The sequence below is a fragment of the Rhodococcus rhodnii NBRC 100604 genome (assembly GCF_001894925.1).
GTDB lineage: Bacteria > Actinomycetota > Actinomycetes > Mycobacteriales > Mycobacteriaceae > Rhodococcus_F > Rhodococcus_F rhodnii.
In genome coordinates, this window is record NZ_BCXD01000014.1 from 57,672 (window position 1) to 114,930 (window position 57,259).

Sequence of the window (57,259 nt, forward strand, 5' to 3'; positions counted from 1 at the left end):
GTGCCGGACGATCTCGAACGGCGCCGCGGCGTCGTACCGGGTGTGCGAGTCCTCGCGCCAGCGCGGTGCGTACACGACGAGTTCGTCCGGCGGCAACTGCCGGGCGAACGACTCGAGGTACGACTGGATGCCGCCGGGGCGCGGGGGAAAATCGTTGGTCACCAGCAGAGTTCGTGGCACTCGTCCACCGTAGACGGTCCACGGCGGCCGCGGCCGCTGCGCCCGTCGCTCAGCCCAGCGTCGACGCCGTCCACGAGCGCCACGCGGCGAGCACGTCGGTCTCGCTCGCGCCCAGCACCGACTCGAACACCCCGGCGACGTCCGCGTCCGGGCCGGTCGCGAGGGCGCGGTAGAGCCGGGTGAGGGTGTTCTCGCCGTAGCGATCGGCGACGAACGCACTCATCGACCAGGACACCTCGTACGCCGGTGGACCGGCTCCGGCGTCGGTGAACGCCGCGTCGTCCGGGAGCGACTCGGGGACCTCGCCCGCGCGCACCCGGCGCGCGAGTTCCGGCGCGATCTGGGCGGGCGCGCGGTCGCCACGATTCGCGACGTACTCGGCGTATCCCTCGAGCATCCAGAGCGGCGAACCGTCCACCGTCTCGGTCCGCGCGGCGATGTGCGTCATCTCGTGCCGCAGCACGACGGCCCGCGAGCGCGCGTCGAGCCGCTCGCGCGAGGCCGGCGAGAACACGATGCGCTGACCGGTCGCGACGCCCGCCTCGCGGTCGACGGAGTCCGACACCGAGACGGCGGCGACGTTCGCGCCCGCGTGCCCGGAACCCACGAGCGCCGCGAACTCGTCGTGGGTCGCGGTGAGGACGACCGCTGCGCGCCGGGGCCACTCGCCGTCCCACATCCGCGACACCGCGGCGATCGCGTCCGGGAGTGCCTCGGCGACGCTCTCGGTGAGTGCTGCGTCGGACTCGTGACCGACGACGAGCGATCCGTCCCGGGTACGGACGACACCGTGGGTGCCGAAGTCCCACGGTCCGCGCCACCGGCCGTCGCCGGCGGTCTCGTCCTCCGCGGGCGCATCGCCCACGAGCGCGTCGGACACGACGGTCCAGCGGTCGCCGCGGCGCGCGAGAAGGACAGGTGCGGGCTCGGTCATCGGCCGCGGATCGATGCCGTCGATCGCGTACCGGAGTTCGACGTCGGGTGCGAGGACGGCGTCCGCACCGATCGACTCGGCGAGCCCGGCCGGGACCGTGGCGTCGGCGCCGTCCGCGAGAACGTAGTCGAAGGTCGACATGCCGATCGCCGCCACCGTCGCCGCGCGCATGCGTTCGGCGTCGAGAAACCCTGCGGGAGCGGATCTGTCGACGACGGCGCCGAGGGCACGGTCGTCGGCGGTGCGGACGGCGTCGCCCCACCGTGCGAGCAGCGCCGCGACCGCGACGGCATCCTCGCCCGTCAGGTGGTGTGCGCCGGTCTCGTCGTCGCCGCGCGCCGTGACGGTGATGGCGACGGACACCGCGACCGCGAGGACGAGGCCGACGAGCGCGAACCGTTCCCAGGGCCGGATCCGGCGCCGCGCGCGCCGCTGCGGGTCACGCGTCGAGGCGGACGGATCGGGTCGGGGCACGCCGTGAGTGTAGGGGCACGGCGGGCCTCGCGACGGACCGAGGTCCGGTCAGTAGCGGCGTGCTCCCGCGTACTGCATACCGTCCATGGACTCCACCTTGACGGGCACTCCGAACGTCGACGCATGGAGCACATTGCCGTTGCCCGCGTAGAGGCCGACGTGCGATGCGTCGTCGTAGAAGACGACGACGTCGCCGGGCTGGAGCTGATCGCGCGAGACCGGGGTGCCGCCCGACGCCTGCGCCTGGCTCGACCGCGGCAGCGACTTGCCGATCTGCTGATACGACCACACGACCAGGCCGGAGCAGTCGAAGGACCCGGGACCGGTCGCGCCCCACGAGTACGGGCTTCCGACGCGGGTCATGCCGGCCTGCAGGGCTCCCGACGAGGAGCCCGGGAGTGCGCCGGCGAGGATCTGGCCGGGATCGAACCCGTCCGGGAACGGCGTTCCGGCGAGCTGATCGCGTTCGGCGCTCGTGAGCGACTCGAACGCGCGCGTCACCTCCCCGATCTGCGCGTCGAGGTCGGACTGTTTGCGCGCGAGCTCGTCGCTCACGGCCTGTGCGGCCGCGGTGGCGGCGCGCGCGGCGCCCGCCGCCTGCTCGGCCCTCGCGGTGGCGGCGTCCGCCTCCGCCGACGCGTCGGTGAAGCCGCCGACGCGGTCCGCTGTCTGCTTGGAGATGACGTCGAGCGCGGACATCTGATCGAGCATCTGCTGCGGCGAATCGCTCACCATGAGCGCGAAGAGCCGATTGGTCCGTGCGCCTTGATAGTTCGCGAGCGCCACGCGGTCGACGGCGGGCCGCATCTCGTCCACCCGGCCGTGGGCCTCGTCCGCCGCCGCGGCCGCCGCGGCGACCAGCGACTCGGCGTCGTGCTGCGCGGCCTGCTTGGCGTCGAGGTCCATCTGCGCCGCGTGCATGGCCTCGGTCGTCTGCTCGGATTCGCGCGAGAGTTCGGAGAGCCGGTCGAGTGCGGCCGTGGGGTTCTCGAGGGCCGGGTCCGCCGACGCCGGACCGACGGGCGAGAGGACGGCCCCGGCGACGAGTACTCCGGCGGCGAGGGCGATGCGTCGACGGCCGCGCCACCGAGGAGTGGCCTGCCGGTGGGGGTTGGTGTGTGCACCCACGGGTGTTGTGCTCCGATCATCGAACGCCGCGGCGGCCGTGGCCGCGCGAAGGTCTCGGCAAGGTTACGGATTGCGCACGGGACGTGTCCAACCGGGGTGAGAACGACGACGCGGGGCGGGCCCGGTGGTACCGAACCCGCCCCGCGTCACGCGCTCACCGTCGTCACGTCTCGTGTCAGAAACGGACCGCGCCGTCCGCCGGCATCGACGAGAGCGGTGCGAGCTTGACGGGCTGACCGGAGGTCGACGCGTGCACGACGTTGCCGCCGCCCGCGTAGATGCCCGAGTGCGAACCGCCGTAGAACGACACGACGTCGCCGAGCTGCAGCGAACCGAGCGAGACGGGGGCACCCGCGCTCGCCTGGTCGTAGCTGGTCCGCGGGACGTTCAGGCCGGCCTGCTGGTAGGCCCACTGCACGAGGCCGGAGCAGTCGAACGCATCCGGGCCCGCGGCGCCGTAGACGTACGGTGCGCCGATCTTGGACTCGGCGGCGCGCAGTGCCTGCTCGCCGATGCTCTGCAGCGGGGCGACGTCCACCGGTGCGGGAAGCGCGTTCGGCGGGACGGCCTGATCGATCATGGCCTGGACCTCGGGCGGAACTGCCACGCCCGGGATGTCGAAGGTGCCCACACCCGGAACGGTCACGGGATCCGCCGAAGCGGGGGCTGCTGTCACGGTCAGTGCGCCCGCGGCGAGGGCGCCGACGGCGAGGGCCCGCCGGACCGACCGTGTGGTACTCGTGGTCGCCACGTGAAGAACTCCGTTTCTTCCTGTCGTCCGCCGACCGGGTTAGCTGACGGGTTCGGGCTGGGAAGATCAGCCCTACCCTTCGGTCCGACCGGATCCGCTGTGCGCGTGGCGCAGTGGTTCCGTGCCGTTCCGTCGGGATTCACCCCGGTGGAATCGTGGGTTCCCGGTTCGGGACTCCGCGAGGAGTTCCGATTGAGCGGTGACCAGGCGACGCCGCTCGGTGTGAGCGACCGACTCCGCAAGGTCTCGAAGAGATTACGAAACGGCAACCGTCGATGTCGACCCCGCCGCGCCGATTTTGTGGATCGTGGGCATTTCCCGGCCTTCGTGACGCCCGGACGAACGTTCGATAACGCCGGCATAACAGCACGGGCGTCATCGCCGTTACCGAAACCGTGCGCCGCGGCTCACGCGCCGTGCCACCCACCGCCGCGCCGCGACGCCGCATCGGCGTTGCCGCTGTTCGCGCCCACAACGGCCGGTCGCGTCGCGAGCGCCGGCCGGCCGGGATTCGTGGCCCGCTTCGGTTCCGCGAACGGCCTTCGCCCGGCCGCCGGACGGACCCGCGTTCCGACGGCGTTCGGCGGCCCGATCGGGGCACTGTGATCCTCGTCTCCTGGGGCTCCCGGCGGCGGGCGGGCGGGGTGTCGGAGGTCTTTCCTAGGCTGACCGACCGTGGCATCTCACGCGCGGCAACTCACGTTCGACGAACTCGAGACTCCGTTGCGCGACACCACTTTCGTCGTCGTCGACCTCGAGACCACCGGTGCCAGCGCCGAGGCCGACGCGATCACCGAGATCGGCGCTGTGAAGATCCGCGGCGGCGAGGTGCTCGGCGAACTCGCCACGCTCGTCGATCCCGGCCGTCCCGTCCCGCCCCACATCGTCGAGCTCACCGGCATCGACTCCGCGATGCTCGTGGACGCACCGCGGATCGAGCGCGTCCTGCCCGCGTTCCTCGAATTCGCGCACGGCGCCGTCCTCGTCGCCCACAACGCGCCCTTCGACACCGGGTTCCTACGCGCCGCCGCACGGCGCTGCGGCGTCGACTGGCCCGCCTTCACCGTCCTGTGCACCGTCAAGCTCGCACGCCGCGTCCTCACACGCGACGAGGCGCCGTCGGTGCGGCTGTCGAACCTCGCACGGATGTTCTCGGCCACGACGCCCACACACCGCGCCCTCGACGACGCCCGCGCCACCGTGGACGTCCTGCACGCACTCATCGCGCGCGTCGGCAATCTGGGCGTCCACAGCCTCACCGAACTCGTCGACTATCTCCCCGACGTGACACCGCAGCAACGAGCGAAGCGGGCGCTCGCGGCGTCGCTGCCGCGCTCCCCCGGCGTCTATCTGTTCCGCGGTCCGTCCGACGAGGTCCTCTACGTCGGTACCGCGGTCGATCTGCGGCGGCGCGTCCGCACCTACTTCACGGGCTCCGAGACGCGGGGGCGGATGAAGGAGATGATCGGACTCGCCGAACGGGTCGACCACGTCGAGTGTGCGACGGCGCTCGAGGCGGGCGTCCGGGAACTGCGGCTCATCGCCGCCCACACTCCGCCCTACAACCGACGCTCGAAGTACCCACTGCGCGGCTGGTGGCTCACCCTCACCGACGAGGCCTTTCCTCGCAGCACGGTGGTGCGGACGCCGGTGCCGGGCGCCCTGGGCCCGTTCCGGTCCCGCACCGCGGCCGCCGACGTCGCCGCGACCGTCGCCGAGTTCACGGGCCTGCGCACGTGCACGACGCGCATCGCCCGGCGCAGCGAACACGGACCCGCGTGCGCTCGCCGCGGCATCGGCGGCTGCCCCGCACCCGAGGGACTGAGCGCCGACGCCTACGCGGCGAACGCCGAGCGCGTGCGCCGCTTCTACGCGGGTCTCGACGCCGCGCCGCTGACAGCCATGACGACGCGCATCGACGAACTCTCCGCCGCAGGGCTGTACGAGAGTGCCGCGCGGCTGCGTGATCGCACCCGCGAGGTCGCCGAAGCCGCCACCGGGCTCGCGCGGCTCCGCAGTCTCGTCGAGCTCGACGAGTTCGTCGTCGCGCGCCCCGACGGGTCCGGCGGCTGGGAGTTCGCCGTCGTGCGGGCCGGCAGACTCGCCGCCGCGGGGCTCGCACCGCGCGGCACGCCGCCGATGCTCACCGTCGAGTCCCTCGTCCGCGGCGCACAGACGATCGTCGCCGACGACGGCCCGCTGCGCGGCGCGACCCGCGAGGAGGCCGCGCTCGTCCTGCGGTGGGTGTCGGCGCCCGACGCGCGCATCGTGGCGGCGTCGTCGCCGTACCGCTCGCTCGTCGCCGGTCCGGGCCCCTGGACGCCCTGGTGCGCACGAGCGAAGACCGCCCGCGACGCCGCCGCGCCACCCGTTCCCGCGGGCGAAGTCTCCTGAATCCCGGGCGGCTAGGCTTGGCTACCGGCCACGCCGCCGCCCACCGGCACACTGCGGCACCCACACGACCCACCGGGAGTGCACATGATCAACGCGATCGTCCTGATCCACGCCGACGCGCATCGGATCCCCGAGACGGCTCAGGCGGTCGCCGATCTGCCCGGCGTGTCGACGGTGTACTCGTGCGCGGGCGACATCGATCTCATCGCCGTCGTGAAGGTCCGCGACCACGAGCAGATCGCCGAGGTCGTCACCGGCGGGATCAACAAGGTCGACGGTGTCGTGAAGACCGCGACGCACATCGCGTTCCAGTCGTACTCCAGCGCCGACGTCGAAGCGGGCTTCTCGATCGGCGAGTAGCCGCGCCTGGCTCAGCGCCCGAGGCGGTTCGACACCTCGGTCCAGATCTCGAGCCGGCGCGCGGCGTCGCCGCTGTCGAGGGCACGGGTCGCCTCGGCGAGGCCGTCCCGCAGCGCCGCGAGCGGATCCGATCCGACGCCGCGATGCGCCGCGATCGCTCCCGCGGCGTTGAGGAGGACGGCGTCGCGGACCGCTCCCGGCTCGCCGCCGAACACCCGATGCGCGATCAGCGCGTTGGTCTCCGCATCGCCGCCGCGCAGCGCGTCGAGCGGCACCCGGTCGATCCCCAACTCGCGCGGATCGAGCGAGTACTCCCTGATCCGGCCGTCGGCGACGACGAGGACACGCGAGGTGGTGGACGTCGTCAGCTCGTCGAGGCCGTCGTCGCCGCGCACCACGAGTGCCGAATTGCCTCGTCCGGCCAGCACGCCCGCGATGACGGGGACGAGATCCTCGAACGCGCACCCGATCAGCCCTGCGCGCGGGCGCGCGGGATTGGTCAGCGGGCCCAGCACGTTGAACACGGTGGGGATCGCGATCTCCGCGCGCGTCGGGCCGGCGAACCGCAACGCGGGATGGAAGACGGGGGCGAAGCAGTACGCGATGCCCGCTTCCTCGACGCACCGGGCGACGAGATCGGGCTCGAGCGCGATGCGCACACCGAGGGCCTCGAGGACGTCCGCGCCACCGCTCTTCGACGACGCGGCCCGGTTGCCGTGCTTGACGACGGGCACCCCCGCCGCCGCGACGACGACAGCCGCCATCGTCGAGATGTTCACTGTTCCTGCACGATCGCCGCCCGTGCCGACGATGTCGACGGCATCGGTGCCGGCCGGCACCTCCACGAGCCGCGCGTGCGCATACATCGCGTCGGCGAGCCCGCTCACCTCGTCGGGAGTCTCGCCCTTCATCTTGAGGCCGACACCGAACGCGGCGATCTGCGCCGACGTCGCGTTGTCGGTCATGATCTCGTTCATCGCCCAGCGCGCCTGCTCGCTGGACAGGTCCCGCCGGTCCGTCAGGGCCCCGAGGATCTCGCGCCAGCTCCACACCGTCGCTCCGCCGGCGGGCGCTGCTGCGCGCTGGGTGGATTCGCTGTGCGGGCTCGACATCGACGTGTCCCCTCTTGCCGTGCTGCTCGGCTGCCTTGCTGCTGGACGGACGACCACGCGGACGGACCGTGGCCACGTGCAGCCTAGTCGGGCGCCGCGGACCGCTCACGTCGCGGCTGCAGTGCGTCCCAGCCCGTGACGTCGCCGTCGTGCCGTTGCGCGAGACCGGCCATCCGCGAACGCTCCTGGGAGCAGTGCAGCGCGTCGAGCACCTGGACACGCTGGAACACGATCGTGCGCGGGTCGCGCTCCGTGCCACCGTCCCCCGCGTTCAGGACGTAACCGTCTGGCGCGTGCAGAACGTAACCGTCTTGGGCGGCGAGCGCCGCCGCGTCGGCGATCCGGTCCGCCGGCAACACGAGGTGATGCCGCAGCACGGCGTCGTCGGCCGCGATCCATCCCGTTTCCTCCGCGCGCGCGAGCGTCGTCGAGCACGCCTCGACGTCGTCGAAACACCGCGCCACGACGACGAGATCGGGGCGGTCCGGATCGAGCGCGGCACGCACCTTGCGGCCGAGGATTCGCCGCCACCACGGTGTTCCGGCGTCACGAGCACCCCGCACGGGCGTAGCACCCCCATTTCGAATCGGACACGACGAGTCGGTCCGCTCGCCGGACTCCCAGGTTAGAGGGTTGCCCGGCACCGGCGACGAACTGCGGCGACGCGCCGATCGCCGACCCGGGTAGTCAGGCTGTACGACAAGGCGTCATACTTCTCCTCGTGACGAGCGCAGTAGGGACTTCAGGATCAGCAATAACCCAGCGGGTGCACTCGCTGAACAGACCGAACATGGTCAGCGTCGGCACGATCGTCTGGTTGTCGAGCGAGCTCATGTTCTTCGCCGGCCTGTTCGCGATGTACTTCGTCGCGAGAGCACAGGCCGACGGCAACTGGCCGCCGGCTCCCACCGAGCTGAGCCTTCCGCTCGCAGTGCCGATCACGCTGGTCCTCATCGCATCGTCGTTCACGTGCCAGATGGGCGTCTTCGCCGCCGAGCGCGGCGACGTCTTCGGCCTGCGCCGGTGGTACACGATCACCCTCGCGATGGGCACGTTCTTCGTCCTCGGCCAGGGCTACGAGTACTACCACCTCGTCGAGCACGGCACCACGATCTCGAGCAGCGTCTACGGCTCGGTCTTCTACATCACGACCGGCTTCCACGGCCTGCACGTCATCGGCGGTCTCGTCGCGTTCGCGTTCCTGATCCTGCGCACACGCGTCAGCAAGTTCACGCCGGCTCAGGCCACGTCCGCGATCGTCGTGTCGTATTACTGGCACTTCGTCGACATCGTGTGGGTCGGCCTCTTCGCCACGATCTATTTCATCCGTTGATCAACTGAACGCACAGGCAGCCCCCTGACGTCCAGTACGTCCCGACTTACAAAAAGGGATACAGATGAGTTCATCTCCCCCACCCACATCCGACACCGCGGCCGCCGCCGCGAAGGCGCGTCGCGGACGCAAGATGCGCAGGCGCATCTCCGGCGCGCTCGTCCTGATGGTGGGTCTGGTCAGCGCAGGCTTTCTCGCTTCGGCGCTCACGCCCAGTCCGCAGGTCGCCACGGCGAACCAGGACTCGGCAGCGCTCATCCGTGAAGGCAAGCAGCTCTACGACACGTCGTGCATCACGTGTCACGGTGCGAACCTGCAGGGCGTGCAGGATCGCGGACCGAGCCTGATCGGCGTCGGCGAGGCCGCCGTCTACTTCCAGGTCTCGTCGGGCCGTATGCCCGCGGTCCGCAACGAAGCGCAGGCAGCGCGCAAGCCCGCGAAGTTCGATGCTGCGCAGACCGACGCGATCGGCGCGTACATCCAGGCCAACGGTGGTGGCCCCACGGTCATCCGTGACGAGGACGGCGAGATCGCACAGTCGTCGCTGCGCGGTGACGACATCGCCCGTGGTTCCGAGCTGTTCCGCCAGAACTGCGCGTCGTGCCACAACTTCACCGGTCGCGGCGGCGCCCTCTCGGGCGGCAAGTACGCGCCGGTTCTCGACCCTGCCAACGAGCAGGAGATCTACGCTGCGATGGTCACCGGCCCGCAGAACATGCCGAAGTTCTCCGACCGGCAGCTCACGCCCGAGGAGAAGCAGGACATCATCGGCTACGTCAAGCATTACGCGGAGACCAAGAACCCCGGTGGTTACGGTCTCGGCGGTCTCGGCCCCGCGGCCGAGGGACCGACCATGTGGGTCGTCGGAATCGTCGCCGTCGTCGGTGCGGCTATGTGGATCGGAGCAAGGCAATGAGCGACGCCGGCCGGCACGGCAGCGGCGAAACGCCCGAATCGGCGGACGGCAACGCGTCGCCGATCGACAGGAAGTACACGAAGGACGAACTCGACGCCATGAGTCGCGACGAGCTCGTCACGCTCGGCACGAATCTCGACGGCGTCGACATCGCGTACCGGCGTGATCGCTGGGCCGTCGAGGGAACCAAGGCCGAGAAGCGCGCCGAGCGCGCCGTCGCGTTCTGGTTCGCGCTCGCGGGCGTCTCGGCCGTCGCGTTCATCGTCGGATTCCTGTTCTGGCCCTGGGAGTACGCGGGTCCCGGCGACGACGACTACTTCATGTACAGCCTCTACACCCCGATGCTCGGCCTCACGATGGGCCTCGCGATTCTCGGTGTCGGCGTCGGCGCGGTGCTCTTCACCAAGAAGTTCATCCCCGAAGAGCTCTCGATCCAGGACCGCCACGACGGCCCGTCCGCCGAGGTCGATCGCAAGACGCTCGTCGCCCAGCTCGACGACTCCTTCCAGACGTCGACGCTGCCGCGGCGCAAGCTCATCAAGCGCAGCCTGATCTTCGGTGGTGGCGCCCTCGGCGTCATGGCGATCATGCCGCTCGGCGGAATGATCAAGAACCCCTGGGCTCAGGGCGACAACTCCCCGCTGTGGGTGTCGGGCTGGACCCCCCGCTTCGAGGGCGAGACGATCTACCTTCGCCGCGACACCGGCCGCCCCGGCGACATCTCGCTCGTGCGCGCCGAGGATCTCGACGCCGGCGGCCTCGAGACGGTCTTCCCGTTCCGCGACTCCGATCGCGGTGACGAGCACGCTCTCCTGCAGGGCCTGCGCGGAATCCGCAACTCGGTCATGCTCATTCGACTGCGCCCCGAGGACACCGCACGTGTCGTCAAGCGCAAGGGCCAGGAGAGCTTCAACTACGGCGACTACTTCGCGTACTCGAAGATCTGCACGCACCTCGGCTGCCCGACCTCGCTCTACGAGCAGCAGACGCACCGCTTCCTGTGCCCGTGCCACCAGTCGCAGTTCGACGCACTGCACTACGGCAAGCCCGTCTTCGGACCGGCGGCCCGTGCCCTTCCGCAGTTGCCAATAACAGTGAACGAAGAGGGCTTCCTCGTCGCCAACGGCGACTTCGTCGAAGCGCTCGGCCCGGCATTTTGGGAGCGTCGCCCGTGAGTACGACATTGCAGAGCCGCGCTTCCGCGCAGGCCAACGAGATCGACGAGCGTTATCACCTCTCGGGTGGCGTTCGGCGTCAGATCAACAAGGTCTTCCCGACGCACTGGTCGTTCATGCTCGGCGAGATCGCGCTCTACAGCTTCATCATCCTGCTCGTCTCGGGTGTCTACCTCACCCTGTTCTTCGACCCGTCGCTCGCGCACGTCGTCTACAACGGCGCGTACGAGCCGCTCCGTGGCGTCTCGATGTCCCGTGCGTACGAGACGACGCTCGAGATCTCGTTCGAGGTCCGCGGTGGTCTGTTCGTTCGCCAGATCCACCACTGGGCCGCGCTCATGTTCGCGGCGTCGATCATCATCCACCTGCTGCGCATCTTCTTCACCGGCGCGTTCCGCAAGCCTCGTGAAGCGAACTGGGTCATCGGCTGCCTGCTGCTGATCCTGGCGATGTTCGAGGGCTTCTTCGGATACACCCTCCCGGACGACGTCCTGTCGGGCACCGGTCTTCGCGCCGCTCTCGGTGGCATCACGATGTCGGTCCCGGTCATCGGTACGTGGCTGCACTGGATTCTGTTCGACGGCGACTTCCCGGGCGAACTGATCATCCCGCGTATGTACGTCGCGCACGTGCTGTTGTTCCCGGCGATCATCCTGGCGCTCATCGCAGGTCACCTCGCGCTGGTCTGGTACCAGAAGCACACGCAGTTCCCCGGCCCCGGCCGCACCGAGAACAACGTCGTGGGCGTCCGGATCCTCCCGGTCTTCGGTCTCAAGGCCGGCGCGTTCTTCGCGATGACCTTCGGCATCCTCGCCCTGATGGGTGGTCTGCTGCAGATCAACCCGGTGTGGACGATCGGTCCGTACAACCCGTCGCACGTGTCCGCGGGTTCACAGCCCGACATCTACATGATGTGGACGGACGGCCTGGCTCGACTCTGGCCTGCGTGGGAGATCTATCTGTTCGATCGCTACACGATCCCGGCGGTGTTCTGGGTCGCCGTGATCATGGGCCTGGTCTTCACACTGCTGATCGCCTACCCGTGGATCGAGAAGAAGCTCACGGGCGACACCGCGCACCACAACCTGCTGCAGCGTCCGCGCGACGTTCCGGTGCGTACCGGCATCGGCGCGATGGCGATCACGTTCTACGCGATCCTCACGATCTCGTGCATCAACGACATCATCGCGTACCACCTGGACGTTTCGCTCAACGCGATGGTGTGGGCAGGCCGTATCGGCATGGTGCTGCTGCCTCCGATCGCCTACTTCGTCGCCTACCGGTTCTGCATCGGGCTCCAGCGCAGTGACCGTGAGGTGCTCGAGCACGGCATCGAGACGGGCATCATCAAGCGCCTGCCGTCGGGTGAGTTCATCGAGGTCCACCAGCCGCTCGGACCGGTCGACGACCACGGCCATCCGATCCCGCTCGAGTACCAGGGCGCGGCCGTCCCGAAGAAGATGAACAAGCTCGGACTCGCCGGCAAGCCGGGCCGCGGCAGCCTCCTCAAGGCCGACCCGAGCGACGAGGCCGAAGCGCTCGAGCGTGCGGAGCACGAAGGTGAGGCGCGTCAGCTCGAGATGCTGCGCGACTACCAGCGTCGTACGCACGGAACGGGCACGTCCGCCTCGGGCAGCACGTCCGACGCCGAGCACGACGGCTCCACCGGAGACGGGAACGGGAAGGACGGTCACTAGGCCGCTCCCCCACCCCACCGGGCGAGGCCCCGAACCTGCACAGGTTCGGGGCCTCGCCCGTTTCGTCGTTCACGGGGTGCACGGGACTCGTTCTCGCTACGGGATGTCGGGGTGCGGATCTACGCTGGCGAAGTGCCGCATCCGACCATGTTCGACGACGCCGACCCGCTCCTGGCGCGGGTACGTCGCATCGCCCTGACACTGCCGGAGGCGAGCGAGGCGATCGCACACGGCCGTCCGACGTTCCGGTGCGGCAAGATGTTCGGGATCTACGGGGGCTCGGTGAAGGGTGGGTCGGCAAAGGGCAGTGGCCGCTCGGGGACGAGCCCCGTACGCCACGACCACGCCGTGCTCTTCGTCCCCGAGCAGAGCGAGCGGCCGGCCCTGACGGCCGATCCCCGCTTCTTCGTCCCCGCGTACCTGGGCCCCTACGGATGGCTGGGCCTGGACGTGACCGCGGACTGCGATTGGGACGAGATCGCCGAGTTGCTGGACGCGAGCTATCGTGCGGTGGCGCCGCAGCGCTGCATCGTCCTCCTCGACGCCACCCGCTGAGCCCCCCTTCCCCTTCTGCTGTTCTGCACCCCTAATTGCGTTCTGCACCCCTATCGGGCGACCGGTAGGGGTGCAGAAACGACGTTAGGGGTGCAGAACGGCCGTACGACGACGAGCGGGGCGGCACCCGGTGTGGGTGCCGCCCCGCTCGAGGGAGAGTGTGTCAGTGCTTCTCGGGCCCGACGTGGTACTCGAAGACCATCCCCGCCGCGGCAGCAATGACGGCGATCGACGACGGCACGATCATCCACCACTCGAAGAACGCGAGCGAGAGGGCCGCGAGGGCCGCCGCACCCGCGACCAGGATCGGCCAGAAGCTGCTGGGCGGGAAGAAGCCGAGGTCGCCGGCACCGTCCGCGATCTCGGCGTCGTCGTAGTCGTCGGGGCGCGTGTCGAGACGGCGCGCCACGAACCGGAAGTAGGTTCCGACGATGAGCGTCAGACCGGCCGACAGGCAGATCGCCGTGAACCCGGCCCACTCGATGCCGGTCCGCGAGAGAGAGGTGAACACGCCGTACACGATCGCGACGAGAATGAAGAACACCGTCAGGATCTCGAAGAGCTTCGCTTCGATCTTCATATCAGCACTTTTCCTTGGTATCCGAGAAGGAGCCGGTCAGCGAGGCCCGAGTCAGTTGCCCTCTTGGGCACTGGCCTGGCGGTAGGTGCGGTCGGTTTCGAACGGCTGCGTCGACGTCGCGACGGGCGACTCGCCGATACGCTCGAGGGCCTCGGCGGTGGTCAGTTCCTCGCCACCCTCCTCGATCGGCTTGCGCAGCTCGATGTACTCCTCGAAGCGCTCGGGCGAGACCGCACGCACCTCGAAGTTCATCATCGCGTGGAACGTGCCGCACATCTCGGCGCACCGTCCGACGAACGCACCTTCACGCTCGATCTCGCTGATCTGGAACGTGTTGTCCGAGTTGTTCTCCCGCGGGTTCGGGTTCACGTCGCGCTTGAACAGGAACTCGGGCACCCAGAAGGAATGGATGACGTCCGCGGACGCCAGAACGAACTCGATGCGCTGTCCGGTCGGAAGCACCAGGATCGGGATCTCGGCGCTCGTGCCGACGGTCTCGATCTTGCTGTAGGGCAGGTAGGACAGGTCGTTCGTGGACTTGCCGTGGATCGGGCCCGGGATCTCGTGGCCCTCCTCGTCGATCTCGACGACCTCGGCGCCCTCACGCGCGTTCGCCTCGGCCTCCTCGTCGACGGCGTTGTAGCCGTTGCCGTTGCCGAAGTCGAGATCGCGGTAGCCGAACTTCCAGTTCCACTGGTAGGCGGTCACGTCGACCGTCACCGCCGGGTCGTCCTCCTTCTCGAGGACGTGGTTCTGCACGACGACCGTGAAGTAGAACAGCACCGCGATGATGACGAACGGCACCGCCGTGTACGCGAGTTCGAGCGGCACGTTGTACGCCGTCTGACGCGGGAACTCCGGAGAGTCCTTCTTCTTGCGGTGGAATGCGACCGTCCAGAACACGAGGCCCCAGACGATCACGCCCATCACGAGTGCCGCGATCACGGACCAGGTCCAGAGTTCGCGCATCCGCTCCGCCTGCGGGGTGACACCCGAAGGCCAGCCGAAACGGAGCACCGAGTTGTCGATGGAGCAACCCGACAGCACCAGGGCCGCAAAGCCCAGTGATACCGCCAGCCCCGCTCGCCGAAGGATCCGACCTTGCGCCACGTTCACGCCTTCCTGATCGCCACAAAACTGTGTAGGGCTCACCCACCGGGAAGGCCCAAGTACTACGCAGCGTAGACCAAAGCCGGCCGGAGTCCGCCCCCAGGGTCGAAACGTGTCGTGACGCCTCGACATGGACGGGCGGGCGAACGATCTGCGGCATACTTTCCTTCAGAGTCGCAGACATCTCCACCGTCGTGGAGCCGTTTCGTCGTCTCCACGACGTGGGGACGTATCGCCTATTCGAATCGAGGTACCCGTCGCTGTGTGCGGACTGCTCGGCCTACTGACCACCGACGAGACCACCACCGACACCGTCGCGCGCGTCGACGCCGCGATGCACTGCATGCGGCACCGCGGTCCCGACGAGCACGGCACGTGGCACGACGCCCACGTGGTGTTCGGGTTCAACCGGCTCTCGATCATCGACATCGCGCACTCGCATCAGCCGCTGCGATGGGGTCCTCCGGAGTCGCCCGAGCGCTACGCACTCACCTTCAACGGGGAGATCTACAACTACCTCGAGATCCGGGCACAGCTCGCCGAGGAGTTCGACGCGCAATTCCGCACCGACGGTGACAGCGAGGCGATCGTCGCGGCCTTCCACTTCTGGGGTGAGGACGCCGTGCGCCGGTTGCGCGGCATGTTCGCGTTCGCGATCTGGGACACCGAGACCGGCGAGATGTTCGTCGCACGCGACCCGTTCGGGATCAAGCCGCTGTTCCTCGCGACCGGCACGAAGGGCACGGCGTTCGCGAGCGAGAAGAAGTCGCTCCTCGACATCGCCGACGTCGTCGGCATCGGCACCGAACTCGACGATCGCGCGATCGAGCACTACACCGTCCTGCAGTACGTGCCCGAGCCGGAGACGCTGCACCGCGAGATCACGCGCCTCGAATCCGGCTCGTTCGCCCGCATCACGCCCGGCTCCGCTCCCCTGCAGACGCGGTACTTCGAGCCGACGTTCCCGGTGCGCCCGTTCACCCCCGGCACCGAGGCCGCGCGCTATCAGGAGATCGCGGAGGCACTCGAGGACTCCGTCGCCAAGCACATGCGTGCCGACGTCACCGTCGGCTCGTTCCTGTCGGGCGGCATCGACTCGACGGCGATCGCGGCGCTGGCGATGCGTCACAACCCGAAGCTCGTCACGTTCACGACGGGCTTCGAGCGCGAGGGCTATTCGGAGATCGACGTCGCGGCCGAGTCCGCGGAGGCGATCGGTGCGCGCCACATCACGCGCGTCGTCGGGCCCGAGGAATTCGCGGCCGCGGTGCCCTCGGTCATCTGGTATCTCGACGATCCGGTGGCCGACCCGTCGCTCGTCCCGTTGTGGTTCATCGCCCGCGAGGCCCGCAAGCACGTGAAGGTCGTGCTGTCGGGCGAGGGCGCGGACGAGTTGTTCGGCGGATACACGATCTACCGTGAGCCGCTGTCGCTGAAGCCGTTCGAGCGGCTGCCGAAGCCGCTGCGGCGCGCGGCAGGGGCGCTCTCGGAGCGCATCCCCGAGGGGACGCGCGGCAAGAGCCTGCTGCACCGCGGGTCGATGACGCTCGAGGAGCGCTACTACGGCAACGCGCGCAGCTTCGGTGACGCACAACTGCGCGCCGTCCTGAAGGACTTCCGGCCGGAGTGGACCCACCAGGACGTCACGGCCCCGATCTACGAGCGGTCGCGCGGCTGGGATCCCGTGGCCCGCATGCAGCATCTCGACCTGTTCACGTGGCTGCGCGGCGACATCCTCGTCAAGGCCGACAAGATGACGATGGCGAACTCGCTCGAACTGCGGGTGCCGTTCCTCGATCCCGAGGTGTACCGGGTCGCGTCGCAGGTTCCGCTCGATCAGAAGATCACGAAGGACACGACGAAGTACGCGCTGCGCCGCGCGCTGGAAGGGATCGTGCCGGGGCACGTCCTGCACCGCGCGAAGCTGGGCTTCCCGGTGCCGATCCGGCACTGGCTGCGGGGTCCGGAGCTCTACGACTGGGCGAACGAGACGATCGAGCAGTCGCAGGCCGGGCACATCGTCGACAAGACCGCAGTGCGCCGGATGCTGGCCGAGCATCGCGACGGGGTCTCCGATCACAGCCGGCGGCTGTGGACGGTGCTGTGCCTGATGATCTGGCACGGCATCTTCGTCGAGGGCAGGATCGTCCCAGAGATCGAGGAGCCGATCTACCCCGTCGAGGTGTAGCCGCTGCGCGCTCGTGAGCGAGTTTCCGGTCCGGAGGCCGGAAGATCACTCACGAGCGGCGGAGCCGCCTAGAGGATCGCGGCGATCTCGTCGGCCGCCTCGACGCCGTAGGCGTCGGTCAGGCGGGTGAGCGCCTCGTCGCGGTCGAAGCGCCACTCCTGCGTGCCGACGGTCTCGAGGACGAGCACCGCGACGAGGCAGCCGAGCTGCGCGGCCCGCTCGAACCCGAGGCCACGCGCCTGCGCGAACAGGAAGCCCGCCCGGAAGCCGTCGCCGACACCGGTCGGATCGACCTTCCCCTTCTCCGGAACGACCTCGACGTGGACCCAGTTGCCGTCGGAGTCGACGACGTCGACGCCCTTCGCACCGAGCGTCGTGACGCGGACACCGACCTGCGAGCGCACCTCGTCCTCGGTGAGCCCGGTCTTCTGACGCAGCAGTCCCCACTCGTACTCGTTCGTGAACAGGTACGTCGCGCCGTCGACGAGGCGCCGCGCCTCGTCGCCACCGAGGCGGGCGAGCTGCTGCGAGGGGTCGGCAGCGAACGGCAGGCCCCGTTCACGGCATTCGTCGGTGTGCCGGATCATCGCGTCGGGGTCGTTCGCGCCGACGAGGACGAGGTCCAGCGGCCCGACCCGCTCGGCGACCTCGCCGAGCGAGATCTCCCGCGCCTCGCTCATCGCACCGGGATAGAACGACGCGATCTGCGCCATGTCCTCGTCGGTCGTGCAGACGAACCGCGCGGTGTGCGCGGTCTCGGACACGCGGACGCCGGAGCAGTCGACGCCGTTGCTCTCGAGCCACTTGCGGTACTCCGCGAAGTCGGGTCCGACGGCACCCACGAGCACCGGCGCGCCGCCGAGAACGCCCATCGCGTAGGCGATGTTGCCGCCGACGCCACCACGCCGCACGACGAGGTCGTCGACGAGGAAGCTCAGCGAGATGTGGCTGAGCTGATCAGCGATCAACTGCTCGGCGAAGCGGCCGGGGAAGCGCATCAGATGGTCGGTGGCGATCGAGCCGGTGACGGCGACGAGTCCGGCGGCAGAAGTCACGAGCGAGCCTTTCACGGGGACGGCAGAAGGTGGGGCGGACACGACGGCATCGACGTGCGCCCGCCCGCACCGGAGTACAACACGCTACTCCCGGCGCGCCTGCCGCGATCGGACGGGCGAGCGGCGAAGCCGATCACGGACGTGCCCCGGACACGCGAAACGCCGCCGGGACCGGGAGGTCTCGGCGGCGTTCGGTGCTGCGTGTTCTCGGTGGTACGGCCGACTCAGTTGAACGAGTCGCCGCAGGCGCAGGAACCCGTCGCGTTGGGGTTGTCGATCGTGAAGCCTTGCTTCTCGATCGTGTCGACGAAGTCGATCGACGCACCTTCGACGTAGGGCGCGCTCATCCGGTCGACCGCGAGGGTCACACCCGCGAAGTCGACGGTGAGATCGCCGTCGAGGCTCCGGTCGTCGAAGAAAAGCTGATAACGCAGGCCGGCACACCCGCCCGGCTGCACTGCGATGCGCAGCGCGAGGTCGTCGCGACCTTCCTGATCGAGAAGTGCCTTGGCCTTCGACGCGGCGGCGTCGGTCATCAGCACGCCGTGGGTCGCGGTCTCGTTCTGCACAGTCATGGGCTCTCCCTCACATGTCGTACCAAACCCGTGAACGCCTCAACGGTACTCCTCGTGCGATGTATTCCCACCGCCGATCGTGTCCGGTCGGGTTTCTCGCCGACGCGCGTGGCCGAGTCTAACGGTCCGGGCCGTTCGGTCCAGCATGTCGGCCGTCACGGACGTGCGCTCCACCGCTCCGCGACGCTGCGTGCGAGACCTTCGAGCTGGTGTGCGGCGTCGTTCATCGCGACGTCGAGCGATCCCGCGAAGTCGACGATCGCGTGCGCGGCGTCGACGCCCGCGCCCGCGAGTTCGGCGTCGTCCAGTTCGACGGCACCGGCGAACGCGAGTACCGCCGCTCCCCCGTCGCGTGCCGCGGCCGCGACGGCGGTCACGAGCTTGCCGCGCAGCGACTGCCTGTCGAGCCGGCCCTCGCCGGTGACGACGACGTCGGCGCCCGTGATCTGTTCGTGTCGGCCCGTGCGACGGGCGACGATCGCGGCTCCGGCCTCCCGGGTGGCACCGAGCGCGAAGAGCGCAGCGCCGAGCCCGCCCGCGGCGCCGGCGCCGACCGACTCCGCGACCGAACGCCCGGTGACCTCCAGGATCTCGGCCGCCCACCGCGCGTTGCGCTCGTCGAGGATCGCGATCGCGGCGTCGTCGGCACCCTTCTGCGGCCCGAAGATCGCGGCGGCGCCGTCGGGGCCGAGCAGGGGGTTCTCGACGTCGGTCGCCGCGACGAGGGCGACGTCGCCGAGCGCCTCGCTCGCAGGACACAGACCGCCGAGTGCCTCGATCATGCCGCGCCCACCGTCGCTGGTACCGCTTCCGCCGAGCCCGACGACGATCCGCCGCGCGCCCGCCGCGAGTGCCGCAGCGATCAGCGTGCCGACGCCGTGGGTCGTGGCGGCCACGGCCGTGCGCGGCGTGGGGGCACCACCGAGCAGATGGAGGCCGCACGCCTGCGCCGACTCGAGGTAGGCGGTGTCGCCGTCGAGCAGCCACGTCGCTTCCACCGGTGCGCCGAGCGGGCCCGCGACGTCGCTGCGGTGGACGGTCCCGCCGGCGACGGCGAGGACGTCGACGAAGCCCGGTCCGCCGTCCGACTGCGGTGCCCGCTCGAGCACGTCTCCGGGACGGGCCGCGGACCAGCCGCGCGCGATCGCGTCGCAGGCCTCGACGGCGGTGAGGGTGTCCCCGAACGAATCGGGGGCGATCAGGACGCGCATCGCCGCAGTCTAGAAGCGCCTCGGGTGGCGCGCACCGCGGGCGACGCACGCGTCGCGGCCGGGCCGACATCGACGGAAACGGACACGTCCCCTACCCTTGAAGCCGTGAAGCTGCTGCGCCGTGGATCCTCCGACAACTCCGACAACGACGACGTGTCGGTCGACACGGCTGCGGCAACGCCCGAGCCGTCCACGGCGGCGACCGCGGGCAAGGGCCGCCCGACGCCGAGCCGCCGCGAGGCCGAGGGCAGGCGCCGCGGCCCCGTCGCTCCGCCCCCGATGACGTCGAAGGAGGCGCGCGCACGCCGCAAGGCGAATCGCGGCTCGAAGGACGAGCGCAAGGCCGCTGCCGCGTCCCGCCGCGCCGAGGCCGCGGAGCGGCGCTCGAAGATGCTCGCGGGCGACGAGGCGTACATGCTTCCCCGCGACAAGGGCCCGGTGCGCGGTTACGTCCGCGACATCATCGATGCCCGCCGCAATCTCGTCGGCATGTTCATGCCGCTCGCGCTCGTGCTCATCATGGCGATGTTCGTGAGCCCCGCGCTCCAGGCGATCGTGACGCTGGGCATGCTCATCATGATGGTGTTCATGGTGGTCGAGGGCATCTACCTGGGTTACCACGTGAACAACCGGGTGCGGGCACGCTTCCCCGACACCCCGGACGGCGGCTTCAAGCTGGGCTGGTACGCGTTCGTGCGTGCATCGCAGATCCGCAAGCTGCGCGCTCCCTCGCCGCGGGTGCGCCCGGGCGACGCCATCTGACACCTACGCCACACCGTCGCACTCCGTCAGTGATGCGGCGCCGATCTGCTCACCGCACGCCGCGCCGCATCGCGACGGCGTGCATCGTCGTCGGCCATCGGGTCGCGCTCGAGCAGGTCACGTTCGGCGCCGGGCATGCCCGTGGGATCGGGAGGCCACAGCACGAAGCGGGGGTACTGCGCGGCGCGTGGTGCCCCGACGAGACGTCCGACGCCGGTGATGAGGGCCTGTACTGCGACGAGTATCGCCAGTGCGATCAGGAATTCGATCATGTGATCAGTGTCTCGATCCGCCGCGCGCGGCGACAGTGGCATGAACGACGGTCTTCGCTCGATTTCTGCCAACCGGCCGGAAGGTGCCGGTCGAAGCGTGGTTGATAGCCTCCGGGAGGGTGTCGACGCCCCGACCCACCGGCTCGAAAGGCAACGCGTGACCGACGATTCCGCAGCTCTCGGCAACGACCCCGCGCTGTCCGAACCCACCCCGGCCGATCCCACACGGTTCGACCCGATCCCCCCGCCCGACCGCGAGGCACGCGACGCCGCCCGCGAGCGGGGCCGCCGGCTCGTGAAACCGGCAGGCTCCCTCGGCCGGCTCGAGCTGCTCGGCGAGTGGATCGCCGGATGCCAGGGAGCGTGCCCGCCTCGGGCGTTCGAGCGCGCCCGGGTCGTCGTCTTCGCGGGCGATCACGGGATCGCGCGGGCCGGGGTCTCGGCGTATCCGAGCGAGGTCACCGCTCAGATGGTCGCCACCCTCACCTCGGGTGTCGGCGCCGTCAACGCCCTCGCGCGGGTCGCGGACGCGAGCGTGCGCGTCGTCGACATGGCCGTCGACGCCGACACCGACCCCTCCGTGTCCGAGCACAAGGTGCGGCGCGGCTCCGGCTCGATCGACCGCGAGGACGCCCTCACCCACGACGAGACGCTCGCCGCCCTCGCCGCGGGCCGCGCGATCGCCGACGCCGAGATCGACGCCGGTGCAGATCTTCTCGTCGCCGGCGACATGGGCATCGGCGACACCACGCCCGCGACCGTCCTCGTCGCGACGCTCACCGACACCGAGCCCGTCGCCGCGGTCGGCCGCGGAACCGGCATCGACGACAACGCGTGGATGCGCAAGACGTCCGCGATTCGCGACGCCATGCGCCGGACCCGCCCGGTCGTTCGAGACGCAGTCGCACTGCTGCGCACGGGCGGTGGCGCCGATCTCGCGGCCATGACCGGCTTCCTCGCGCAGGCCGCGCAGCGCCGCACCCCCGTCGTCCTCGACGGCCTCGTCTCGACGGCTGCCGCGCTCGTCGCCGAGGAACTCGCCTACGGCGCGCGGGCGTGGTGGGTCGCCGGTCACCGGTCGACCGAGCCGTCGCACACCATCGCGCTCGCGCGACTGGGCCTCGAACCCTTGCTCGAACTCGACATGCGCCTCGGCGAAGGGACGGGCGCCGTCGCCGCGATCCCGCTGCTGCGGGGCGCCGTCGCGACGCTCTCGGAGGTCGCGACCTTCGAGGAAGCAGGCGTGAGCACCCGGACCGGCGAGGACTGACACCGGTGACGCGGCTCGGCGACGCGGGACGCGGTGTCGCACTGTCGTTCTCGTGGCTGACGGTACTGCCGGTCCGCTCCCCCTCTCCGATCGACCGCCGCGCCGCGGGGCGTGCGATCACCGCTGCACCGCTCACCGCCCTCGTGCTCGGCGCAGGCGCCGCCGCGATCGCGTCGGCCGCATCGCTCACCGCTCTGCCCCCGCTCGCGGTGGGCCTGCTCGTCGCCGCGGCGCTCGCGCTGGCATCACGCGGGATGCACCTCGACGGGCTCGCCGACGTCGCCGACGGGCTCGGCGTCTACGGCACGCCCGAGCGCACCCGGGAGGTGGCGCGGTCCGGGTCGTCCGGCCCCTTCGCCGTCGTGACGCTCGTCGTGGTCCTCGTGCTGCAGGCGACCGCGTTCGGCGCGCTGGCGTCGCGCGGCGAGTACGCCGCAGTGGCCCTGGCCGTGGTCGTCGGCCGGGTGAGTGCCGTGATCGGCTGCCGCCGTGGGATTCCCGCGGCGACGGCCTCGGGGTTCGGCGCGCTCGTCGCCGGGACCCAGCCGTGGCCGGTCGTCGTCGCATGGGTGCTCGCCGCGGCCGCGGCAGGGGTTGCCGCGGCGGGATGGACGGGCCTCGCAGCGGTCGTCGTGGGGCTCGCGGTCGCGGAGGCCGCCGGAACCCACGCAGTGCGACGGTTCGGCGGCCTCGTCGGCGACGTCCTCGGTGCGGGCATCGAACTCGCCGTCGTCGCCGCCGCCCTCACCGTGACGATGTGACCGCGACGCTCAGCCGAGTGGGCTCATCCAGCCGTGGGTGTCCGCGAAGGTTCCCCGCTGGATGCCCGTCAGGGTGTCGCGCAGTGCCATGGTGACCTCGCCCGGCTCGCCGTCGCCGATCACGAATTCGCCCGCGGTCGACTTCACGCTGCCGACCGGCGTGATCACCGCGGCGGTGCCGCACGCGAAGACCTCGCTCAGCTCGCCGGACTCCGCTGCGGTGCGCCATTCCGCGGTGCTGATGCGGCGTTCCTCGACGGGAAGCCCCGCATCGCCCGCGAGCGTCAGCAGCGAGTCGCGTGTGATGCCCGGCAGCAACGAGCCCGACAGCGACGGCGTGACGAGGCGCGCGTCGGGACCCGTGCCGAAGACGAAGAACAGGTTCATCCCGCCCATCTCCTCGACGTAGGTCCGCTCGGTCGCGTCGAGCCAGACGACCTGATCGCACCCCTGGTCCGCGGCCTGCGCCTGCGCGAGCAGCGAGGCGGCGTAGTTTCCGGCGAACTTCGCGGCACCCGTCCCGCCCGGGGCGGCGCGCACGTACTCCTCCGACAACCACACGCTCACCGGCTTGACGCCGCGCGGGAAGTACGCGCCCGCGGGCGACGCGATGAGCAGGTAGCGGTACTCGGCAGCCGGCCGCACGCCGAGCCCGGGCTCGGTGGCGAACAGGAACGGACGCAGGTAGAGCGCGTCCTCACCGCCGGCGTCCGGGACCCACGCCTCGTCGGCACGGATGAGCTGGTTCACCGATTCGACGAACAGCTCGGTCGGCAGCTCCGGCATCGCGAGCCGGCGGGCCGACGTCCGCAGTCGCTCCGCGTTCGCCTCGATCCGGAACGTCCCGATCGAGCCGTCGGGCTGCCGGTACGCCTTGAGCCCCTCGAAGATCGCCTGGCCGTAGTGGAGCACCATCGCCGACGGGTCGAGCTCGATCGGCGCGTAGGGCGTCACGACGGCGTCGTGCCAGCCGCGGCCGTCGGTGTACGAGATCGACACCATGTTGTCGGTGAAGAACCGGCCGAACCCGGGCGCCGCCAGTACCTCGCCGCGCGCGCGATCCGACGCGGGTGAGGGATGGGGAACACGGAGGAATTCGGCGACGTCGGTCATGGACCGATGGTATCGGACCCGCGCGACGCCGTATCCGCAGTGTTCGCGCGTCAGCTGGTGCGCGTGTCGACGAACGGCGGCGAGACGACCTCGGCCCGCAGCGCACGGCCGCGAACGTCGACGGTGAGCTCGTCGCCCGCAGCCGCGCCCGCCTCGGTGTCGAGCAGCGCGAGGGCGATACCGACCTTGAGGGTCGGCGAGAACGTGCCCGACGTCGTCGTGCCGATCCGCTGTCCGTCGCGCTGCACCGCGAGCCCCTCGCGGAGCACGCCGCGGTCGAGGGCCTTCAAACCCCACATCTTGCGCGGCGCACCCGCCTCCTTCTGCGCGACGAGCGCGTCGCGTCCCCAGAAGGCGTCCTTCTTCCATCCGACTGCCCATCCGGTGCGCGCCTCGAGGGGCGAGATGTCGAGCGACAGCTCGTGGCCGTGGAGCGGGTAGCCCATCTCGGTGCGGAGGGTGTCGCGTGCGCCGAGTCCGGCGGGCTGACCGCCGAGCCGGCGGACGGGCTCGAGCAGCGCGCGAAAGAGCTCGTCGCTGTCCTCCCACCGCGGCACGAGCTCGAATCCGACCTCGCCGGTGTACCCCGACCGGCACACCCGGACGGGCTTGTCGCGCCACGTCGTGTCCGCGAACGCCATGTACTCGATGTCGGTCGGCAGCCCGAGTTCGTCGAGCACCTCCGTCGAGTGCGGGCCCTGCACCGCGAAGACGCCGTGGTCTCGGTGCGCATCGGTCACCGTGATCCCCTCGGGTGCCGCCTCGGCGAGCGCGGCGACGACCGCCGCCGTGTTCGCGGCGTTGGGAACGAGGAACATCTCGTCGTCGCTCACGTAGTAGGCGATGAGATCGTCGACGACGCCGCCGGTCTCGGTGCAGCACAGGGTGTACTGGGCCTTGCCGGGGCCGATCTTGCGCAGGTCGTTCGTCAGCGCGGAGTCGACGAATGCCGCGGCGCCCGGACCCGACACGACCGCCTTGCCGAGGTGACTGACGTCGAAGAGCCCGACCGCGTCGCGGACGGCGTTGTGCTCGGACACCGTGCCCGCGTACGACACGGGCATCTCCCACCCGCCGAACGGCGCGAACGTGGCACCGAGCTCGACGTGGGCAGCGTGCACGGGACCCTGCTGGAGCGACTGATCGGTCATGGCCTCAACCTATCCGGTCTCGGCGTTCGACCTACGATCGAGGGCACGTTCGGTCACCCGCCGAACTCCATCGCCGCCGACCGTTCAGGAGACATTCGTGAGCACTCGTTCGACTCGACCGCTTCGTCCCGGCCTCGTCCCCGACACCGTTCTCGCCGCCGCGGTGGGCAAGGACGCCGACGTGCTCGTCGTCGGCCTCACGAAGGGCGAGGACGGCCCCGAGGTCGCGCTCGCGGACGGTGTCGTCGACGACGCCGTGCTCGCGGACCTGCTCGACGCGCTCGTCGCGGTCGGTGCGTCGGGAGCGCTCGAGAAGACCGCCCGCGTCCCGGCACCCGAGGCGCTGCCTGTCGGGAGCGTCCTCGCGGTCGGCCTCGGCCCCGCGAGCGAGCTCGACGGCGAGCGGGTGCGCCGCGCGGCCGGCGCCGCGGCGAGGGCACTCGCGGGCTCGACGGTGGTCGCCACGACGCTCTCGACGATCGATCTCGGCGCGGCGGCGGAGGGCTTCGCACTCGGTGCCTACGGCTTCGCCGAGTTCCGTTCGGCCAAGAGCGCACCCGGCCCCGACGCGGCGCCCGTCGAGCGGATCGAGCTGCTGGTCGCGGACGCGAAGGACGGCGCGGCGCGCGACACACTGGCACGCTCCGCCGCGATCGCGCGCGCCGTCGCCACGGCCCGTGAACTCGTGAACACTCCCCCCAACGCGCTCTTCCCGGCGTCGTTCGCCGAGCGGGCGCGTGACATCGGCAAGGCCGCGGGGCTGAAGGTCGAGATCCTCGACGAGAAGGCACTCGCGGACGGCGGCTACGGCGGCATCCTCGGCGTCGGGCAGGGGTCGTCCCGGCCGCCGCGTCTCGTCCGGCTCACCTACTCGTCGGGCACGAAGAAGGCCCCGACGGTCGCACTCGTCGGCAAGGGCGTCACATTCGACACCGGCGGCATCTCGATCAAGCCCGCCGCGGGAATGGAGCACATGACCTCCGACATGGGCGGGGCAGCCGCGGTCGTCGCGACCGTCGCGCTCGCGGCCGAGTTGTCGCTGCCCGTCGACGTCGTCGCGACCGTACCGATGGCCGAGAACATGCCGTCCGCGACGGCGCAGCGGCCGGGCGACGTCCTGACGCAGTACGGCGGAACGACGGTCGAGGTGATCAACACCGACGCCGAGGGCCGGCTCATCCTCGCGGACGCGATCGTGCGGGCCTGCGAGGACTCGCCCACCTACCTGATCGACACCGCGACCCTCACCGGCGCGCAGACGGTGGCGCTGGGCAATCGGACGTCCGGCGTCATGGGCACGGACGAGTTCCGCGATCGTGTCGCCGCGATCGGGCAGCGCGTCGGCGAGAGCGCGTGGCCGATGCCGATGCCCGCCGAGATCAGGGCAGACCTCGACTCGCGCGTGGCCGATCTCGCGAACGTCACCAACAACAGGGCCGGCGGCATGCTCGCGGCAGCACTGTTCCTGAAGGAGTTCGTGGCCGACGACGTGCAGTGGGCGCACATCGACGTCGCGGGCCCGGCCTACAACACCGGCGGCGCCTGGGGGTACACCGGCCGCGGCGGCACCGGCGTCCCGGTGCGCACGATGATCTCCGCCATCGAGGACATCGCCGCGAACGGCTGAGCGGCGGCCGCAGGCCGGATCACCCGTCTCGTTCCAGGCGCTCGCGCCGGCGTTCGATGCGGCGGCGATTGTCGAAGTCGCGCATGCGCTTCGGGTATCCGGTCTTGCGGACGTCGTACACGGGGATCTTCAGATCCTCGCCGAGCTTGCGCGCGCCGCGGTCGCCGCCGACCTTGCGGCGCGTCCACTCGCCGTCCCACGCGACGAGCACGACGGTCACCTCGGTGACGACGGTCGCGGGCTCGACGTACGCTTCGACGCCGCGGTGCTCGCGCACCCACTGCGTGAGGTACGCGGCGTCGGACTGCTCGGGCCCGCGCCGGCCGCCCGCACCCCGGCCACGTCGACCGACGCCACGACCGATTCGGCTGAACAGACCCACCGGTTCCTCCTCGTGTCCGGGCGGAGCACCGAACGCTCCGCCCTCGTCTTCCCATAGTGCCAGCAATTCGGACATTCCCCCTGGCGAGTGCTACTCGTCGGTAGCTTCGCGGACTGTGGACCTCCCTCGGCGGAGCACCGTGGCGAGTGGAAAGATGACCGATGACCGACCCGATCGACGACCCCCTGATCGCGCCGGCACCGGCACGAGAACCGGCCCTGCACGACGATCGCCGCGCGAGAATCGGGCATGAGCCACGACTGGACGCGGACCGCGCGCACAATGGTCACGACCACGAGTCGAAGAATTCAACAACCCGCACACAACCCGTCGAGGAGTCAGAAGACATGGCCTTCTCCGTCCAGATGCCAGCTCTTGGTGAGAGCGTCACCGAGGGAACGGTCACCCGGTGGCTCAAGCAGGAGGGAGACACGGTCGACGTCGACGAGCCGCTGCTCGAAGTCTCCACCGACAAGGTCGACACCGAGATCCCCTCCCCTGCCGCGGGTGTGCTGACGAAGATCGTGGCGCAGGAGGACGACACCGTCGAGATCGGCGGCGAACTCGCCGTGATCGGCGACGCCGGCGAGTCCGCGGACTCCGGCTCCGGTGACGACTCCGCCGCCGAATCCGAGCCGGAGCCCGAGCCCGAGCCCGAGCCCGAGCCCGAAGCCGAGCAGGACGCCCCCGCGGAGTCCGCCGAGGCCGAACAGCCGTCGTCGGGATCCGGTGGCGGCGAGGGAACCCCCGTCACGATGCCCGAACTCGGCGAGTCGGTGACCGAGGGAACCGTCACCCGCTGGCTCAAGCAGGTCGGTGACGAGGTCGCCGTCGACGAGCCGCTGCTCGAGGTCTCCACCGACAAGGTCGACACCGAGATCCCGTCTCCCGTCGCGGGAACCCTGCTCGAGATCTCGGCGGAGGAGGACGACACCGTCGAGGTCGGCGGACAGCTCGCCGTCATCGGCTCCGGTGCACCTGCGGCGAAGTCCGCGGAGCCCGAACCGGAACCCGAGCCCGAGCCGGAGCCGGAGCCTGCGAAGCAGGAGTCGAAGCCCGAGCCGAAGGCAGAGCCGAAGCCCGAGCCCGCGAAGCCCGAACCCGCGAAGGCCGAGAGCACGCCTGCTCCCGCGAAGGAGGCGTCCGCGGCCGGTGGCCCGTCCTCGGAGTCGACGCCGTACGTCACCCCGCTCGTGCGCAAGCTCGCCGCCGACAACGGCGTCGACCTCGCGTCGGTGTCCGGCACCGGTGTCGGTGGCCGCATCCGCAAGCAGGACGTCCTCGCCGCCGCCGAGTCGGCGAAGAAGCCGGCCGCCGCCGCGCGGTCCGCACCGGCGGCCGCGGCGCCCGCCGCCCCCGCGACCGCGGGTGTGCGCGAGGATCTGCAGCATCTGCGCGGAACCACGCAGAAGGCCAACCGGATCCGTCAGATCACCGCCACGAAGACGCGCGAGTCGCTTCAGACGACCGCACAGCTCACGCAGGTCTTCGAGGTCGACGTCACGCGGATCGCGGCACTGCGGTCCCGCGCGAAGGGCACCTTCCTCGAGCGTGAGGGCGTCAAGCTGACGTACCTGCCGTTCTTCGCGAAGGCCGTCGTCGAGGCACTCAAGGTGCATCCGAACATCAACGCGTCGTACGACGAGGGCTCGAAGCAGATCACGTACTACGACGCCGAGCACCTCGGCATCGCGGTGGACACCGAGCAGGGTCTGCTCTCCCCCGTGATCCACAACGCCGGCGACCTCTCGCTGGGTGGTCTGGCACGTGCGATCGCCGACATCGCGAATCGCGCACGCTCGGGCGGCCTCAAGCCGGACGAGCTCTCGGGTGGCACGTTCACGATCACGAACATCGGAAGCCAGGGCGCGCTGTTCGACACGCCGATCCTGGTTCCGCCGCAGGCGGCGATGCTCGGCACGGGCGCGATCGTCAAGCGCCCCTCGGTCGTGACGGACGAGGCCGGCAACGAGTCCATCGGCGTGCGGTCGATGTGCTTCCTGCCGCTCACGTACGACCACCGGCTCGTCGACGGCGCCGACGCGGGCCGTTTCCTCACGACGATCAAGCAGCGTCTCGAGGACGGCGCGTTCGAGGCCGATCTCGGCCTGTAGCAAGCGGTTCGACACGGCGACGGCGCCGGTACCCCCGTGGGTGCCGGCGCCGTCGCCGTTCGTGCACTCGCGACGGCCCGCGCTCCGCGGCGTACCGTGACACGTCATGAGCAGCACGCAGCCCTCGGCCCGCACGGCCTCGACTCCGGTCGTCGTCGATCGTCTCGGTCTCGTCGACTACATGCAGGCGTGGGAGCGGCAGCGCGCGATCGCGAACGAGCGCGCGGAGGGCCGCGGCGACGACCGGCTGCTGCTGCTCGAGCATCCCGCGACCTACACCGCGGGGCGGCGTACCGAGCCCGCCGATCGGCCGGTGGACGGGACTCCCGTGATCGACGTCGATCGCGGCGGCAAGATCACGTGGCACGGCCCGGGGCAGCTGGTGGGCTATCCGATCGTGCGGCTCGCCGAGCCGGTGGACGTCGTCCAGTACGTGCGGCGCATCGAGGAGGCACTGATCGCCGTCGTCTCCGATCTCGGAATCGTGTGCGGGCGGATCGACGGCCGCTCCGGCGTGTGGCTCGCGGCCTCGGTGCGCGGTGGCGTCGTCCTGCCCGAGCGCAAGGTCGCCGCGATCGGGATCCGGGTGCAGCGCGGAGTCGCGATGCACGGCTTCTCGCTCAACTGCAATTCGGTTCTCGACGGATTCGACGCGATCGTGCCGTGCGGGATCCGCGACGCGGGTGTCACGACGCTCTCGCACGAACTGGGCCGCGACGTGACCGTCGACGAGGTCGTTCCCGCCGTCACCGAGGCCGTGCTCGCGGCGCTCGACGGCGCACTGCCGGTGCGCGATCACGAGCTCGATCGCACCGTCCGGTCCGACGACGGCGATGCGATGGGAACCGCTGCGGAGCCCGTGTTCACGACGCTGCGGCTCGGCTGAACACTACCGATCGGTAACCTGCGAACCCCGCTCCCCGGTCCCGGAGACGGGTCGCGCCCGCGTACGATCGACGTCGTGACTGTGGCCCCAGAAGGACGCAAGCTGCTCCGCCTCGAGATCCGAAACGCGGAGACTCCGATCGAACGCAAGCCCAGCTGGATCAAGACGCGCGCCAAGATGGGCCCGGAGTACTCCGAGCTCAAGGGCCTCGTCAAACGCGAAGGGCTGCACACGGTCTGCGAAGAGGCCGGGTGCCCCAACATCTACGAATGCTGGGAAGACCGCGAGGCGACGTTCCTCATCGGCGGCGAGCAGTGCACGCGCCGATGCGACTTCTGCCAGATCGACACCGGTAAGCCCGCAGCACTGGATCGCGACGAGCCGCGCCGCGTCGCCGAGAGCGTGCAGGCGATGGGGCTGCGTTACTCGACGATCACGGGTGTCGCCCGCGACGATCTGCCCGACGGCGGCTCCTGGCTGTACGCCGAGACGGTGAAGCAGATCCACGAACTCAACCCCGGCACGGGCGTCGAGAACCTGATCCCCGACTTCAACGGCAAGCCCGATCAGCTCGCCGAGGTCTTCGAGTCGCGCCCGGAGGTCCTGGCGCACAACGTCGAGACCGTGCCCCGGATCTTCAAGCGGATCCGTCCCGCGTTCCGCTACGAGCGGTCGCTCGGCGTCATCACGGCGGCGCGCGACTTCGGGCTCGTCACCAAGTCGAACCTCATTCTCGGCATGGGCGAGACGCCCGAGGAGGTCACCCAGGCGTTGCACGACCTCCACGACGCAGGCTGCGACATCGTCACGATCACGCAGTACCTGCGCCCGTCGCCGCGGCATCATCCCGTCGAGCGCTGGGTCAAGCCCGAGGAGTTCGTCGAGCATTCGCGTGCGGCCGAGGAGATCGGTTTCGCCGGTGTCATGGCGGGTCCGCTCGTGCGGTCGTCGTACCGCGCGGGCCGGCTGTACGCGCAGGCGATGGCGAAGCACGGTCGCACGCTTCCCGAGGGCATGGCCCACCTCGCCGAGGCCGGCTCGGCGTCGCAGGAAGCAGGATCGCTCATCGAGCGGCTCGCCCGCACCTCCTGACGTCCGCGCTCCGCGTCCACCCGCACTCCGCGAGACCCTGACCCCGTCCGACCGATTCCGGTCGGACGGGGTCAGGGACGTATCCTGGGAGCCATGGCGAACGGCACCCGGGGCGGCAAGGGCAAGCCCACGAAGGAAGCGAAGGCAGCGGCGAAGGCCGCCCGCAAGAAGGCGTCGCGCGAGCGGCGTCAGCAGTTGTGGCAGGCGTTCCAGATCCAGCGCAAGGAGGACAAGGCCCTCCTGCCGCTGATGATCGGAACGGTCGTCGGCGCCGCACTCGTGTTCTTCCTGCTCGGCCTGATCTGGGGCATGGAGTGGTTCATGCTCCCCATCGGCATCCTGCTGGGTGTGCTCGGCGCGTTCATCATCTTCGGGCGCCGCGTCCAGAAGTCGGTCTACCGCAAGGCCGAGGGCCAGGCGGGTGCGGGCGCGTGGGCGCTCGAGAACCTGCAGGGCCGGTGGCGGGTCAAGACGGCCGTCGCGGGCACGACGCATCTCGACGCCGTTCATCGTGTGATCGGCAAGCCCGGCGTGATCCTCGTGGGCGAAGGTGACCCGGGACGGCTCCGCGCGCTCCTGGGCCAGGAGAAGAAGCGTGTCGCCCGGCTCGTCGGCGACACCCCGATCTACACCTTCGTCATCGGCAACGACGAGGGCGAGGTCCCGCTCTCCAAGCTCCAGCGCCACCTCGGCAAACTGCCGAACAACATCGACAACAAGCGCATCGACGCGATCGAGGGCCGGCTCGCGGCGCTGAGCAGCCGCGGCCAGGGCGGTGCGGCGCTGCCGAAGGGCCCGATGCCCGGCGGCGCGAAGATGCGTGGTGTCCAGCGGACGATCCGTCGCCGCTGACGGCTGCTCACGCCGACACGATCACAGCAGGGGCCCCGCCGTCGGCGGGGCCCCTGCTGTATCCCCGGCCGGTGTCGCTGCCCGGGTCAGCGAGTGCGGATCATCGCGACGCCGGTCGCGCGATCGTGCATGCCACGGCCGTCGATGTCGGTGATCGTCGCCGGGACGACGAACGATAGCAGTGCCTGGCGGCCGAGTGCCCGGACGAAGCCGACGCGGGCGGGCGCGTCGATGCGGCCGACGCGCATCCCGAGGAAGAGCTGGCCCGGCGTGTAGGAGAAGAGCGTCACGCACACGACGCCCATGACGAACCACACGATGAGCGTCATGGTGGGCATCAGCCCACCGAACGGGATGTCGGCGCCGGTGATGAGCGTCGCGACGCCCATCGAGAGGAACCAGTCGATCATGAGCCCCCCGATGCGGCGGCCGGGGCCGGGAATCGACCCGGGGCCGTTCGGCGGAAGACCGAGGTTCTGACCTCGGTAGGCCTGTTCTGCGCCGTCGGAGTTCTCGGGCAGTGCTGCGGACGGGCCGGAGAGCCAGGAGCCGGTGATACGGGGCATGCCCTTCAGGGTAGGCTAACGCGCCTGCCTCGCTGCGCACCTCCCGTCGTCGACTGTGGACGGGCTCACATTTCCGCGTTTTCCCAGTCCACAGTCATGCGTAACATGGGTGAAACATCCAAGTGACCGGTGGGCAACACCCGGTTCCTAGCCTCGGCGGCGAGGAATTCGCCAACACCACTTGGCCGAAGCGATCAAAGGAGCACAAGCGTGGCGTTCACCACGGCCGACGAGGTCATCAAGTTCATCAAGGACGAGAACGTCGAGTACGTCGACGTCCGCTTCAGCGACCTGCCCGGCATCCAGCAGCACTTCTCCATCCCGGCTGCCGCCTTCAACGAGGACGTCTTCGAGGACGGCCTCGCGTTCGACGGCTCGTCGGTGCGCGGCTTCCAGTCGATCCACGAGTCGGACATGATGCTCCTGCCCGACGTCACGACGGCTCGGCTCGATCCCTTCCGTGCAGCCAAGACGCTCAACGTCAACTTCTTCGTCCACGATCCGTTCACGCGGGAGGCCTACAGCCGCGACCCGCGCAACGTCGCCCGCAAGGCGGAGGAGTACCTGAAGAGCACCGGCATCGCCGACACCGCGTTCTTCGGTGCCGAGGCCGAGTTCTACATCTTCGACTCGATCTCGTACGACTCGCAGATGAACGGTGCGTTCTACAAGATCGACTCGGTCTCGGGCGCGTGGAACACCGGCGCGGCGACCAACCCCGACGGCTCGCCGAACCTCGGCTACAAGGTTCGCGCCAAGGGCGGCTACTTCCCCGTCGCGCCGTACGACCACTACGTCGACCTGCGTGACCAGATCACGACGAACCTGCAGAACGCGGGCTTCGAGATCGAGCGCGGCCACCACGAGGTCGGCACCGCCGGTCAGGCCGAGATCAACTACAAGTTCGGCACGCTCCTCGGTGCCGCCGACGATCTCCAGCTGTTCAAGTACATCGTGAAGAACACGGCGTGGGCGGCCGGCAAGTCCGTCACCTTCATGCCCAAGCCCCTCTTCGGCGACAACGGCTCGGGCATGCACGTGCACCAGTCGCTGTGGAAGGACGGCAAGCCGCTGTTCCACGACGAGGCCGGTTACGCGGGCCTGTCGGACATGGCGCGTCACTACATCGGCGGCATCCTGCACCACGCCCCGTCGCTGCTCGCGTTCACGAACCCGACGATCAACTCGTACCACCGCCTGGTTCCGGGCTACGAGGCTCCCATCAACCTCGTGTACAGCCAGCGCAACCGTTCGGCCGCGGTTCGTATCCCGATCACGGGCAACAACCCGAAGGCGAAGCGCCTCGAGTTCCGCGCTCCCGACTCGTCGGGCAACCCGTACCTGTCCTTCGCGGCGCAGATGCTCGCGGGTCTCGACGGCATCAAGAACAAGATCGAGCCGATGGCGCCCGTCGACAAGGACCTCTACGAGCTCCCGCCCGAGGAGGCCAAGGGCATCCCCCAGGCCCCCACGAGCCTGCCCGCGGTCATCGATCGCCTCGAGCAGGATCACGAGTACCTCACCGAGGGCGGCGTGTTCACCGAGGATCTCATCGAGACCTGGATCTCGTACAAGCGTGAGGCCGAGATCGCTCCGGTCAACCTGCGTCCGCACCCCTACGAGTTCCAGCTGTACTACGACGTGTGATCCTCACGCGCGGGCGGCACCGGCCGCCCGGCGCAGCGAGTCGCACCGGCGAGCCCCGTTCTCCGTCACGGAGAACGGGGCTCGTCCCGTTTCCGCGACCACTCGATTCGCCGTCCACCGATATCCGACGTTTCGTTCACCCCACGAACGGGTGAAAAGGGATAGTTTGAGAAACGCCGAACTGCGCGTGGTTTTTTCGGCACGGTAGGTATTTAGCGGCACACGGTGAACAGAAGAGACGAGACTGTGCGGAATTCGAATTCTCGCGTCGGGACGAGGTGGGCGTAGCGGTGGACCTGGGACAGCTCTGGGACTTCGTGACCGAGCGAAGAATGCAACTCCTCACGGATTCGTATCTGCACGTGAGTGCCGTCGTGCAATCCGTGGTCATCGCCACGATCGCGGCGGTCCTCATCGGAATCGCCGTCTACCGCAGCCCTGTCGGATCGTCGATCGCGACGGCACTCGCCAGCACCGTGCTCACGGTTCCCTCGTTCGCACTGCTCGGCCTTCTGATTCCGATCATGGGCCTGGGCGTCGCACCGACCGTGACCGCACTGGTGCTCTATTCGCTGCTGCCGATCATTCGCAACACGATCATCGGCCTCGCGTCGGTGGATCCGTCGGTGACCGACGCAGCGCGCGGCGTCGGAATGAGCAGGCTCGGTGTGCTCTCGCGGATCGAGATTCCGATCGCGTGGCCGTCGATTCTCACCGGAATGCGCATCGCGACGCAGATGGCGATGGGAATCCTCGCGATCGCCGCGTACGCGAAGGGCCCGGGCCTCGGCAACCTCATCTTCTCGGGACTGTCGCGCGTCGGCAGCCCCACCGCACTTCCGCAAGCGCTGACCGGCACGATCCTCATCGTCGTCCTGGCCCTCGTCCTCGACGGCATCTACGTGCTCATCGGCAAGCTGACCACCTCGAGGGGGCTTCGTGACTGAAACAACGACGACCGAGCAGGCACCGGAGATCTCCGGCGTCGACATCGTTCTCGACCACGTCAGCAAGGTCTACCCCGGTTCGAAGGACCCCGCCGTCGACGACGTCTCGCTCGAGATCGCAGCAGGCGAACTCGTGGTACTCGTCGGGCCGTCCGGTGGCGGCAAGACCACGACGATGCGCATGATCAACCGGCTCATCGAGCCGACGTCCGGGAAGATCACGATCGGCGGCCGCGACGCGCTCTCGATCGACCCGGACGAACTGCGGCGCGGGATCGGCTACTCGATCCAGCAGGCGGGCCTGTTCCCGCACATGACGGTCGCCAAGAACATCGCGACGGTGCCGGCACTCCTGCACTGGGACAAGAAGAAGGTCCGTGCGCGCGTCGAGGAGATGCTCGATCTCGTCGGCCTCGATCCCGGCGTCTACGCCTCGCGCTACCCGCGCCAGCTCTCGGGCGGCGAGCAGCAGCGCGTGGGTGTCGCCCGCGCCCTCGCCGCCGATCCCCCGGTGCTGCTCATGGACGAACCGTTCGGCGCAGTCGACCCGATCACCCGCGGCCTGCTGCAGGACGAGCTCATGCACCTGCAGGCGGAGCTGCGCAAGACGATCGTCTTCGTCACCCACGACTTCAACGAGGCCGTCAAGCTCGGCGACCGGATCGCCGTCCTCGGCCCGCGCTCGACGATCATGCAGTACGACACGCCGTCCGCGATCCTCGCCGCCCCTGCCAACGAGACCGTCGAGGGCTTCGTCGGATCGGGCGCCGCCCTCAAGCAGCTGACGCTCGACCGCGTTCGGGACGTCAAGCTCAGCAAGCGCCCGACGGTCTCGATCACCGATTCCGTCGACACAGCGCGCGCGGCGCTCGAGGGCCGCAAGAATCCGTGGGGGATCGTCCTCGACGAACGCCGCCGCCCGGCGGCGTGGGTGTCGACGCGTCACCTCGCGCACGCGTCGTCGTTGCGCGGGATCGGCGTGCCGGTCGGCGAGATCGTCTCGCCGCAGTCCACCCTGCAGGACGCGCTCGAGGCCCTGCTGGAAGAGGGCTCCGCGACGGCGATCGTGGCCGGACGGCGCGGTGAGTACCAGGGCGTCGTCACGATCGACACCCTCGTGCGGCATCTCGCGTCGATGCGCGAGGAGTACGGCGACGACGACAGCACCGGCGAACTGCCGGCGGTACCGGACGAGAAGAGCGCTCCGTGAGTAGCGCGACGACCGAACCCGCCGCCGATTCGCGGACGCCACAGCGCAGCGAGCGCCGCGCCGAACGTGCCCGGTTGTGGATCCAGCCGGTCCTCATCGCGATCCTCGTCGTCGCGGTCCTGACGTGGGCGTTCACCCGTGATCTCACGGCGACGCAGACCGCGAGCCTCAACGCGGCCAACCTCGCGACGCTGACGTGGCAGCACGTGCTGCTCACGATCGTCATCGTGCTCATCGTCGTCGCGGTGGCCGTCCCGCTCGGAATCCTGCTCACGCGACCGGGATTCGACCGGCTCGCTCCCCTGTTCATCGGCATCGCGAACATCGGCCAGGCGGCGCCCGCGATCGGCCTGCTCGTCCTGCTGTTCCTGTGGACGAACACGACCGGATTCTGGATCGGTGTCCTGCCGATCGCGTTCTATTCGCTGCTTCCGGTGCTCCGCAACACGATGCTCGGCCTGCAGTCGGTCGATCCCGCGCTCATCGACGCGGGACGCGGCCAGGGCATGTCGGCGGGCAAGGTGCTGCGCAGCGTCGAACTGCCGCTCGCGGTCCCGTTCGTCCTCGCCGGGCTGCGCACGTCGCTGGTGCTGGCGGTGGGCACCGCGACGCTGAGCTTCCTCGTCAGTGCGGGCGGGCTCGGGATTCTCATCGACACCGGATACAAGCTGCGCGACAACGTCACGCTGATCGTCGGAGCCGTGCTCGCGATCGCCCTCGCGCTGCTGGTCGACTGGCTCGGGGCGCTCGCCGAAGAGTACCTGGGCCCGAAGGGATTGCGATGAAGCGCACGTGGCGCACCCTGGTGTGCGCGGTCGCGATGACTGCCGCCGTGACGGCGTCGGCGTCGTGCGGACTGGAATCGGGCAGCTCGCTCCCGCTGCGGGTCGAACCCGGCAGCATCCAGCCCGTCGCCGATCTCGAGGGCGTCCCGATCACGGTCGGCTCCAAGGACTTCACCGAGCAGGTGATCCTGGGCTACGTCATCGGTTTCGCGCTGTCGGCCGCCGGCGCGGACGTCCGGGACCTCACCAACATCCAGGGCTCGAACTCGACGCGCGACGCGCAGATCGCGGGCCAGGTGGATGTGACGTACGAGTACACGGGTACAGGCTGGATCAACTATCTCGGCCACGAGACCCCGATCCCCGATCCGCAGGCGCAGTTCGAGGCCGTCCGCGACGAGGACCTCGAGCGCTACCAGATGGTGTGGACGGACCCCGCTCCGATGAACAACACCTACGCCCTCGCGATGAACCGCGCGACGGCCGAGGCGACCGGGGTGGAGACGCTCTCCGACTACGCGGAGCTCGTCCGCACCGATCCCGCCGCCGCGACGACGTGCGTCGAGAGCGAGTTCAACGTCCGCCAGGACGGCTTCCCCGGCATGGCCGCGCACTACGGCTTCGACCCCAATGCGGTGGAGCGCCGCATCCTGCAGACCGGCATCATCTATCAGGCCACGGCCGACGGCACCCAGTGCAAGTTCGGTGAGGTGTTCACGACCGACGGCCGGATCATCGCGCTCGATCTCGTTCTGCTCGAGGACGACCAGTCGTTCTTCCCGAAGTACAACGCGGCCGTCGTGATGCGGGAAGGCTTCGCGGAGGCGCATCCCGCCGTCGCCGAGGTGATGGCGCCGATCTCCGCCGCCCTCACCGACGACGTCGCGACCGAACTGAACCGCCAGGTCGACGTCGAGGGCCTCGAGCCCGCCGAGGTAGCCCGGCAGTGGCTCGTCGACAACGGCTTCGTCAGCATGCCCTGACACACGCACGTTCCCGCACGAGAGAGGGGCCGCGTCCACGTGGACGCGGCCCCTCTCCCACTGCTCGTGCGCCGGTCAGTCGCCGAACACGTCCTCGACGACACCTCGCGCGCGTCGGGTGACCCGCATGTAGTGATCGAGGAACTCGCCGACGTCTGACACCGCTCCCCACCCGGCGATGCACGCGACACCCGCGAGGACGCGCCCCGAACTGGGCAGCTGATCGGTCGGTTTGCCGCGGACGAGGACGAGAGCGTTGCGGGCCTTCGTCGCGAGCGTCCACGATTCACGCAGCAACTCGACGTTCTCGGCGTCCAGCAGTTCGGTCTGTTCGAGGACGTCGAGCGTCTCGAGGGTCGACGTGTTGTGCAGTGCGGGAACGGCGTGTGCGTGCCGCAGCTGCAGCAGCTGCACGGTCCATTCGACGTCGGCGAGACCGCCGCGGCCGAGCTTGGTGTGGGTCGCGGGATCCGCACCGCGCGGGAGTCGCTCGGAGTCGACGCGCGCCTTGATCCGCCGGATCTCGCGGACGGCGTTCTCGGACACGCCGCCCTCGGGGTACCGGATGCGGTCGATCATGTGGAGGAAACGCAGCCCCAGATCGGCGTCGCCCGCGACGCTCGTCGCCCGTAGCAGCGCCTGCACCTCCCACGACTGGGCCCACTGCTCGTAGTACGCGCGGTACGACGCGAGCGTGCGAACGACAGGACCGTTGCGTCCCTCGGGACGCAGGCCGGTGTCCACTTCGAGCGGCGGATCGGTGCTGGGCGTACCGAGCAGGGTGCGCACGCGATCCGCGATCGTCGAGGCCCATTTCACGGCGGTCGTGTCGTCGACGCCGTCGCGCGGCTCGCACACGAACATCACGTCCGCGTCGGAGCCGTAGCCGAGCTCGAAGCCACCGAGCCGGCCCATGCCGATCACGGTGAGCGAGGCGGGCGCGGGCTCGCCGCGCTCGCGTTCGCTGGCCCGAACGACGGCACCGAGCGAGGCCTCGAGGACCGCCACCCACACCGACGACAGGGCGTGACACACGGCGGGGACATCGAGCATGCCGAGGATGTCGGCGGACGCCACACGCGCGAGTTCCGCACGGCGCAGCGCCCGTGCGGCACCGATGGCCCGTGCCGGGTCCTCGTAGCGGGCCGCAGCGGTCGCGATCCCCTTCGCGACGTCCGCCGGACGCTGTTCGAGAAGCCGTGGCCCCGTGGGCGAATCGACGTAGAGCCGGATCACGTCGGGCGCCTTGAGCAGCAGGGTCGCGAGATAGGCGGACGATCCGAGGATGCGCATGAGCCGCTCGGCGACGGCGGGACCGTCGCGCAGCAGCCGGAGGAACCACTCGTGATCGTGCATCGCCTCGGCGAGCCTGCGGTACGCGAGCAGACCTGCATCGGGATCGGGTGTGTCCGCGAGAGTTTCGAGGAGTGACGGCAGCAGCAGCGCCTGGATGCGTCCCTTGCGCGAGGCACCCGCGGTGAGGGCCGTGAGGTGGCCGAGCGCGTTCTCGGGTGCGGCGTAGCCGAGCGCGGCCAGCTGCCGGACGGCGGCCTCCGGGCTCGGGACGATCGCGTCGCGGTCCATGCGCGCGACCGAGTCGAGCAGCGGCCGGTAGAACAGCCGTACGTGCAGGCGCCGCACCCGATGAGCGTTGCGGCGGATCTCTTCGCGCAGCACACCGAGCGAGTCGTGCGTGCCGTCGGGCCGCATGTGTGCCGCGCGCGCGAGCCACCGGAGCGCCTCGTCGTCGTCGGGCGGCAGCGTGTGGGTGCGCTTGAGCCGCTGCAGCTGGAGCCGGTGCTCGAGCAGCCGCAGGAACTCGTAGGACGCAGTGAGATTCGCGGCGTCGTCACGGCCCACGTAACCGCCGGCGGCGAGCGCCGTCAGCGCGTCGACCGTGCTCCGCACCCGCAGCGACTCGTCCGCGCGGCCGTGCACGAGTTGCAGCAGCTGCACCGCGAACTCGACGTCGCGCAGGCTGCCCCGGCCGAGTTTGAGCTCGCGCTCGCGCAGCTCCGGCGGGACCATCTCCTCGACGCGGCGACGCATCGCCTGCACCTCGGGGACGAAGTCCTCGCGTTCGGACGCCGTCCACACCATCGGGCCGAGCGCGTCGACGTAGTCGCGGCCGAGCGCCATGTCGCCGGTCATCGGGCGCGCCTTGAGCAGAGCCTGGAACTCCCAGGTCTTGGCCCATCGGCGGTAGTACGCGATGTGCGAGTCGAGGGTCCGGACGAGTTCTCCGGACTTGCCCTCGGGCCGCAGCGCCGCGTCGACGTCGAAGAAGGCCGACGACCCGACCCGCATGAGTTCGCCGGCGATGCGGCTCGCGGTGGCGTCGGCGGGTTCGGCGACGAACACGACGTCGACGTCGCTCACGTAGTTGAGTTCGCGCGCACCGCATTTGCCCATCGCGATCACGGCGAGCCGCGTCCCGCACGGCTTGTCGCCGCACACGGTCGCGATCGCCACCGCGAGCGCGGCGGTGAGCGCGGCGTCGGCCATGTCCGACAGGTGTTCCGCGACGGCGTTGTACGGCAGGACGGGTTCGTCCTCGACGGTCGGCGCGAGGTCGATCGCGGCGAGCAGGGCGAGTTGATCGCGGTACGCATCGCGCAGGGCCGCGACGGCGTCGCCGCCCGTCACCCCGGCGCGGTACACGACGGCGTCGTCGTCGCGGCCGGGTTCGGGGTGGGCGTCGACCGCCGCGAGGAAGACCTCGTCCAGCGCGTCCCGCGACGGCAGATCCGCGCCGCCCGCGAGCAGATCGACACGCGTCGGGTGCGCGACCAGATGATCACCGAGCGCCGTCGACGACCCGAGCAGCCCGAAGAGCCTGCCACGCAGCCCGAGATCGGTGCGCAGCGCGGTGTCGATCCGCTGCCAGCCGTCGCCGAGTGCCTCGCGGATCCGCATGAGCGCGCGGAGGGCGAGGTCGGCGTCGGGAGCACGCGAGAGCGCCCACAGCAACGGGATGTCGTCGACACCGGTCCACCCGAGTGTGCGAAGGTCCTCGGCGGCCGTGGGCTCGACGAGCCCGAGCCTGCCGGTACCGGGAACGATCGACCGTGAGGTGGGTGGTCTGACCATTCCTGACTTCGCCGCCTTCTCCGTCTCCCCGACCGTCTGCCCCCGACTACCAGGTTCGCTCACAGTCCGAGATAGGCCTCGAGTTCGTACGGGGTGACGCGGGAACGATAGTTCTCCCATTCGGCGCGCTTGTTGCGGAGGAAGAACTCGAACACGTGCTCACCGAGCGCTTCGGCGACGAGTTCCGACCGCTCCATCTCGCGCAGCGCCTCGTCGAGATTGCCGGGCAGTTCCTTGTAGCCCATCGCGCGACGTTCCGCGGAGGTCAGCGACCACACGTCGTCCTCGGCCTCGGGCGGGAGCTCGTAGTTCTTCTCGATGCCCCGCAGGCCCGCGGCCAGCAGTACCGCGAACGCGAGATACGGGTTGCACGCCGAATCGGGGCTCCGGATCTCGACACGTCGCGACGACGCCTTGTTCGGCGTGTACATCGGGACACGCACGAGCGCCGAGCGGTTCGACGGGCCCCACGACGCGGCGGTCGGTGCCTCGCCGCCGTGGATCAGCCGCTTGTACGAGTTGACCCACTGGTTGGTGACGGCGCTGATCTCGTTGGCGTGCGCGAGGATTCCGGCGATGAACGCCTTGCCGGTCGCCGAGAGCTGCAACGGGTCGTCCGGATCGTGGAAGGCGTTCGCGTCGCCCTCGAACAGGCTCATGTGGGTGTGCATCGCCGAGCCGGGCTGATCGGTGAACGGCTTGGGCATGAAGCTCGCGCGCACTCCCTCCTCGATCGCCACTTCCTTGACGACGTAGCGGAAGGTCATGACGTTGTCGGCCATCGACAGCGCGTCCGCGTACCGCAGGTCGATCTCCTGCTGTCCGGGGGCGCCTTCGTGATGGCTGAACTCGACCGAGATACCCATCGACTCGAGCGCGTCGATCGCGTGACGGCGGAAGTTCGGCGCCGACTCGTGCACGGCCTGATCGAAGTAGCCGCCGTCGTCGGCGGGCTGCGGCGGCGAGCCGTCCTGCGGAAGATTCTTGAGCAGGAAGAACTCGATCTCCGGATGCACGTAGCAGCTGAAGCCGAGGTCTCCGGCACGGTTGAGTTGGCGCCGCAGCACGTGACGCGAGTCGGCCCACGACGGCGAGCCGTCGGGCATCGCGATGTCGCAGAACATGCGTGCGGAGTGCTGGTGGCCCTTGCTCGACGCCCACGGCAGGATCTGGAAGGTCGAGGCGTCGGGCTTGGCGACGGTGTCGGCCTCGGAGACGCGCGCGAACCCTTCGATCGCGCTGCCGTCGAAGCCGATTCCCTCCTCGAAGGCACCCTCGAGCTCGGCCGGGGCGATCGCCACCGACTTGAGATAACCGAGGACGTCCGTGAACCACAAGCGCACGAAATGGATGTCGCGCTCCTCGAGGGTGCGCAGCACGAATTCCTTTTGGCGGTCCATGACGCCGAGCGTATGCACCCTGCGTTAAATCCGTGTTACTTCGCTGGTACGCGTGGCGTTACAGGGCGCGCCCGTTCAGCCGCACCGCAGGCCTTCGGGCACGTCCGACGGATCGCGCAGATAGGCGGCGACGGCGTCGTCGACGCAGGCCTCGCCGTCGAAGACGACGGTGTGCTGTGCCCCCTCGAACGTGAGCAGTTCGGCGCCGAGAGCGTCCGCGAGATCGACCCCGGCGCGGTACGGCGTCGCGGGATCGCCCGTCGTCGACACGACGAGCACCGGCGGCAGCCCCGGGACGTCGGGCACGCGCGGCTCGGACGTCGGCGGCACCGGCCAGAACGCACACAGATCGAGCGGTGCGGCACCGGTCCCGCGGCCGTCGTCGAGGAACGGCGCAGCGTTGCGGAACGCGGTGTCGGCGGCGCCCATCGCCGCCCTGTCGGTCTCGGGCGGATCGTCGACGCAGCGCACGGCGTCGAACGCGTCCTCGATGTTCGTGTAGGTGCCGTCGTCGGCACGTCCCTCGTACAGATCGGCGAGCATGAGCAGCGAGTCGCCCTGGCCGCGGGTGAGCGCGGCGAGACCACCGCGCAGCGGCGTCCACAGATTCGGGGAGTACAGCGCCTGCTGGACACCGGTGATCGCGTCGCCGTACGACAGCCCACGCGGGTCGGTCGTCGCGGCGGGAGTGTCGATCAGCGGGTCGACGAGTTCCCGGAAACGTGCAGTCGCACCGGCCGGGTCGGTTCCGAGCGGGCAGTCGGGGCGCGCAGTGCAGTCGGCCGCGAACGCGTCGAACGCCTGCTGGAATCCCTCCGCCTGCCCCAGCACCTGATCGACGACGGACTGCGCAGGATCGATCGCGCCGTCGAGCACCATCGCGCGAACATTGTCGGGGAACGCCTCGGCGTACGCGGTACCGAGGCGGGTGCCGTACGAGTAGCCGAGATAGTCGAGCCGCTGTTCACCGAGCGCCGCACGCACGACGTCCATGTCGCGGACGACCTCCCGCGTGCCGACGTGTGCGAGAACGTCGACGCCGGTCCGCTCGGCGCACAGCCGCGCGCGTTCCTGCGAGCGCGCCTCGCTCGCCGCGATTCCCTCGGGCGAGGAGTCCACGTCGTTCACCGCGCGGTCGGCGTCGCGTTCGGGTCCGGTGAGGCACTGCACCGCGGGCGTCGACGCACCGACTCCCCGCGGATCGAAGCCCACGACGTCGAACGACTCGCCGACGGGCGTGCCCGTCGCGACGCTCGCGAGCGCCAGCCCCGAGGCGCCGGGGCCGCCGGGATTGACGAGCAGCGAACCGATGCGCACCCCGCTCGCCCTCGCCCGCGAGATCGCGACGGACGCCGTCTCGCCGCCGGGCTCGGCGTAGTCGAGCGGCACCGTGACGCGCGCGCACTCGAGGTCGCCGCCCACCCCTGCACCGGGCGCGACCGCCTCGCACGTCCCCCACTCGAGCTGCTGCGAGTAGAAGGACTCGAGTCCCGCGGGGACCGCCGCTGCCTCGTCACCCGGCCCGTCGCCGCCCGTCGAGCACGCCGCGAGCACGAGAACCGATGCGGCGAGCGCCGCCTGCCGTCGCCGGCGCGAGAATCGGGACACGACGCCGATCGTGCCATCGACCCCGAGGTGTGATGTGCGCCACCTCGGGTGGGATTGGAACGGCGCGCGCAGGCTGGCAGACTCGACTACGTCACACCTGCACACCCGGGGACCCGCACACGGGCCTCGAGGCACGAAAGGGACACCATGTCCGAGACGTCTGCGTCCGACTCCACCGCGGCCGACCGCTCGCCCTACGGGGCCTCCGGCTCCGCACCCCACACCGGCCTCACGCGCCGTACCCGCACCCACCATCTCCAGGAGATGAAGACCCGCGGCGAACGCTGGCCGATGCTCACGGCCTACGACCACTCCACCGCCGCCCTCTTCGAGGAAGCCGGCATCCCCGTGCTCCTCGTCGGCGATTCCGCCGCCAACGTCGTGTACGGCTACGACACGACCGTCCCCGTCACGACCGACGAGATGCTGCCGCTCGTGCGCGGCGTCGTCCGCGGTGCACCGCACGCGCTCGTCGTCGCCGACCTCCCGTTCGGAACGTACGAGGCCTCGCCGCAGCAGGCGCTCGAGACGGCGGTGCGGTTCCTCAAGGAGGGCCAGGCCCACGCCGTCAAGCTCGAAGGCGGCGAACGCGTCGCCCCGCAGATCGCAGCGCTCACCGCGGCCGGTATCCCCGTCATGGCGCACATCGGCTTCACGCCGCAGAGCGTCAACGGACTCGGCGGCTTCCGCGTGCAGGGCCGTGGCGACGGCGCCGAGCAACTCGTCGCCGATGCGATCGCCGTGCAGGAGGCCGGCGCCTTCGCCGTCGTGATGGAGATGGTGCCCGCCGACATCGCCGGGCAGGTCACCCGCAAGCTCACCATCCCCACCGTCGGCATCGGCGCCGGCAACGAGTGCGACGCGCAGGTACTGGTGTGGCAGGACATGGCCGGCTACACCAGCGGACGCACCGCGAGGTTCGTCAAGCGATTCGGTAACGTCGGAGACGAATTGCGCGCTGCCGCGGCGGCATACGCCGACGAGGTGGCCAGGGGCACGTTCCCGGGATCCGAACACAGCTTCTGATCCGGCGCCCTCCCGAACAGGGGTGTTCGTGACCGCTCGACCGACCGACACACGACGCAGGACCGCACGACGCGAGACGGCACGACACCGGCGGCACGCGCTGCCGGTGTCCGTGCTGCTCGCCGCCACCGCGGCCGTCCTCGCGGGCTGCGGCGGGCCCCCTCCCCCGCCGGCGCCTGCCCCCGCACCGTCGGCCGAGACCACCACGACGCCCGCGCCCGACGCGCCCGTCGCCGGTGGCGTGACACAGACGCAGGCCGACGCACTGTGCAGCGAGATGGAGCGGCAGCTGCAGAGCTGGCGGACGTACACACCGTCGATCGGCCGCGGCGGGCTCAACATCCTCGTCGGCACGTGGATCGCGCAGAACGGCCAGAACCCCGCGGCGTACCTGCAGGATCGCGGCCGTGTCGACACCATCACGGCCGCAGCGTGTCCCGACGTCCGCGAGGGCGCGATCTCGGCTCTCGACATCCCCGACCTCGCCTCCGGCATCGTCGGGTTCTGACGCCTCCGGCGGCGCATCGCCGCCCGAACCACGCGGCGCGCGGGCATGATCGGGGCATGTCGAATACCGAGTTGCGCACCCTGTATCCCGCCATCGAGCCGTACGCGACGGGCATGCTCGACGTCGGCGACGGTCAGTCGCTGTACTGGGAGACGAGCGGCGACCCCGACGGCAAGCCGGTCGTGTTCCCCCACGGCGGACCCGGCGGCGCAACGGATCCCGACCAGCGGCGCTTCTTCGACCCCGCCTCGTACCGCATCGTGCTGTTCGATCAGCGCGGGTGCGGGCGCTCGGTTCCACACGTCGCGGACGGCGCCGACCTGTCGGTGAACACGACGCCCCACCTGATCGCCGACATCGAAACGCTGCGTGAGCATCTCGGCGTCGAGCACTGGCAGGTCTTCGGCGGGTCGTGGGGCTCGACGCTCGCGCTCGCCTACGCGCAGGCACACCGCGACCGCGTGACCGAACTCGTGCTGCGCGGCATCTTCCTGCTGCGCCGCAGCGAGATCGACTGGTACTACGGCGGCGGTGCGGGCCACGTCTTCCCCGAACACTGGGAGCAGTTCCTCGCGCCGATCCCCGAGGCGGAGCGCGGCGGCGACCTCGTCGCGGCCTACCACCGGCTGCTGCACGACGACGATCCCGACGTCGCCGCCGCCGCTGCCGTCGCGTGGTCGACGTGGGAGGGCGCGACGAGTACGTTGCTGCCGTCCCCCGACCGCGTCGCGCACACCGCGCAGCCGCGTTTCGCGACGGCCTTCGCGCGGATCGAGAATCACTACTTCGTGCACGGCGGATTCTTCGAGGAGGGCGCGCTGCTACGCGGCGCGCCCGCACTCGCCGGTGTTCCCGGCACCATCGTGCAGGGCCGTTACGACCTCGTGTGTCCCGCGACGAGCGCGTGGGAACTGCACCGCGCGTGGCCCGGGTCGTCGCTCCACATCGTGGACGACGCAGGCCATTCGGCGTCCGAACCCGGCATCGTCGACAGGCTCGTGTCGGCGACGGACCGCTTCCGCCCGTGACCGGCCGCGGCGACGGCGACCGGGCCGCCGAACCCCGGGGCGACGAGTTCCACGACGCATCGCTGCGGGTCTCGATCGCGTTCGGCGTCGGAGTCGTCGTCACCGCGATCATCGTCGTCGCGGGTTCGTGGGGATACGCGGCGGCAGCGGGCTGGGACGCAGCGGCCGCGGTGTTCCTCGCGCTCACGTGGTGGCGCGTCGGGCCGATGGACGGGCGGACCACCCGGGCGCACGCGACGCGCGAGGACGCGACGCAGCGGACCACGGACATCATCCTCGGCGCAGCCTCGGTAGCGAGTCTCGCGAGTGTCGTCGTGCTGCTGGTGCGGGCCTCGACGGAGGGCGGTGTCGCACGGATCGCGACGATCGCGCTCGGTCTGGCGACGATCGTGCTGTCCTGGTTCGTCGTCCACACCGTGTTCGCGTTGCGTTACGCGCGGCAGTACTACGCGCCGCCCGTCGGCGGCATCGACTTCGAGAACTCGGCCGACGATCCGCGCGAGGATCCCGCCTACTCGGATTTCGCGTACGTCTCGTTCGTGCTGGGCATGACGTATCAGGTGTCGGACACGAACATCTCGTCGCACGCGATCCGGATGAGCGTGCTGCGGCAGTCGATGCTCTCGTACCTGTTCGGGACGTTCGTGCTGGCCGCAGCGGTCAATCTGTTCGTGACGCTGGGAACGTGACCGGTCAGTCCTTCCAGCCCTCGTTCCAGCGCCGGTCCTCGGCGTCGGCGGCCTCGGTGCGTTCGCGAGCCTTCTCGAGCGCGTGCTGCGCGGACTCACGGTCGGGGTACGGCCCGATGCGGTCGAACGTCGAGACCTGCCGACCCTGCGAAACCTCGCCGGTGGACAGGTCGTAGTACCAGAGCTTGTCGGGGTCCGTCGTCATGGTGCGAGTGTGTCACTCCCGACACCACATGTGTTCTTCTTCCCGGTGACGACACGCCCCTGTCGCCGCGAGCACTGTTACCCTCGGCGGCGGTCGGCCACCCGGCCGGCACGGCTCGACCTCACAGGGCTCGACTTCACAAGACGAGCGAACGAACGGAGCACACGTGTCCACGATCCTGTTCGACCAGCTGGTGCCCTTCCTCGGGCCCGACGCCGCGGCCTACTGGGCCACGGTCTTCGCGATTCGCCCGATCTGACGTGCAGGCCACCGGGGGCGGACGAGCCGGCGTGTAAGCCGGATCCTGTCCCCGGTGCACGCACCGGGGGGCGACCATCCATCTGGGCACACCGTCGCCGGGTACCTCGAGCGGTTCACCCGCAGGCTCGGGCGAGCAGCCCTCGAACACCTGCGCAACCGCACCACCGAGGTGGTGCGGCCTTCAACCTTGCTCCGGGCGGGGTTTACCTAGCCACCCCGGTCACCCGGGGTGCTGGTGCGCTCTTACCGCACCGTTTCACCCTCACCGACGCTCTCGAAAGAGGCCGGCGGTCTGTTTTCTGTGGCACTGTCCCGCGAGTCACCTCGGGTTGCCGTTAGCAACCGCCCTGCTCTGTGGAGTCCGGACTTTCCTCGGTCGGAGGCGTCACACGAGTGACGTGTGGGTTCCTCCGAACGCGGTCGCCCGGCCGACTCGTCCGCGCCGACCAGTGTAGAGCACCGCGAAGCGGCGTCCGGCCGCACTAGTGTGTGTCCATGAACTACGTCGCGCTGCTGCGTGGGGTCAACGTCGGTGGGGTGACGCTGCGCTCGGCCGATCTCCGCGCGACGTTCTCCGCGACGCTCGGTTTCGGCGGCGTCCGTCCGGTGCTCGCGAGCGGCAACGTCGTCTTCGAGTCGCCCGAGACCGATCGGCTCGCTCTCGCCGAGCACATCACCGATGCGTTGCGCGCAGGCTTCGGATACGACGCCTGGACGCTCGTTCTGGACCTCGAGACGCTCGCCGGGATCGCCGACGGATATCCGTTCGATCTCGCCGACGACCGACAGCCGTACGTCGTGTTCGTGGCCGACGCCGGGTCGGCTGCGGAACTGGCTTCGGCCCCGCGCGGCGATGTGGACAGCGTCGCGGGTGGCGACGGTGTCGTCTACTGGGACGTCCCGAAGGGGCAGACGCTGGGCAGCACGTTCGGCCGCGAACTCGCGCGCAGCAGGTGGAAGTCCGGGACGACGTCGCGCAATCTGCGCACGCTGCGGCGCATTCTCGCGTGACCCTTCTCGCGGTCGCACTCGTCGCCGCGGTCCTCGTCTTCGCGATCGTCCGCCCGCGCGGGCTTCCCGAGATCGTCGTCGCGGCGCCGGCGGCCTTCGTCGCCGTGGCCAGCGGGCTCGTTCCGCTGGGGCGTGCCGCCGACACCGTGCGCGAACTCGCCCCCACGGTCGCCTTCCTCGCGGCGATCCTCGTCGTCGGGCATCTCGCCGACGCGCACGGCGTGTTCCGGTGGACGGCGGCACTGTTCGATCGCCGGGCAGGAGATTCGCCGCGGGCGATGCTGCGCATGGTGTTCGTCGCGGCGACCGCGGTCACCGCGGTGCTCAGCCTCGACGCGACCGTCGTCCTGCTGACGCCGATCGTCGTGGCCGCGGCACGGCGTGCGGGCATGGATCCCCGCCCGCACTCGTATGCGACGGTGCACCTGGCCAATTCAGCGTCGCTGCTGCTGCCGGTGTCGAACCTGACCAATCTCCTCGCCTTCGGTGCGACGGGGCTGACGTTCGTCGGGTTCGCGGCGACGATGGCGTTGCCGTGGCTGGTTGTCCTCGTCGTCCAGTTCGTCGTGGTGCGGGTGTACTTCCGCGACGCCCTCACCGCGAGACCGGCACCTCCTGCGCCGCAACAGAGCTCGCGCCCCGCCGAGCCGACGCCGGTGTTCGCGTTGACGGTGCTGGCGTTCACGCTCGCGGGTTTCGCGGTGTCGGGTGCCTTCGGCGTCGAGCCGGTGTGGGTGGCGCTCGCGGCCGCGATCGTGCTCGGTTCGGGTGCGCTGCACCACGGCACGAGCACGCCGCGACGCATCGTGCGCGCGGCGGACGTGTGGTTCTGCCTGTTCGTTCTCGCGCTCGGTGTCGTCGTCGACGGTGTGTCCTCCGGGACGCTCGGATCCGCTCTCGCCGAGGTGCTTCCGTCCGGCACGTCGTGGGGTGCGCTACTCGCGGTGGCCGTGGTCGCCGCGCTCGCGTCGAACGCCCTCAACAATCTTCCGGCGACGCTGCTGCTGCTCGCGGCGCTCGGGCCCACCGCCGAACCGGCACTGATCCTCGCGCTGCTGATCGGCGTGAACCTCGGACCCAACCTCACGTACGTCGGTTCGCTCGCGACCATGCTGTGGCGGCGGATCAGCGCACTCTCCGGCGAACCCGTCCAGCTCTCGACGTTCACGGCGGTCGGTGTGATCTCGACGCCACTCGCCCTCGTCGCCGCCGTGACAGCCCTGTGGTTGGTGACGTGATGGGGCTCGTGACGTGATGGCGGCGGGCTCGCTTGCGCACCCGATATCGCCCCACGCACCCGAAATTCTAGGTGCGTAGCGGGAATTGTGGTGCGCGAGCGGCGTCACTGCACGCGAGCGCGCCCGGTGACCGATCACCCGAGCTAGGCCAGATGCGACGTGTCGTTGACGAGCCGGACGGACGACCCGCCGTCACCGTAGAACTCGGCGATGCTCAACGAGGCGAGATCGAGGTGCAGCTTGTAGAGCAGTCCCGGCCCGGCGTCGAGCGCGAGCTGCAGGAAGGTCTTGATGGGCGTGACGTGCGAGACGACGAGGACGTTGCCGCCCGCATAGCGCTCGGTCAGGTCGGCCCGCGTGGCCTCCACGCGCGCACGCACCGCGTCGAAACTCTCCCCGCCGGGTGCCGGAACGGAGGTGTCGGCGAGCCACTGCGCATGCACGTCCGGATCGCGCTCGGCGGCCTCGGTGAACGTCAGCCCTTCCCAGTCGCCGAAGTCCGTCTCGATCAGTCCCTCGTGTTCCGTCACCGGAAGGCCGAGGGCGTCGGCGACGGCGGTCGCCGTGGCGTGAGCACGCGCGAGCGGCGACGTCACGACGGCGGCGACACCGCCGCGATCGCCGAAACGCCGTGCGGCACGGGCGGCCTGCGTGCGGCCGAGATCGGTCAGCCCGGGGTTGCCGCGTCCCGAATAGCGCTTCTCCACCGAGAGCGGCGTCTGGCCGTGACGGAGCAGCAGCAGCCGGGTCGGCGCTCCCGACGTCGCCATCCAGCCCGGCGACTGCGGCGCCGCGACGGGCGCCTTCGTGCCGTGCTCGGCCTTGGGGTCGGGCGGGAGCGGAGCTGCCGGATCGGCCGTGCCGGCATCCATCGCCTCGTTCGCGAGCAGATCCGCCCGTGCGTTGCGGGCACGCGGGATCCACGTGTAGGAGACGGTATCGAACTGCGCCGCAATGCCTTTCGCCTCACGATGGAGGACGGCAAGATCGGCGTTCTTGACCTTCCAGCGCCCGCTCATCTGCTCGACGACGAGCTTGGAGTCCATCCGAACCTCGACCTCGCGGGCACCGAGATCGGCGGCCGCGCGCAGTCCCGCGATCAGGCCGCTGTACTCGGCGACGTTGTTCGTCGTCGTACCGAGGAACTGCTTGCGCTCGGCCAGCACTGCGTCGTGGGAGTCGAGGACGACGGCCCCGTACCCGGCGGGTCCGGGGTTGCCGCGCGAACCGCCGTCGGCCTCGACGACGACCGACGTCGCGGCGCTGCTCACAAGCCGGATTCCTTGGTGCGGACGAGGATCGCGCCGCACTCGGGGCACCGGACGACCTCGTCGGCGGGTGTCGCCGAGATCCGGGCGATCTCGCCGCGATCGAGTTCGATCCGGCACGCGCCGCATCGGCGGGCCTGCAGCAACGCGGCCCCGATCCCGCGCGACGCGCGCTGCTTCTCGTAGACGGCCAGGAGGTCGTCGGGCAGCCCGGCGACGAGTTCGTCGCGGTTGCCCGTGCGCGCCTGGATCGCCGAGTCGACGTCCGCGAGAGCGTCGTCACGGCGACGCTGTGCATCGATCAGTTCGTCCTCGGCCTTCGACAGCTGCGCGCCGGCGTGCGAGTGATCGGCCTGCGTCGCCTCGCGCCGTTCCATGACCTCGAGGAGTTCGCCCTCGAGCAGTCCCTGCCGACGCTCGAGGCTGCCGAGTTCGTGTTCGAGCTCGGTGAGCTGCTTCGCCCCGACCGAGCCGCCTTGCAGCAGCGAACGGTCACGATCGCCGCGCTTGCGGACGGCGTCCACCTCGCCCTCGAGCTTGCGGATGTCGCGGTCGAGGTCGTCGATGGCGATCTCGACGGCGACCGCGGCGTCCTTGCGCGAGACCCGCTCCGCCTCGAGCCGATCGACCTCGGCCTGCTCGGGCAGGTGTCCCCGGCGATGTGCCAGTCGTGCGAGCTCGGCGTCCACCCCGGCGACCTCGAGCAGCCGGGACTGAACAGTGGGTTCGACGTTCAACTGCGCAACTCCTGATGGTGAAAGGGCGGTAGTTGCCACCGTACCGCGCGAGTCACGCGGAGTCGGTGTCGCATCCGTGGCCCCCGAGCGTCCACGGGTCGGTCCGCAGCGCGCTGATCGTGCACGTCGTTCCCCGATCGGCGAAGGCACGATCGAGGACGTCTTTCGCCTGCCCGCACCACGGCTGCTCGCTCGCCCAGTGTGCGACGTCGATCAGGGCGGGGCCGCCCGCCCGCAGATGCTCGTCCGCGGGGTGATGCCGCAGGTCCGCGGTGACGAAGACGTCGACGCCGAGCCGCGTGACCGCACCGAGCAGCGAGTCGCCTGCACCGCCCGACACGGCGACCCGCCGCACCGGTGCGTCCGGGTCACCCGCGGCGCGCACACCCCATGTCGTCCGCGGCAGCGCGCGAGACACCCGCTCGGTGAACTCCCGCAGCGTCGTCTCCCCCACGGTGCCGACCCGGCCGAGCCCGCGGGCCGTGGGAACGCCCGCCTGCTCGAACACGCCGAACGCCATCTCCTCGTACGGGTGTGCACCGCGCATCGCCGCGACGACGGCGCCTCGCGCCCGCCGCGGCGCGACGACCTCGATCCGGATCTCGGCGAGCCGCTCGAGTACCCCGACCTCCCCGACCGCGGGGCGGGCGCCCGACTCGGGCAGGAACTGCCCGGTGCCCGTGACCTCCCAGCTGCAGTCGCGGTACTCGCCGAGGGCGCCCGCGCCGGCGTCGAACATCGCCCGGCGCACCGGCTCGGCGTCGCCGGGCGGCACGTACACGACGATCTTGTCGACGGGATCGGACGGAATCGGCTCGATCGGCCCCTCGACCTCGACGCCGAGCACTGCGGCGAGCGCGTCCGAGACACCCGGGTCCGCGGAGTCGGCGTTGGTGTGCGCCGTGAACAGCGCGCACCCGGCACGGATCAGCCGATGCACGAGCGCACCCTTGGGCGTCGCCGCACTCACAGTGTCCACGCCACGCAACAGCAGCGGATGATGCACCAGCAGCAGATCGGCACCCGACGCGATCGCGTCGTCGACGACCTCGGCGGTGGCGTCGACGGCGACGACGACGCGCTCCACGACGTCGGCCGGATCGCCGCACACCAGCCCGACCGAATCCCACGACTCCGCCAGATGGGGCGGGTACGCGGCATCGAGGGTCGCGATCACCTCGGCGAGCGTCGGTGCTGTCACGGTGAACTCCTGACGTTGATGTGCTCGGTGGCCCCGGTCTGTCGTATCACCACGAGCGGCCGTTCGGGGCGCGCGGCGGCGAAGTGGGACACTCGGCGACGTGACGACCGAGCATTCCGCACCGGCCCCCATCGTGCTGTTCGACCTCGACGGGACGATCACCGACTCGGCGCCCGGGATCCACCGGACGTTCCGGCACGCGCTCGCCGCCGTCGACCGACCGGTCCCCGGCGACGACGTCCTCGCCACCATCATCGGCCCGCCGATGCGCGACACCTTCGTGCGGCTCGGGTTCGATCCGCCGACCGCCGAGCGAGCGATCACCGCCTACACCGAGCGGTACGACGAGCAGGGCTGGGCGGAGAACTCGGTGTATCCCGGGATGCGCGACGTCCTGCGCACGGCACGGGAGCTGGGACTGCGGACGGCGGTCGCGACATCGAAGGCCGAGCCGTTCGCCGCCCGGATCCTCGAACACTTCGACCTCACGCAGTATCTCGACTTCGTCGGCGGCGCGACGCTCGACGGCTCACGTCGCGCGAAGTCCGACGTCATCGCGCATTCGTTGCGCGCGCTCGGCGTGAATCCCGGCGAGCACGACGGCGTCCCGATCGTCATGGTCGGCGACCGCGAACACGACGTCGAGGGTGCCGCGCTATGGGGCGTGAAGGCCGTGTTCGTCGCCTGGGGCTACGGCGCCCCCGCCGAAGCCGAGCACGCGTGGCGTACGGTCGCGACGACCGGCGAACTCGAGGAGGTCCTGCGTGAGCTCGCGCGATGACGGACCACTGCACGTGACGTTCGTGTGCACCGGCAACATCTGCCGCTCGCCGATGGCGGAGCTCGTCCTGCGGCGCCGGCTCGAGGACGCGGGCCTGTCCGGCGTCGTCCGGGTGAGCAGCGCGGGTACCGACGGCTGGCACATCGGCGAGCGCGCCGACGAGCGCGCCGAGGAGGTCCTGCGCGAGCACGGCTATCCGACGGATCACAGCGCCGCGCAGGTCGGCGACGAGCACACATCCGCAGACCTCGTCGTCGCGCTCGCGACGAGCCACGACCGGCACCTCGCCGGTCTCGGGGTGCCCACCGAACGCCGCCGGCTGCTGCGCAGCTTCGACCCCGACGCCGACGGCGACTCGGTCGCGGACCCGTACTACGGCGACCGCGCCGACTTCGAGGAGGTGCTGCGTCAGATCGAAGCCGCGGCTCCCGGCATCGTCGAGTGGGTGCGCGAACACGCCCCCGACGCACCGTAGTACTCGGGCTACCGGCTACCGTGGACGCCGTGGGACGGCTCAAGTTTCTGTTGCGCCCCGGCTGGCTCGTGCTCGCCGCGCTGGTGCTGGCGTTCGCGTTCCTGTGCTTCTACATCCTCGCGCCGTGGCAGCTGGGCAAGAACACGAGCACCGAGCACCGCAATCAGCTCATCGCCGATTCGATGGAAGCGCCGGTCGTCCCGATCACCGACATCACGAGCGGCGGCACCGTCGCGACCGACGACGAATGGCGCTCCGTCACCGCGACCGGCGAGTACGTCCAGGATGCGGACGTCCTCGTGCGACTGCGGTCCATCGACGGGCGCCCCGCCTACGAGGTGCTGACTCCCTTCGCGCTCGATTCGGGTGACGCCGTGCTCGTGAATCGCGGCTACGTGCGCCCCGAGGAGGGCACGGCGGCACCGCCGGTCGAGGCACCGCCGAGCGGTGAGCAGACCCTGCTGGGCCGGATTCGCCTGGCCGAGCCCGTCGTCCCCGGCCGCGAGCCGCTCGTCGAGGACGGCGTCCCGCAGGTCTACACGATCGCCCCCGGGCCGATCGGCGAGATCGTCGGTATGCCACTGCTCGACGGGTACGTCCAGCTCGAAGCCGATCAGGCGGGCGGGCTCGGCCTGATCCCGCTGCCCCAGCTCGACGCCGGGCCGTACCTGTCCTACGGGCTCCAGTGGGTCGCGTTCGGCATCATGGCGCCGCTCGGGCTCGCGTACTTCGTCCGCGCCGAGTTGCGCGAGCGTCGCAAGAGCCGGGCACGCGCCGCCGGTGAGGCTCCGGCGCCCGTCGAGCCTGTCTCTCCAGAGCCTGTGGCTCCCGAGCCCCGCACTCCGGCGCGTACCGACGCTGACTCCGATACGCCCGAGGTCTACATGGGCGACATCGCGATTCCCACGGGCCCGTTCCGTCGGCGCAGGCGATCGGCGCAGCGCGATCGGTCGCTCCCCGAGGACGCCCCCACCGAGAACACCTCACACGACTCGGCCAAGCTCGCCGATCGTTACGGCCGGCGCTGACCGACCGCGTCACGCACCGGTGTAGGCCTGCGCGAAGTCGGCGTCGGGCGCGATCGGCTCGATCACGTCCACGAGCACGCCGTCGGGGGCCGCGACGATGAAGTGCCGCTGCCCGAACGACTCGCTCCGCAGCGACAGCACCGGGTCGAGCCCGAATTCCGTCGTCAGTCGCTCGTGGACGGCATCGACGTCGTCGACCTCGACGTTGACGATCACTCCGCTCGGCGGCGTTCCGTATCCCTCGGGGACGGTGCCGTGCTCGTGGGCGAGGATCGCCAGCTCGAACTCCCCCGCCTTCAGGCTGACGTACCAGTCCGTCTCGAAGGTGGTCTCGAAGCCGAGTGCCGTGCGGTAGAAGGTCGCCGCGGTAGCGACGTCACGTGACATGAGCACGGGATACACGCTGGTGACAGCCATCGAACTCTCCTTTACGTACACTGCGTATGAATACTGTTCGACTATACATACGCTCTGCACGTAAAAGAAGGTGTCCGATGCCCCGTACGTCCGCAGCCGTCGCCGCCCGCACCGCACAGCAGGTGCTGGAATCCGCGGCGGACCTCTTCGCCTCGCACGGGTTCGCGGCCGTCTCGCTCGACGACGTCGCGCGGGCCGCGGGCGTCACTCGCGGCGCGGTCTATCACCACTACCGGAACAAGGCGGGCCTGTTCGGCGCCGTCGTCGCCCACCTGCAACGCCGCGTCGCCGCGGCCGTCGTCGCCGCGGCCGAGGCAGCGGGCGACGACCCGCACGCCCAACTCGCAGCGGGCTCGCACGCCTTCCTCGACGCGATCACGGCGGCGACCGCGGCGCGCGTTCTGCTGGTGGAGGCGCCGCCCGTCGTGGGCTGGGACGAGTGGCGACGACTCGACGCCGAGAACTCCGGCGCGCATCTGCGCGACGCACTGATCACCGCCGGCGTCGACGACGACCTCGTCGATGCGTTGAGCGCGCAACTGTCGGGAGCGATGAACGAAGCCGCGCTGTGGATCGCCGCCCACCCGGACGACGCGGCCGCGCGCGATCGAGCGCACGCCGCACTCGATCGACTGCTCGCCGCCGTCACACCGTGACGCGGCCCGACCGAGGGCGGGGGCCCTACGCGGTGTGGTGATGCTCCTGTTCGAGGGCCTCGCTGTGCGCGAGCAGCGCGGGATAGTCGCGTGCCGCACCCTGCATCAGCAGTTCGAGAGCCTTTCCCGCCTCGACGTCGGTGAGGTGATCGGGCCGGAACATCGCGCGATAGTGCACGAGGGACTCGACGAGGTCGAGCAGCAGTTCGCAGTCCACGTCCGGACGCAGGTCGCCGCGCGCGAACGCCCGATTCAGCGTGCTCCCGACCGCGCGTCGAGCCGGCTCGATGATGGCCCGCAGGTACCGCTCGCGTAGCTCCGGGTCCGGCGCACACTCGGCATAGAGGGCACTGAGCACGTCGGGACGCGTACTGCGATAGGCGGCGAGGAAGATCCCGAAGCTCTCGTCGATGTCGCAGAGGGTGCAGCCGGTATCGGGCGGTTCGGGGACGTCGAGCCGCAGCGCGAGCGCATCCAGGACGAG

Annotated in this window: 56 protein-coding genes, 1 other RNA gene and 1 riboswitch (2 of these 58 only partly in view); of the genes, 31 read left to right on the plus strand and 26 right to left on the minus strand. The window is 70.2% G+C overall.

Annotation, left to right across the window (positions count from 1 at the left end; translation table 11 throughout):
- The 4 genes from RR1_RS12160 to RR1_RS12175 all read right to left on the minus strand — a co-directional run.
- Positions 1-180: the beginning of a glycosyltransferase family 4 protein gene (locus RR1_RS12160; RefSeq protein ID WP_010836568.1), read on the minus strand. Its footprint begins 951 nt before the window's first position; 180 of the gene's 1,131 nt are visible here — the first part of the coding sequence; it begins with the start codon at positions 178-180; the stop codon falls past the left edge of the window.
- A gap of 49 nt (positions 181-229) precedes the next feature.
- Positions 230-1,588, minus strand: a complete 1,359-nt coding sequence (locus RR1_RS12165; RefSeq protein WP_010836569.1) for a hypothetical protein — start codon at positions 1,586-1,588, stop codon at positions 230-232.
- Positions 1,589-1,636: 48 nt separating this feature from the next.
- Positions 1,637-2,656, minus strand: a complete 1,020-nt coding sequence (locus RR1_RS12170) for an NlpC/P60 family protein (RefSeq protein ID WP_040772153.1) — start codon at positions 2,654-2,656, stop codon at positions 1,637-1,639.
- A gap of 235 nt (positions 2,657-2,891) precedes the next feature.
- Positions 2,892-3,467, minus strand: a complete 576-nt coding sequence (locus tag RR1_RS12175; RefSeq protein ID WP_010836571.1) for a C40 family peptidase — start codon at positions 3,465-3,467, stop codon at positions 2,892-2,894.
- Positions 3,468-3,480: 13 nt separating this feature from the next.
- Positions 3,481-3,676, minus strand: a riboswitch (cyclic di-AMP (ydaO/yuaA leader).
- A gap of 466 nt (positions 3,677-4,142) precedes the next feature.
- Here RR1_RS12175 and RR1_RS12180 point away from each other — a divergent pair.
- On the plus strand, positions 4,143-5,861 hold the full coding sequence (locus RR1_RS12180; RefSeq protein ID WP_010836573.1) for a DEDD exonuclease domain-containing protein: 1,719 nt from the start codon (positions 4,143-4,145) through the stop codon (positions 5,859-5,861).
- An 84-nt stretch (positions 5,862-5,945) separates the two neighbouring features.
- The gene (locus RR1_RS12185; RefSeq protein ID WP_040772132.1) at positions 5,946-6,221 is read left to right on the plus strand and encodes an Lrp/AsnC family transcriptional regulator; all 276 of its coding nucleotides are present in this window, start codon (positions 5,946-5,948) and stop codon (positions 6,219-6,221) included.
- Positions 6,222-6,232: 11 nt separating this feature from the next.
- On the opposite strand, the gene trpD is transcribed toward RR1_RS12185, so the two are convergent.
- Together trpD and RR1_RS12195 are read right to left on the minus strand one after the other, a co-directional pair.
- Complete coding sequence (gene trpD, locus RR1_RS12190) at positions 6,233-7,333, minus strand: anthranilate phosphoribosyltransferase (protein WP_010836575.1); 1,101 nt, start codon at positions 7,331-7,333, stop codon at positions 6,233-6,235.
- An 83-nt stretch (positions 7,334-7,416) separates the two neighbouring features.
- Positions 7,417-7,896 carry a hypothetical protein gene (locus RR1_RS12195; protein WP_010836576.1) on the minus strand — a complete coding sequence of 160 codons (480 nt, stop codon included), beginning with the start codon at positions 7,894-7,896 and terminating at the stop codon, positions 7,417-7,419.
- A gap of 158 nt (positions 7,897-8,054) precedes the next feature.
- Between RR1_RS12195 and ctaE the strand changes: the two genes are divergently transcribed.
- From ctaE to RR1_RS12220, 5 genes are all read left to right on the plus strand, one after another.
- Positions 8,055-8,666: an aa3-type cytochrome oxidase subunit III gene (ctaE, locus tag RR1_RS12200; RefSeq protein ID WP_040772133.1), complete on the plus strand. Its 612-nt coding sequence runs from the start codon at positions 8,055-8,057 to the stop codon at positions 8,664-8,666.
- 64 nt (positions 8,667-8,730) lie between these two features.
- Positions 8,731-9,582 (plus strand): cytochrome bc1 complex diheme cytochrome c subunit, encoded by an 852-nt coding sequence (gene qcrC / locus RR1_RS12205; RefSeq protein ID WP_010836578.1) that lies wholly within the window; start codon positions 8,731-8,733, stop codon positions 9,580-9,582.
- The gene (qcrA, locus tag RR1_RS12210; protein WP_040772134.1) at positions 9,579-10,757 is read left to right on the plus strand and encodes a cytochrome bc1 complex Rieske iron-sulfur subunit; all 1,179 of its coding nucleotides are present in this window, start codon (positions 9,579-9,581) and stop codon (positions 10,755-10,757) included. The genes qcrC and qcrA overlap by 4 nt, the downstream gene beginning before the upstream one ends.
- On the plus strand, positions 10,754-12,454 hold the full coding sequence (gene qcrB, locus RR1_RS12215; RefSeq protein WP_010836580.1) for a cytochrome bc1 complex cytochrome b subunit: 1,701 nt from the start codon (positions 10,754-10,756) through the stop codon (positions 12,452-12,454). Before qcrA ends, qcrB begins: the two co-directional genes overlap by 4 nt.
- A 132-nt stretch (positions 12,455-12,586) precedes the next feature.
- Positions 12,587-13,009 (plus strand): MmcQ/YjbR family DNA-binding protein, encoded by a 423-nt coding sequence (locus tag RR1_RS12220; RefSeq protein ID WP_040772155.1) that lies wholly within the window; start codon positions 12,587-12,589, stop codon positions 13,007-13,009.
- A 163-nt stretch (positions 13,010-13,172) separates the two neighbouring features.
- Here RR1_RS12220 and RR1_RS12225 read toward each other — a convergent pair whose 3' ends face one another.
- Together RR1_RS12225 and ctaC are read right to left on the minus strand one after the other, a co-directional pair.
- On the minus strand, positions 13,173-13,589 hold the full coding sequence (locus RR1_RS12225) for a cytochrome c oxidase subunit 4 (RefSeq protein WP_010836582.1): 417 nt from the start codon (positions 13,587-13,589) through the stop codon (positions 13,173-13,175).
- Positions 13,590-13,640: 51 nt separating this feature from the next.
- Positions 13,641-14,705, minus strand: coding sequence for an aa3-type cytochrome oxidase subunit II (gene ctaC / locus RR1_RS12230; RefSeq protein WP_010836583.1), 1,065 nt, complete (start codon positions 14,703-14,705; stop codon positions 13,641-13,643).
- Positions 14,706-14,961: 256 nt separating this feature from the next.
- On the opposite strand from ctaC, the gene asnB reads away from it, so the two are divergent.
- Complete coding sequence (asnB, locus tag RR1_RS12235; protein WP_010836584.1) at positions 14,962-16,887, plus strand: asparagine synthase (glutamine-hydrolyzing); 1,926 nt, start codon at positions 14,962-14,964, stop codon at positions 16,885-16,887.
- Positions 16,888-16,955: 68 nt separating this feature from the next.
- On the opposite strand, the gene RR1_RS12240 is transcribed toward asnB, so the two are convergent.
- The 3 genes from RR1_RS12240 to RR1_RS12250 form a co-directional block, all read right to left on the minus strand.
- Positions 16,956-17,885, minus strand: a complete 930-nt coding sequence (locus RR1_RS12240; protein ID WP_051111021.1) for a carbohydrate kinase family protein — start codon at positions 17,883-17,885, stop codon at positions 16,956-16,958.
- Between the two features lie 281 nt (positions 17,886-18,166).
- Positions 18,167-18,517 (minus strand): HesB/IscA family protein, encoded by a 351-nt coding sequence (locus tag RR1_RS12245; RefSeq protein ID WP_010836586.1) that lies wholly within the window; start codon positions 18,515-18,517, stop codon positions 18,167-18,169.
- A gap of 155 nt (positions 18,518-18,672) precedes the next feature.
- Positions 18,673-19,728 carry a glycerate kinase family protein gene (locus RR1_RS12250; protein ID WP_010836588.1) on the minus strand — a complete coding sequence of 352 codons (1,056 nt, stop codon included), beginning with the start codon at positions 19,726-19,728 and terminating at the stop codon, positions 18,673-18,675.
- A gap of 105 nt (positions 19,729-19,833) precedes the next feature.
- Here RR1_RS12250 and RR1_RS12255 point away from each other — a divergent pair, with 105 nt between their 5' ends.
- The gene (locus RR1_RS12255) at positions 19,834-20,490 is read left to right on the plus strand and encodes a DUF3043 domain-containing protein (protein ID WP_010836589.1); all 657 of its coding nucleotides are present in this window, start codon (positions 19,834-19,836) and stop codon (positions 20,488-20,490) included.
- Between the two features lie 26 nt (positions 20,491-20,516).
- Here RR1_RS12255 and RR1_RS12260 read toward each other — a convergent pair whose 3' ends face one another.
- On the minus strand, positions 20,517-20,762 hold the full coding sequence (locus tag RR1_RS12260) for a hypothetical protein (protein WP_143153812.1): 246 nt from the start codon (positions 20,760-20,762) through the stop codon (positions 20,517-20,519).
- Positions 20,763-20,958: 196 nt separating this feature from the next.
- Here RR1_RS12260 and cobT point away from each other — a divergent pair, with 196 nt between their 5' ends.
- Together cobT and RR1_RS12270 are read left to right on the plus strand one after the other, a co-directional pair.
- Positions 20,959-22,032 carry a nicotinate-nucleotide--dimethylbenzimidazole phosphoribosyltransferase gene (gene cobT, locus RR1_RS12265; RefSeq protein ID WP_040772156.1) on the plus strand — a complete coding sequence of 358 codons (1,074 nt, stop codon included), beginning with the start codon at positions 20,959-20,961 and terminating at the stop codon, positions 22,030-22,032.
- Between the two features lie 5 nt (positions 22,033-22,037).
- Entirely contained in the window at positions 22,038-22,793 is a 756-nt protein-coding gene (locus RR1_RS12270; protein ID WP_010836592.1) for an adenosylcobinamide-GDP ribazoletransferase, read from the plus strand.
- A 9-nt stretch (positions 22,794-22,802) separates the two neighbouring features.
- Here RR1_RS12270 and RR1_RS12275 read toward each other — a convergent pair whose 3' ends face one another.
- Positions 22,803-23,906 (minus strand): branched-chain amino acid aminotransferase, encoded by a 1,104-nt coding sequence (locus RR1_RS12275; RefSeq protein ID WP_010836593.1) that lies wholly within the window; start codon positions 23,904-23,906, stop codon positions 22,803-22,805.
- A 50-nt stretch (positions 23,907-23,956) separates the two neighbouring features.
- The gene (gene gcvT, locus RR1_RS12280; RefSeq protein WP_010836594.1) at positions 23,957-25,057 is read right to left on the minus strand and encodes a glycine cleavage system aminomethyltransferase GcvT; all 1,101 of its coding nucleotides are present in this window, start codon (positions 25,055-25,057) and stop codon (positions 23,957-23,959) included.
- A gap of 97 nt (positions 25,058-25,154) precedes the next feature.
- Between gcvT and RR1_RS12285 the strand changes: the two genes are divergently transcribed.
- The gene (locus tag RR1_RS12285) at positions 25,155-26,684 is read left to right on the plus strand and encodes a leucyl aminopeptidase (protein ID WP_040772135.1); all 1,530 of its coding nucleotides are present in this window, start codon (positions 25,155-25,157) and stop codon (positions 26,682-26,684) included.
- Positions 26,685-26,703: 19 nt separating this feature from the next.
- Here the strand turns inward: RR1_RS12285 and RR1_RS12290 are convergent, their stop codons facing one another.
- Positions 26,704-27,066 carry a hypothetical protein gene (locus RR1_RS12290; protein WP_040772157.1) on the minus strand — a complete coding sequence of 121 codons (363 nt, stop codon included), beginning with the start codon at positions 27,064-27,066 and terminating at the stop codon, positions 26,704-26,706.
- Positions 27,067-27,413: 347 nt separating this feature from the next.
- On the opposite strand from RR1_RS12290, the gene sucB reads away from it, so the two are divergent.
- The 4 genes from sucB (at position 27,414) to RR1_RS12310 (ending at position 32,010) form a co-directional block, all read left to right on the plus strand.
- Positions 27,414-29,180: a 2-oxoglutarate dehydrogenase, E2 component, dihydrolipoamide succinyltransferase gene (sucB, locus tag RR1_RS12295; protein ID WP_040772136.1), complete on the plus strand. Its 1,767-nt coding sequence runs from the start codon at positions 27,414-27,416 to the stop codon at positions 29,178-29,180.
- A gap of 106 nt (positions 29,181-29,286) precedes the next feature.
- Positions 29,287-30,066 (plus strand): lipoyl(octanoyl) transferase LipB, encoded by a 780-nt coding sequence (gene lipB, locus RR1_RS12300; RefSeq protein WP_010836598.1) that lies wholly within the window; start codon positions 29,287-29,289, stop codon positions 30,064-30,066.
- A 75-nt stretch (positions 30,067-30,141) separates the two neighbouring features.
- Positions 30,142-31,158, plus strand: coding sequence for a lipoyl synthase (lipA, locus tag RR1_RS12305; RefSeq protein ID WP_072713634.1), 1,017 nt, complete (start codon positions 30,142-30,144; stop codon positions 31,156-31,158).
- 93 nt (positions 31,159-31,251) lie between these two features.
- On the plus strand, positions 31,252-32,010 hold the full coding sequence (locus RR1_RS12310; protein ID WP_010838619.1) for a DUF4191 domain-containing protein: 759 nt from the start codon (positions 31,252-31,254) through the stop codon (positions 32,008-32,010).
- Positions 32,011-32,096: 86 nt separating this feature from the next.
- On the opposite strand, the gene RR1_RS12315 is transcribed toward RR1_RS12310, so the two are convergent.
- Positions 32,097-32,576 (minus strand): RDD family protein, encoded by a 480-nt coding sequence (locus RR1_RS12315; protein WP_010838620.1) that lies wholly within the window; start codon positions 32,574-32,576, stop codon positions 32,097-32,099.
- A gap of 210 nt (positions 32,577-32,786) precedes the next feature.
- On the opposite strand from RR1_RS12315, the gene glnA (RR1_RS12320) reads away from it, so the two are divergent.
- From glnA (RR1_RS12320) to RR1_RS12340, 5 genes are all read left to right on the plus strand, one after another.
- On the plus strand, positions 32,787-34,223 hold the full coding sequence (gene glnA / locus RR1_RS12320; protein ID WP_010838621.1) for a type I glutamate--ammonia ligase: 1,437 nt from the start codon (positions 32,787-32,789) through the stop codon (positions 34,221-34,223).
- A gap of 290 nt (positions 34,224-34,513) precedes the next feature.
- A complete protein-coding gene (locus RR1_RS12325) occupies positions 34,514-35,170 on the plus strand; it encodes an ABC transporter permease (protein WP_010838622.1) in 657 nt (218 codons plus the stop codon).
- Positions 35,163-36,380, plus strand: a complete 1,218-nt coding sequence (locus RR1_RS12330; protein WP_010838623.1) for an ATP-binding cassette domain-containing protein — start codon at positions 35,163-35,165, stop codon at positions 36,378-36,380. Before RR1_RS12325 ends, RR1_RS12330 begins: the two co-directional genes overlap by 8 nt.
- Positions 36,377-37,165, plus strand: a complete 789-nt coding sequence (locus tag RR1_RS12335; protein WP_010838624.1) for an ABC transporter permease — start codon at positions 36,377-36,379, stop codon at positions 37,163-37,165. Before RR1_RS12330 ends, RR1_RS12335 begins: the two co-directional genes overlap by 4 nt.
- A complete protein-coding gene (locus tag RR1_RS12340; protein WP_010838625.1) occupies positions 37,162-38,148 on the plus strand; it encodes a glycine betaine ABC transporter substrate-binding protein in 987 nt (328 codons plus the stop codon). The genes RR1_RS12335 and RR1_RS12340 overlap by 4 nt, the downstream gene beginning before the upstream one ends.
- A 75-nt stretch (positions 38,149-38,223) precedes the next feature.
- On the opposite strand, the gene RR1_RS12345 is transcribed toward RR1_RS12340, so the two are convergent.
- The 3 genes from RR1_RS12345 to RR1_RS12355 all read right to left on the minus strand — a co-directional run bounded on the left by RR1_RS12345 (position 38,224) and on the right by RR1_RS12355 (position 44,246).
- Entirely contained in the window at positions 38,224-41,238 is a 3,015-nt protein-coding gene (locus tag RR1_RS12345) for a bifunctional [glutamine synthetase] adenylyltransferase/[glutamine synthetase]-adenylyl-L-tyrosine phosphorylase (RefSeq protein ID WP_010838626.1), read from the minus strand.
- A 59-nt stretch (positions 41,239-41,297) separates the two neighbouring features.
- Positions 41,298-42,638, minus strand: a complete 1,341-nt coding sequence (gene glnA / locus RR1_RS12350) for a type I glutamate--ammonia ligase (RefSeq protein ID WP_010838627.1) — start codon at positions 42,636-42,638, stop codon at positions 41,298-41,300.
- 75 nt (positions 42,639-42,713) lie between these two features.
- The gene (locus RR1_RS12355) at positions 42,714-44,246 is read right to left on the minus strand and encodes an alpha/beta hydrolase (protein WP_010838628.1); all 1,533 of its coding nucleotides are present in this window, start codon (positions 44,244-44,246) and stop codon (positions 42,714-42,716) included.
- A gap of 147 nt (positions 44,247-44,393) precedes the next feature.
- Here RR1_RS12355 and panB point away from each other — a divergent pair, with 147 nt between their 5' ends.
- From panB to RR1_RS12375, 4 genes are all read left to right on the plus strand, one after another.
- The gene (gene panB, locus RR1_RS12360) at positions 44,394-45,272 is read left to right on the plus strand and encodes a 3-methyl-2-oxobutanoate hydroxymethyltransferase (protein WP_010838629.1); all 879 of its coding nucleotides are present in this window, start codon (positions 44,394-44,396) and stop codon (positions 45,270-45,272) included.
- Positions 45,273-45,378: 106 nt separating this feature from the next.
- Positions 45,379-45,780 (plus strand): hypothetical protein, encoded by a 402-nt coding sequence (locus tag RR1_RS12365; protein ID WP_010838630.1) that lies wholly within the window; start codon positions 45,379-45,381, stop codon positions 45,778-45,780.
- Between the two features lie 56 nt (positions 45,781-45,836).
- A complete protein-coding gene (gene pip, locus RR1_RS12370) occupies positions 45,837-46,808 on the plus strand; it encodes a prolyl aminopeptidase (RefSeq protein WP_010838631.1) in 972 nt (323 codons plus the stop codon).
- On the plus strand, positions 46,805-47,497 hold the full coding sequence (locus RR1_RS12375) for a DUF1345 domain-containing protein (protein ID WP_010838632.1): 693 nt from the start codon (positions 46,805-46,807) through the stop codon (positions 47,495-47,497). Before pip ends, RR1_RS12375 begins: the two co-directional genes overlap by 4 nt.
- A 4-nt stretch (positions 47,498-47,501) precedes the next feature.
- On the opposite strand, the gene RR1_RS12380 is transcribed toward RR1_RS12375, so the two are convergent.
- Both RR1_RS12380 and rnpB read right to left on the minus strand, forming a co-directional pair.
- Positions 47,502-47,702, minus strand: coding sequence for a hypothetical protein (locus tag RR1_RS12380; protein WP_010838633.1), 201 nt, complete (start codon positions 47,700-47,702; stop codon positions 47,502-47,504).
- A 277-nt stretch (positions 47,703-47,979) separates the two neighbouring features.
- An RNA gene (gene rnpB / locus RR1_RS12390) (RNase P RNA component class A) lies at positions 47,980-48,399 on the minus strand.
- Positions 48,400-48,458: 59 nt separating this feature from the next.
- Here rnpB and RR1_RS12395 point away from each other — a divergent pair.
- Both RR1_RS12395 and RR1_RS12400 read left to right on the plus strand, forming a co-directional pair.
- Positions 48,459-48,974 carry a DUF1697 domain-containing protein gene (locus RR1_RS12395; protein WP_010838636.1) on the plus strand — a complete coding sequence of 172 codons (516 nt, stop codon included), beginning with the start codon at positions 48,459-48,461 and terminating at the stop codon, positions 48,972-48,974.
- A complete protein-coding gene (locus RR1_RS12400) occupies positions 48,971-50,212 on the plus strand; it encodes an ArsB/NhaD family transporter (protein WP_010838637.1) in 1,242 nt (413 codons plus the stop codon). The genes RR1_RS12395 and RR1_RS12400 overlap by 4 nt, the downstream gene beginning before the upstream one ends.
- Positions 50,213-50,355: 143 nt before the next feature.
- Here RR1_RS12400 and RR1_RS12405 read toward each other — a convergent pair whose 3' ends face one another.
- Genes RR1_RS12405 through RR1_RS12415 form a run of 3 tightly spaced genes read right to left on the minus strand, consistent with a single transcriptional unit; the run spans position 50,356 to position 53,418 of the window.
- On the minus strand, positions 50,356-51,483 hold the full coding sequence (locus RR1_RS12405; protein WP_010838638.1) for a bifunctional RNase H/acid phosphatase: 1,128 nt from the start codon (positions 51,481-51,483) through the stop codon (positions 50,356-50,358).
- Positions 51,480-52,217: a zinc ribbon domain-containing protein gene (locus RR1_RS21950; protein WP_010838639.1), complete on the minus strand. Its 738-nt coding sequence runs from the start codon at positions 52,215-52,217 to the stop codon at positions 51,480-51,482. The genes RR1_RS12405 and RR1_RS21950 overlap by 4 nt, the downstream gene beginning before the upstream one ends.
- 52 nt (positions 52,218-52,269) lie before the next feature.
- The gene (locus RR1_RS12415) at positions 52,270-53,418 is read right to left on the minus strand and encodes a Nif3-like dinuclear metal center hexameric protein (protein WP_010838640.1); all 1,149 of its coding nucleotides are present in this window, start codon (positions 53,416-53,418) and stop codon (positions 52,270-52,272) included.
- A 100-nt stretch (positions 53,419-53,518) separates the two neighbouring features.
- On the opposite strand from RR1_RS12415, the gene RR1_RS12420 reads away from it, so the two are divergent.
- The 3 genes from RR1_RS12420 to RR1_RS12430 are packed head-to-tail and all read left to right on the plus strand — an operon-like array spanning position 53,519 to position 55,702.
- Complete coding sequence (locus tag RR1_RS12420; RefSeq protein WP_010838642.1) at positions 53,519-54,199, plus strand: HAD hydrolase-like protein; 681 nt, start codon at positions 53,519-53,521, stop codon at positions 54,197-54,199.
- Positions 54,183-54,674 (plus strand): low molecular weight protein-tyrosine-phosphatase, encoded by a 492-nt coding sequence (locus RR1_RS12425; RefSeq protein ID WP_040773641.1) that lies wholly within the window; start codon positions 54,183-54,185, stop codon positions 54,672-54,674. Before RR1_RS12420 ends, RR1_RS12425 begins: the two co-directional genes overlap by 17 nt.
- 29 nt (positions 54,675-54,703) lie before the next feature.
- Positions 54,704-55,702: an SURF1 family cytochrome oxidase biogenesis protein gene (locus RR1_RS12430; RefSeq protein ID WP_040773665.1), complete on the plus strand. Its 999-nt coding sequence runs from the start codon at positions 54,704-54,706 to the stop codon at positions 55,700-55,702.
- Between the two features lie 9 nt (positions 55,703-55,711).
- Here the strand turns inward: RR1_RS12430 and RR1_RS12435 are convergent, their stop codons facing one another.
- Positions 55,712-56,119 (minus strand): VOC family protein, encoded by a 408-nt coding sequence (locus RR1_RS12435; RefSeq protein ID WP_010838645.1) that lies wholly within the window; start codon positions 56,117-56,119, stop codon positions 55,712-55,714.
- A gap of 77 nt (positions 56,120-56,196) precedes the next feature.
- On the opposite strand from RR1_RS12435, the gene RR1_RS12440 reads away from it, so the two are divergent.
- Positions 56,197-56,775, plus strand: a complete 579-nt coding sequence (locus RR1_RS12440) for a TetR/AcrR family transcriptional regulator (protein ID WP_010838646.1) — start codon at positions 56,197-56,199, stop codon at positions 56,773-56,775.
- 25 nt (positions 56,776-56,800) lie between these two features.
- On the opposite strand, the gene RR1_RS12445 is transcribed toward RR1_RS12440, so the two are convergent.
- Positions 56,801-57,259 carry the 3' portion of a TetR/AcrR family transcriptional regulator gene (locus tag RR1_RS12445; RefSeq protein WP_010838647.1) on the minus strand. 213 nt of this gene lie beyond the right edge of the window, so 459 of the gene's 672 nt are visible here — the last part of the coding sequence; its start codon lies beyond the right edge, outside the window; its stop codon occupies positions 56,801-56,803.

Coding starts and splice junctions, on each gene's coding strand:
- trpD (WP_010836575.1), bottom strand. CDS start 7,333: ATGTCGAGCCCGCACAGCGAATCCACCCAGCGCGCAGCAGCGCCCGCC.
- RR1_RS12275 (WP_010836593.1), bottom strand. CDS start 23,906: ATGACCGACGTCGCCGAATTCCTCCGTGTTCCCCATCCCTCACCCGCG.
- lipB (WP_010836598.1), top strand. CDS start 29,287: ATGAGCAGCACGCAGCCCTCGGCCCGCACGGCCTCGACTCCGGTCGTC.
- panB (WP_010838629.1), top strand. CDS start 44,394: ATGTCCGAGACGTCTGCGTCCGACTCCACCGCGGCCGACCGCTCGCCC.
- glnA (WP_010838627.1), bottom strand. CDS start 42,638: ATGGACCGCCAAAAGGAATTCGTGCTGCGCACCCTCGAGGAGCGCGAC.
- qcrA (WP_040772134.1), top strand. CDS start 9,579: ATGAGCGACGCCGGCCGGCACGGCAGCGGCGAAACGCCCGAATCGGCG.
- RR1_RS12225 (WP_010836582.1), bottom strand. CDS start 13,589: ATGAAGATCGAAGCGAAGCTCTTCGAGATCCTGACGGTGTTCTTCATT.
- RR1_RS12245 (WP_010836586.1), bottom strand. CDS start 18,517: ATGACTGTGCAGAACGAGACCGCGACCCACGGCGTGCTGATGACCGAC.
- RR1_RS12395 (WP_010838636.1), top strand. CDS start 48,459: ATGAACTACGTCGCGCTGCTGCGTGGGGTCAACGTCGGTGGGGTGACG.
- RR1_RS12240 (WP_051111021.1), bottom strand. CDS start 17,885: ATGCGCTTCCCCGGCCGCTTCGCCGAGCAGTTGATCGCTGATCAGCTC.
- RR1_RS12250 (WP_010836588.1), bottom strand. CDS start 19,728: ATGCGCGTCCTGATCGCCCCCGATTCGTTCGGGGACACCCTCACCGCC.
- RR1_RS12340 (WP_010838625.1), top strand. CDS start 37,162: ATGAAGCGCACGTGGCGCACCCTGGTGTGCGCGGTCGCGATGACTGCC.
- RR1_RS12260 (WP_143153812.1), bottom strand. CDS start 20,762: ATGATCGAATTCCTGATCGCACTGGCGATACTCGTCGCAGTACAGGCC.
- RR1_RS12380 (WP_010838633.1), bottom strand. CDS start 47,702: ATGACGACGGACCCCGACAAGCTCTGGTACTACGACCTGTCCACCGGC.
- gcvT (WP_010836594.1), bottom strand. CDS start 25,057: ATGACCGATCAGTCGCTCCAGCAGGGTCCCGTGCACGCTGCCCACGTC.
- RR1_RS12440 (WP_010838646.1), top strand. CDS start 56,197: ATGCCCCGTACGTCCGCAGCCGTCGCCGCCCGCACCGCACAGCAGGTG.
- RR1_RS12185 (WP_040772132.1), top strand. CDS start 5,946: ATGATCAACGCGATCGTCCTGATCCACGCCGACGCGCATCGGATCCCC.
- sucB (WP_040772136.1), top strand. CDS start 27,414: ATGGCCTTCTCCGTCCAGATGCCAGCTCTTGGTGAGAGCGTCACCGAG.
- RR1_RS12315 (WP_010838620.1), bottom strand. CDS start 32,576: ATGCCCCGTATCACCGGCTCCTGGCTCTCCGGCCCGTCCGCAGCACTG.
- RR1_RS12310 (WP_010838619.1), top strand. CDS start 31,252: ATGGCGAACGGCACCCGGGGCGGCAAGGGCAAGCCCACGAAGGAAGCG.
- qcrC (WP_010836578.1), top strand. CDS start 8,731: ATGAGTTCATCTCCCCCACCCACATCCGACACCGCGGCCGCCGCCGCG.
- pip (WP_010838631.1), top strand. CDS start 45,837: ATGTCGAATACCGAGTTGCGCACCCTGTATCCCGCCATCGAGCCGTAC.
- RR1_RS12345 (WP_010838626.1), bottom strand. CDS start 41,238: ATGGTCAGACCACCCACCTCACGGTCGATCGTTCCCGGTACCGGCAGG.
- RR1_RS12435 (WP_010838645.1), bottom strand. CDS start 56,119: ATGGCTGTCACCAGCGTGTATCCCGTGCTCATGTCACGTGACGTCGCT.